This window comes from Klebsiella sp. LY (assembly GCF_004010915.1).
Classification (GTDB): Bacteria; Pseudomonadota; Gammaproteobacteria; order Enterobacterales; family Enterobacteriaceae; genus Klebsiella; species Klebsiella quasipneumoniae.
In genome coordinates this window covers 1754120-1809494 of sequence record NZ_CP022444.1, presented here as the reverse complement: position 1 = coordinate 1809494, position 55375 = coordinate 1754120, and the positions used below count along the sequence as shown (strand labels likewise).

The window sequence follows — 55375 nt, the reverse complement described above, 5'->3', positions numbered from 1 at the left end:
GGCGCCAGAAAGCATCCCCTGGCCGATATAGCCGCAGTGCATTGGCTCATGGCCGCTGCCGCCGCCGGAGAGGAGGGCGACCTTGCCGGCCACCGGCGCATCGGCGCGGGTGACGTACAGCGGGTCCTGATGCAGGGTAAGCTGCGGGTGGGCTTTAGCCAGCCCCTGTAATTGTTCATTCAGTACATCTTCAACACGGTTAATCAGCTTTTTCATTATTCAGTGCTCCGTTGGAGAAGGTTCGATGCGGCCTCTCTGCTGGCGGAGGCGGTCATCGCGTAGGGGTATCGTCTGACGGTGCAGCGTGCCTGGCGATATGATGATTCTGGCTGAGCGGACGAAAAAAAGAATGCCCCGGCGATCGGGTTTCATTACGAAACATCGCCTGCTTATTTTGTTTCTTTATGGAACGTTTTTGCTGAGAAAACGGTGAAAATGCGAGCTGGCGCGCTTTTTTTCACCTGCTTTAAGCCCCGGTCATCGCAGCCGGCACAGTAGGCGGAAAAAATTTTTCGCTGATTTTCACGCAGCTGCGCGGGAAAAGCCTGCCGCTAAAGGGGGATGGTAGGGGAATTATGCGGCAGAGGAGCGGATCGGGATCGCAATCCTGACGGAGAACAGGGCTTTTTGTTCCAATATGGAACGTAAAAATTTAACCTGTGTTTCATATCAGAACAAAAAGGCGAAAGATTTTTTTGTTCCCTGCCGGCCCTACAGTGATCGCACTGCTCCGGTACATTCCGTTGAGGCCGCGCTTTACCGGCCGGCGCGGATAACGCCAGGGCTCATCATGTCTACATGCGCACTTATTTGAGGGTGAAAGGAATGCTAAAAGTTATTCAATCTCCAGCCAAATATCTTCAGGGTCCTGATGCTGCTGTTCTGTTCGGTCAATATGCTAAAAACCTGGCGGAGAGCTTCTTCGTCATCGCTGACGACTTCGTGATGAAGCTGGCGGGGGAGAAAGTGGTGAATGGCCTGCAGAGTCACGATATTCGCTGCCATGCGGAACGGTTTAACGGCGAATGCAGCCATGCGGAAATTAACCGCCTGATGGCGATTTTGCAAAAACAGGGCTGCCGCGGCGTGGTCGGCATCGGCGGCGGTAAGACCCTCGATACCGCGAAGGCGATCGGGTACTACCAGAAGCTGCCGGTGGTGGTGATCCCGACCATCGCTTCGACCGATGCGCCGACCAGCGCGCTGTCGGTGATCTACACCGAAGCGGGCGAGTTTGAAGAGTATCTGATCTATCCGAAAAACCCGGATATGGTGGTGATGGACACGGCGATTATCGCCAAAGCGCCGGTACGCCTGCTGGTCTCCGGCATGGGCGATGCGCTCTCCACCTGGTTCGAGGCTAAAGCCTGCTACGATGCGCGCGCCACCAGCATGGCCGGGGGGCAGTCCACCGAGGCGGCGCTGAGCCTGGCCCGCCTGTGCTATGATACGCTGCTGGCGGAGGGCGAAAAGGCCCGTCTGGCGGCGCAGGCCGGGGTGGTGACCGAAGCGCTGGAGCGCATCATCGAGGCAAACACCTACCTCAGCGGCATTGGCTTTGAAAGTAGCGGCCTGGCTGCCGCCCACGCGATCCACAACGGTTTCACCATTCTGGAAGAGTGTCACCACCTGTATCACGGCGAGAAAGTGGCCTTCGGCACCCTGGCGCAGCTGGTGCTGCAGAACAGCCCGATGGACGAGATTGAAACCGTGCTGGGCTTCTGCCAGCGCGTCGGCCTGCCGGTGACCCTCGCGCAGATGGGCGTCAAAGAGGGGATCGACGCGAAAATCACCGCGGTGGCAAAAGCCACCTGCGCGGAAGGGGAGACCATCCACAATATGCCGTTCGCGGTGACCCCGGAAAGCGTGCACGCCGCTATCCTCACCGCCGATCTGTTAGGCCAGCAGTGGCTGGCGCGTTAATTCGCGGTGGCTAAACCGCTGGCGCCGGTCGGCGGTTTCTCTTTCTCCCCTCTGGCAGTGGCTGCCGGAGGGGTTCTCTATGGTAAAACGCGGAAAACAGTATGACTGTTCAGACTCAGGATACCGGGAAGGCGGTCTCTGCCGTCATCGCCCAGTCATGGCATCGCTGCAGCAAGTTTATGCAGCGCGAAACCTGGCAAACGCCGCACCAGGCTCAGGGCCTGACTTTTGACTCTATCTGTCGGCGTAAAACCGCGCTGCTGACCATCGGTCAGGCGGCGCTGGAGGACGCCTGGGAGTTTATGGACGGTCGCCCCTGCGCGCTGTTTATTCTTGATGAGACCGCCTGCATCCTGAGCCGCTGCGGCGAACCGCAAACGCTGGCGCAGCTGGCTGACCTGGGATTTCGCGACGGCAGCTACTGCGCGGAGAGCATTATCGGCACCTGCGCGCTGTCGCTGGCCGCGATGCAGGGGCAGCCGATCAACACCGCCGGCGATCGGCATTTTAAGCAGGCCCTGCAGCCATGGAGCTTTTGTTCGACGCCGGTGTTCGATAACCACGGGCGCCTGTTCGGCTCTATCTCGCTTTGCTGTCTGGTGGAGCACCAGTCCAGCGCCGACCTTTCCCTGACGCTGGCCATCGCCCGCGAGGTGGGCAATTCCCTGCTCACCGACAGCCTGCTGGCGGAATCCAACCGCCACCTTAATCAGATGTACGGCCTGCTGGAGAGTATGGACGACGGGGTGATGGCGTGGAACGAACAGGGGGTGCTGCAATTTCTCAATGTTCAGGCGGCGAGTCTGCTGCATCTTGATGCCCAGGCCAGCCAGGGGAAAAATATCGCCGATCTGGTGACCCTTCCGGCGCTGCTGCGCCGGGCCATCAAACACGCCCGCGGCCTGAATCACGTTGAAGTTACCTTTGAAAGCCAGCACCAGTTTATCGACGCGGTGATCACCTTAAAACCGATCGTCGAGGCGCAAGGCAACAGCTTTATTCTGCTGCTGCACCCGGTGGAGCAGATGCGGCAGCTGATGACCAGCCAGCTGGGCAAAGTCAGCCACACCTTTGAGCAGATGTCAGCCGACGATCCGGAAACCCGGCGGCTGATCCACTTTGGCCGCCAGGCGGCGCGCGGCGGCTTCCCGGTGCTGCTGTGCGGTGAAGAAGGGGTGGGGAAAGAGCTGCTGAGCCAGGCCATCCACAATGAAAGCGAGCGGGCGGGCGGCCCCTATATCGCCGTCAACTGCCAGCTGTATGCCGACAGCGTGCTGGGCCAGGACTTTATGGGCAGCGCCCCCACTGACGATGAAAATGGCCGCCTGAGCCGCCTTGAGCTGGCCAATGGCGGCACCCTGTTTCTGGAAAAAATTGAGTATCTGGCGCCGGAGCTGCAGTCGGCCCTGCTGCAGGTGATTAAGCAGGGAGTGCTTACCCGCCTCGACGCCCGCCGCCTGATCCCGGTGGATGTGAAGGTGATCGCCACCACCACCGTCGATCTGGCCAACCTGGTGGAACAGAACCGCTTTAGCCGCCAGCTGTACTATGCGCTGCACTCCTTCGAGATTGTCATCCCCCCGCTGCGCGCCCGGCGCAACAGCATCCCGTCGCTGGTGCATAATCGGCTGAAGAGCCTGGAGAAGCGTTTCTCTTCGCGGCTGAAAGTGGACGATGACGCGCTGGCCCAACTGGTGGCCTACTCGTGGCCGGGAAATGATTTTGAGCTTAACAGCGTGATAGAGAACATTGCCATCAGCAGCGACAACGGCCACATTCGGCTAAGCAACCTGCCGGAATATCTCTTTTCCGATCGGCCGGGGGTCGATAGCGGCTCATCGCTGCTGCCGGCCAGCCTGACCTTTAGCGCCATCGAAAAAGAGGCCATCATTCACGCTGCCCGGGTGACCAGCGGGCGGGTGCAGGAGATGTCGCAACTGCTGAATATTGGCCGCACCACCCTGTGGCGCAAAATGAAGCAGTACGATATCGACGCCAGCCAGTTCAAGCGCAAGCATCAGGCCTAGCCTCCTCGATACGCGCCATGGAGAACAGGGCGTCCGACAGACGATTGCTGTAGCGTTTGAGCGCGTCGCGCAGTGGGCCAAATTGGCCATCCTCTGCCGTGCGAATGCGCTAGCGATGAGTGTGACGGGGCCCGCCGCATAACGGCGGGTAACGAGGTTAACTTTCCCCGGCGAGCGCCGGGGGAAGGCTTATTTTTTAATAACCGAGTTGAGGTCGCCGAGTTTAGCGGCGGGGTTCTTGTGGCACTGCTGCAGCATTTTCGGCACCGAGACGGTCTCGACTTCATGCCAGTCGACATAGTCCCCGCCGCTGAAGTCGGTGTTGCGATTCACTACCCAGAAGGCCACCGGGGTCATGCTTTTCGGGTTCATATCCATAAATTCCTGACAGGTCATATTCTGCGGTGTGGTTTCCTGTACCGCGAATGCCGGGCTGGTCATCAGACAGAATGTGGTCGCCGCCACGGTCAATACGAGTGCTTTAGGTAAATTCATTTTCTTCTCCAGTCATAAAATACGGCTTAAGCCCGAGCATGCTTCATCTTATTTCTCAGGACCAGAAAGCCGATGGCGCTAAATATCATTTCAACGCCGATAAATGCGGTAATAAATAACCAGCTTTGCTGCGGGTTCATTGCCAGCCACAGGCAGGCGATAATTAAATCCAGCAGACCGATAAAAATATTCCAGCCAGCGCCGCTTTGTTTTCGGGTTTTACATCCGCTGACGATGCGGGAAATACCGCCGAGAACAAATAAAAGGCCGAATAAAAAGGCCAGACTGCTCATGCCGTTGAGGGGATTGACGACAAAACTCAGGCCGAGCACGATCCAGGCGATGGCGAAGATCAGCGCCACCAGGCGTGATTTCCAGTGCTGCTGACGGAAAACAATCAGGCTGTATAGCGAATAGAAGCCGCAGATCATGAACAACATGCCGGTCACCGTGGCGAGATACCAGCCGGCGACCAATGGCCAGGCCAGACAACAGGCTCCGCAGATAAACAGCAGGGCGGCCATCATGCCGGCATGCCGTTTATATCGAATGAAGACGCGTGGGCTAAACGCATTTAAGGTGTAATGGCTAAACATAAACATAATTGCTCCGCAGATCCGGTTGGCGGCCTGACGCTGAATAAAATACGTTATGATTTATTCAGCGGGCCAAAAGAAATGTCTGAGGAAAATAGTAGGCCGTGCCATCGCCAGGCGTAAATAAGAGTGCTGAGGTCACTTTATACGCCTTGTCTGACAGCTGTCAGACAAGGCCCGCAATATCGATTCCGGGCTCTGATTCTCAATAACCACGATATTTTTTAAGCTGGCTGCGTTTGGTGATGCTTACCGATTTTAATCAGGAGTTAACGATGAAAAAAGTCATTCTGGCGAGCCTGCTGGCAACCATGATGGGGACCTCTCCGGTGTGGGCAGCAGATAACGCGACGGCAGCGCCTGCCGCGGCAGCCACAGCGCAGGTGCAGAAAGAAGCCGCCGATGTGTTACAGGTGGCGGTTCAGGGCGCGAACGCGATGCGCGACGTCCAGTTCGCCCGTCTGGCGCTGTTTCACGGCCAGCCGGAGAGCGCCAAAAAACTGACAGACGACGCCGCCGCGCTGCTGGCCGCCGATGACGCCAGCTGGGCGAAGTTCGTGAAAACCGACGCGACAGCCAAAATGATCGCCGATCGCTATGTGGTGATCAATGCGACCATCGCCTTGTCTGAAGACTATGTGGCCACCCCGGAAAAAGAGAGTGCCATTAAATCTGCCAACGAAAAACTGGCGAAAGGCGATCAGAAAGGGGCTATCGATACCCTGCGTCTGGCCGGTATTGGCGTGATTGAGAACCAGTATCTGATGCCGCTTAACCAGACCCGTAAGGCGGTGGCGCAGGCGCAAAAACTGCTGAAAGCCGGGAAGTATTACGAAGCGAATCTGGTGCTGAAAGGCGCTGAAGAGGGCATCGTGGTGGACAGCGAGATGCTGGTGGCGGGTAACTGATCCTCGTTCCACCCTGAGAGAGCGCAGAGGAAGAGACTGACAAGGATGTCCCCTTAGCGGTCGGGCAGCGGACTGCCCGACCGGAACGGCTAGCGGCCGATGAGGGCGTCGATTTCGCCATCGATCTCGCACAGGATGCCGGTGATGTGCTGTACCACCTCCAGACAGCTTGCCGGCGTCAGCGAATCAGGTCGCTTAGCCTCAAAAGGGGCGCACAGTTGTTGTAGCGCAGTAATCCCCAGGATTTGTGCTGAACCGTGCAGACGGTGCAGCGCCCGCAGAAAGGTCTGCGGTTCATGCCGGGCGATAGCCTGTCCGGCGGCCTGTAAATCTGTGGCCGACGCATCGCGGAACGTCTCCAGCATCTCAGCCATCAGCGCCTGGTCTCCCCCCGTATTTTCGGTCAGTACGCTGAGCTTCAGATGCCGGGCGGCGTTAGGTGATGCGTGGCCCACCGCTAAGCGGCTGAGCTCATGGCTCAGCGTCTGAACCGACACTGGCTTAAACAGACACATATTCATGCCGCTGGCCAGACATGCCTCCCGCGACTGCGGCAGCGCGCTGGCGGTCACTCCCCAAATCACCAGGCTCGGGTAGCGTCGGCGTAACGACGCCGCCAGCGCCAGGCCATCTTTCTTCGGCATATTGAGGTCCGTGATCAGCAGATCGTAATGTTTGCCGGCGAGCTTATTCTCCGCTTCTTCACCGTCGCAGGCTTCATCGACACTGTAGCCGATAGTGTTGAGCTGGCGTTTGAGCAACAGCCGGTTGGTGGGGTGGTCGTCCGCTATCAATATCGACAGCCCGGGCAGGGCCTGCGGCCTGGCGGGCAACGCCTGTGGCGCGTGAATCGCGCAGCGACTCACCCTGACCGGCAGCGTGATGGTGAAAGTGGTCCCCACGCCCGGACGGCTGACCATCTCCAGCCGGCCTTGCATCAGCGTAACCAGCTCCTGGCAAATGACCAGCCCCAGCCCGGAGCCGGTCTGCTGGCGTCCCTGGCGCGCCTGGGCATAGCGATGAAAGAGGGTGGCCTGCTCAGCTTCACTGATCCCGCAGCCGCTGTCGCTAACGATGAGGGTCAGCTCTCCCTGTGTCTCATCCGCCTGCGCCAGCCGGCAGGAGATCTGAATCGCGCCCTCGGCGGTAAACTTCAGCGCATTGCCGATGAGATTATTGAGAATTTGCCGCAGCGCCTGAGGGTCGACCCACAGCGCGATCCCCTCCTGCAGAGGGAGATGGCTATGCAGCGCGATCCCCTTCTGCTGCGCCAGCGCGCCGAAGGTGTGGCACTGCTGCGACACCACCTGCGCCACATCGCTCCACTGTGGGGTGATCTGGTATTTTCCCGACTCAATCTTGTCGATATCGAGAATATTGCCGATAAGTCCCAGCAGGGTTTGCGCCGTCGACCCCGCCAGCTCGATCGCCTCTTTACGCTGACCGACGTTCAGCTCTGGTTTCGCCAGCAGTTCCAGAAAGCCGACGATGGCGCTCACCGGCGTGCGCAGCTCGTGGCTCATGCTGGCCAGAAAGCGACTCTTGGCTTTTGTCGCTTGAATCGCTTTGTCTTTTTCCCGCTCCAGCGCGCAGGAGAGGGCTTCCTTCTGCGCCAGCTCCTCTTCCAGCCGCTGCTGAGAGTCTTTGCGTTTGCGTACTTCCCGGCACAGGGAGAGTCCCCAGCCGAGGCTGATGGCGATCAGCACCAGCGCGAAGGCGATCAACTGGTAAAACTGGCGGCTGTACTGGCTCCAGTTCTCTATTTGCTGGCTGGAGATTTTCGACCACTTCTCGGTCATCTGCAGAATATCCCGCGGCGGAATGGCCTGCAGCGCTTTGTTGAGCACGGCGGCCAGCACCGGTTCATCGCGTGGGATCGCCAGCCGAATGGCGGCGACCGGGAGTCCATCGATGCGGGTGTAGTGAAGATCTTGCGGATAGTAGTGATCGATCATATAGCGGGCGGAAAGCTCCGAGGCCACGGCGGCATCCGCCTCGCCTTCCTCCACCATCTTCATGGCGACACCAACGTTATCCGTCTCCACCCAGTTAACCTGCGGAAAGCGCGCTTTCAGGTCGTGGGCGGCGATCGGCCCCACCGGCAGGGCGATCCGTGCCGGGCGCGTCAGCAGATGCGGGTCGGGCGCGCTGCCGCGGGCGACCAGCACAAAGGCCACGTTAATGAGCGGCTCGCTGAGGGTGACGTAAGCCTGCGGCTGCGGGGTCAGGGTCGCGGCGGGCATGATCGCCCAATCCTCTTTTTCCATGCGCTTTGCCAGATCCTGACGATTGCGCACCAGAATAGGGTCAAACTGCAGCCCGGTCTGTAGTGAGAAAATATTCAGCATATCGGCCATGATGCCGCGCAGCTCATCTTCGTCATCCACCAGGGTAAAAGGTGGAAAGTAGGGGTTAACCAGCAGGCGGATGTGACGATGCTTCCGCAGCCAGCGCTGCTCCTCAGCGGTAAAAGGCAACGGGGTATTAAGAAACGACAGATCGCCGCGGTTGAGCCAGTTTTGCATGATCCGCATCGCGGTATCGCTGTCGATAGCGTGGATAAAACGGTCAAGGAGCTGGTGCAGCGCCGGTCGATCCTCGCGGGTGACAAAGCGGTTGTGCTGCTCCTGCTGACGAAAATAGTGCGCGATGACCAGCGATTGCGAGAAATATTTCGAGATGCAGTGGCCGGTGGTGATGTTATTGCCGATGAAATACTGATTCTCGCCGCTGACCACCGAGGCGAGAGCCTGATAGTCGCTATCGTAAAGGGTGATTTTGGCGTTGGGAAACGCCTGCTGAATGATATCGAAAAAGGCGCAATCGCGGGTGCAGGCCAGCGTGACGCGGCGGTCGGTGGTCAGCGGCGGCAGGGGGGATTTTAGCGAGGTGACCAGCGTCGGCCAGGTTTTGATCAGCGGTGCGGTGTGCGTCAGTCCCGGGGCGAGCGCATCCCGGTGCGCCACCTGAGTGAGCAGGGTATCCACCTGGCGGTCGGCCAGGGCGGCCAGCGCCTGCTGCTCGGTGTCATATTGGCGGATAACCACCTTTAGCCCGAGGCTGTGCGCCATCAGCGCCAGATAGTCGGCGTTAATCCCCTGATAGCTTTCTTCGTCGCTGTCGTAGACGACGGGCGTCATCTCAGGGAGCCAGGTGCCGACGATCAGCGTTGGCTGGGCGGCCAGCCAGGCCTTTGCCTTATCGTTGAGCGGAATGTCGATCGCCGCAATGTGGGCATGGCTTTTCAGCTCCAGTTGCTTCATGGCAAACGCGGAGGGAGAGAGACTCAGCGCTAGCCCGACAATCAGGGATAAAATAAGACGAATGACCATGCCATCACCCTATTTTATTGCGTTGCGCAAAGTCATAAAGCTCAAGCAGGGAGCTGCAGCCTAATTTATCCATCAGACGGACCTTATAGGTGCTTACCGTCTTATTGCTGATATTCATTTTGCTGCCGATGGTGGTGTAGTCGATGCCGCTGAGAATATAGCGGAAGACCTTCATCTCCTGCGTTGACAGCGTATCCAGTCGGTCCTGATCGGTGATGCCGTGGGTGCAGAAGCGCTCCAGTGAAAAAGGGAAATAGCTGTAGCCATTATTGGCCGCGTCGATCGCGGCGAGGATATTATTCATTCCCTCTTTTTTACTCACAAAACCATTGGCCCCGCAGTCGGCGCTACGTTTGCCGTAAAACAGTTCATTCTTGGCGGAAATGACGATGATTTTTCCCCGGTAGCGGCGTTTTCGCAGCTGCTCCAGAACGTCTATGCCGCTGAGTTCCGGAATATCAACGTCGACGATCAGCAGGTCAGGCTGCATGGTTTCGGCGGTCTGTACCGCATGGGCGCCGCTGTCGAGTTCCGCTGCGACGGTAATGCCGTTGCTGTCGAGAAGGTTGCGAATGGCGATACGTGCCAATGGATGATCGTCAATGATTATCGCATTCATGGGGGCGTAAATCCTGATATGAAAAAAGAGGGCGATGCCTGATGCAGGTGCGGCGGGGGTTATTTTTATCGGTGCCGTAATAAGGCGCAATTGTAACACAAATCGTTTTCGGCCGGGAAAATATTGTGGATGTGTGCCTGCCGAATATATTTGCATATCGGGATGACAGCTGTAGGAAAAGGCGTTCGCTTGCTTCAGCGCTGTCTGCTGTTAAAAAAAATGCAAACGATTAATCTGCGCTTTTTAAGGTGAGGTGCCGGGAATATCGTCCGGTGACAGCTGGCAGGTAAAATAATAACAATGGTAAAAGCAAAGCGCCGCCTCTGGCGAAAATGGGCTTGGAAACGTCTGATGGCAGGAATAATCGTCCTGGCAATAAGTAACGCCGCGGTGGGAAAGGACGTGACGACCACTGAGGCGCGGACGCGCGATATGATGCGCTGTCAGGATTATCTGCAGCTGGATCCGCGCACCTGGACGCCGATGGTGATCTGGCTGATGAACGATCCTTTTTCCCTGCAGCCGCCGGAGTGGACCGACTTCCATGAAGCCGAGCTGGTGCTGACGCCGATCCTCACCGAAATCTGCCGTCAGGAGCCAGATGCCTGGCTGACTTCGCTGCGGGAACGGCTCAATTCTTATCAGCAGGTGCGGTCGCTGAACTAAGCGACCGCGGTAAAACGGCAGAAAAAGTGACTAAACGTGCAGTTTGCGGCCAATTTCTGCGCCGAAGATCAGCAGCGGCCCGCTTTTTTCGACAGGGCGTCGCAGGTTTTGCTCGCTGGCGTCGGGTTGGCGCCGGCACAGATGGCATCCGAGACGGTGCTACTGCCGCCCAGCGGGATCAGTCCATACAGTTTCGGCTCGGCGGCTTTAGTCACATAGCAGCGATGGCGGGTGTTGCCGATGGTCGCCACAAAGTTGGTTTTCACATCCTGCTGCTTCGCATCGGAAATGGTCACCTGCGAAACATCGACATTAAAGGCAAAAGCGGCGGCTTCTTTCATTTCGCTTTCCGTCGCCATCGGTGGTTTAGCTACGCAACCCGTTAATAACAGTGCCAGACAGGTACTGACTGATATATCCCGTATTTTCATATTTTCATCCTTTTGTGTGAGTAAGCGGGTTGTATATATGAGCGACGGGAGGGGGGCGTTGATTTTGATCAGCTGGTACAGGGAAGGGGTATTTTTCGGAAATTGGCCTGAATTGTTAAAGTTATCGTGAGCAGTATGAATTCCAGCGTTGCGGGAATGAAAGGTGTTTTATGCCGACCTTGCGTAGTAAGACAGAGTAAACAGGAACGCGGCAATGATGGACTGGCTTCGGGAGGTGGACAACGCAGATGGCCTGCGCAAACTTTTGCCAGGATAGAGCACTGTCTATTTTAGCGTAAGCGTAAATTTTCCTTTTCGCGATAACGGATTTTTTTATCCTCTTAGCGGAATGGCAAGAAAATGCTGACCACGCGCATTGCTCAACGGCTTATGTTGCCATTTTATCGCTATTCTAAAATTTAGAAACAAAAAAGCCACTCTTTCGAGTGGCCTAACTATATGTATTTACTGCTAAAATTTGGTGGCCCCTGTTGGGTTTGAACCAACGACCAAGCGATTATGAGTCGCCTGCTCTAACCACTGAGCTAAGGGGCCGTGGCGAGGGATTATAAAGTAACTGACGGTTGCAATCCAGCGTAAAGCGCGCAGCTGCTGTTTTTATAAACAATGCATTTTCAATCCTTTATAATCATGTTTTAGCCATACAGCCGGAGAAAACATGATTAGCGATATCCTTGCGCCGGGCCTGCGCGTCGTCTTTTGCGGTATCAACCCGGGGAAGTCTTCCGCCCATACCGGCTTTCATTTTGCCCATCCTGGCAACCGCTTCTGGAAGGTCATCCATCAGGCCGGCTTTACCGATCGGCAGCTCAGGCCGGAAGAGGAGCTGCAGCTGCTGGATACGCGCTGCGGCATCACCATGCTGGTTGAGCGTCCGACGGTGCAGGCCAGCGAGGTCGCCCTGCAGGAGCTGCGCAGCGGCGGCCGTGAGCTGGTGAAGAAGATTGAGGAGTATCAGCCGCAGGCGCTGGCGGTGCTCGGCAAGCAGGCCTTCGAGCTGGCCTTTAACCAGCGCGGGGCGAAGTGGGGGAAACAGGCGATGACCATTGGCACGACCCAGGTGTGGGTGCTGCCCAATCCCAGCGGTTTAAACCGGGCGACGCTCGATAAGCTGGTGGCGGCCTATCGTGAACTGGATGATGCCCTGGCGACCCGCGGTCAGTAGCGGAGAGCGGCGGCTTTCCCCGAGCGGCCAGCGAAACGCCATAAAAAAGCTCCCCGCAGGGAGCTTTTTAACCGGCTGTGGACGCTGTCCCGCGACGATTAATCGTCGAGGAAGCTACGTAGCACTTCAGAACGGCTCGGGTGGCGCAGTTTACGCAGCGCCTTCGCTTCGATCTGACGGATACGTTCGCGAGTAACGTCGAACTGTTTACCCACTTCTTCCAGCGTGTGGTCGGTGTTCATGTCGATACCGAAACGCATACGCAGGACTTTCGCTTCACGAGCGGTAAGGCCGGCCAGCACGTCGTGCGTTGCCGCACGCAGGCTCTCGGTGGTCGCGGAATCCAGCGGCAGCTCGAGGGTGGTATCCTCGATGAAATCCCCCAGATGCGAATCTTCATCGTCGCCGATCGGCGTTTCCATGGAGATAGGCTCTTTGGCGATCTTCAGCACTTTACGGATTTTGTCTTCCGGCATCAGCATGCGCTCAGCCAGCTCTTCCGGGGTCGGTTCACGGCCCATCTCCTGCAGCATCTGACGGGAGATACGGTTGAGCTTGTTAATGGTCTCAATCATATGCACCGGAATACGGATGGTGCGCGCCTGATCCGCGATGGAGCGGGTGATCGCCTGACGGATCCACCAGGTAGCGTAGGTCGAGAACTTGTAGCCGCGACGGTATTCGAACTTATCCACCGCTTTCATCAGACCGATGTTGCCTTCCTGAATCAGGTCGAGGAACTGCAGACCGCGGTTGGTGTATTTCTTGGCGATAGAGATAACCAGACGCAGGTTCGCTTCCACCATCTCTTTCTTCGCACGGCGGGCTTTCGCTTCACCGATGGACATGCGACGGTTGATATCCTTCACCTGCTCGATGGTCAGGCCGGTCTCTTCTTCGATCTGCTGCAGCTTCTGCAGGCCGCGCTGCACGTCTTCTTTCACTTCCAGCAGCTTCTCGGACCACGGCTTGTTCATCGCCACCGCGGCGTTGAACCAGGTTTCGCTGGTTTCGTTGCCGGTGAACAGGGTGATGAAGTTTTTCTTCGGCATTTTGCACTGCTCAACGCACAGCTTCATGATGATACGTTCCTGAGTACGAACGCGATCCATCATGCTACGCATGCTGTTGACCAGGTAATCGAACTGCTTCGGCACCAGGCGGAACTGCTTGAAGACTTCAGACAGCTTCAGGATCTCTTCCTGGGCGGCGGCATGGCTACGACCTTTGGCTTTGATAGTGTCGCGCGTCAGCTCGTACTGGGTACGCAGCTCGGCGAACTTCTCACGGGCCAGCTCAGGGTCGATGCTGTTGTCGTCATCGCTGTTGTCGTCGGCGTCTTCATCTTCGTCTTCGTCTTCGTCGTCATCCATCTCTTCCTGAGACAGCTCGGAGCCAACGTGGGTGGCGGTCGGCGCCATATCTTCTTCGGCGTTCGGATCGACGAAACCGGTGATCAGATCGGACAGACGGGCTTCTTCCGCTTCCACGCGGTCGTACTGCTCAAGCAGGTAGGTGATCGCTTCCGGGTATTCGGCAACGGAGCACTGCACCTGGTTGATGCCGTCTTCAATGCGTTTGGCGATGTCGATTTCGCCTTCACGGGTCAGCAGCTCTACGGTACCCATTTCACGCATGTACATGCGCACCGGGTCGGTCGTACGCCCGATTTCGGATTCCACGCTGGAGAGCACCTGCGCGGCGGCTTCGGCAGCATCTTCATCCGCGGTGTTTTCGGCAAGCATCAGATCATCGGCATCCGGTGCTTCTTCCATCACCTGAATGCCCATGTCGTTGATCATTTGGATGATGTCTTCGATCTGATCGGAATCGACGATATCTTCCGGCAGATGGTCATTGACCTCGGCATAGGTCAGATAGCCTTGCTCCTTACCACGTTGGACAAGAAGCTTCAGCTGTGACTGCGGGTTTTGCTCCATAAGACGGTATCCACACTTAATTCGTTTGATTGGTGTCGGCAGGCGGGCTGTCGACATTTAAAGCGAGGGCGTACTTATATTATTGCCGCTGCGCCTCTGCGCGGCTGTCGGGGGCTTCCCGATCGATACTCGGCACTTAAGCCGTTAAATACGGTGTCCTTCACGTCGCTCTGCGTTCTGCTGCTGCATCAATGCAACGTGAATGACTGAGTCTGTCATTTATTTCTTCGCCAGCTCCTGGCTGATGGTCCAGAGCTCCCGGCGTTCCTCACTGCTTAAACCGTGTGTGCGATCGCGAGCAATCAACTCTTCCTGTCGCAGTTCCAGCAGTGAATCAAACATATGGTTGAGCGAGTCGGTGAAGGTTTGTTCAGCGATATCTTTATCTGCTATATCGTCCCACATCGACAGTTTTTCAAGGGTTGCGGCCTCTTTTGTGCCGCGATATTGCTCTAAAAGTTGCCCGGTAGTCAGACCAGGCTGCGCCAGACAGCTCTTCACCAGCTCGCCGAACAGGCTCAGCCCCGGCATTTTGCGCGAGTCCAGCCCCTCCAGCGGTGGGACTAACGGCGCCAGATCCGGGTTTTGCACCAGCAGTCCTATCAGTATACGCATGGTCGTGCGTTTTAGCTGTGGTGCGGGGCGCGGGGCGCCATTTTCCGCCTGTTTTGGCATTAAACGTTCAAGCTGGGCGTCATCTAAAATGCCCAGCTTGTTGCCCAGCTCCTGACGCAAATAGATGCGCAGGGTTTCGCCCGGCACCTGGGTTATCAGCGGCAGCGCCAGCGTGCTCAGCTGCGCGCGCCCGTCCGGTGTGCTGAGGTCGACCTGCGGCAGCAGGCTGTTAAACAAGAACGTGGAGAGCGGCTGAGCCTGCTCCATCCGCGCCTCGAACGCCGCTTTGCCCTCTTTACGCACCAGCGTATCCGGGTCTTCGCCGTCAGGCAGAAACATAAAGCGCAGCTGGCGACCATCGGTCATGTACGGCAGCGCCGTCTCCAGCGCGCGCCAGGCAGCATCGCGGCCGGCCCGGTCGCCGTCGTAGCAGCAGATGACGTTATTGGTCACCCGGAACAGCAGCTGGATATGATCGGCCGTGGTCGAGGTACCCAGCGAGGCGACAGCATAATTGATGTCGTACTGCGCCAGCGCCACGACGTCCATATAGCCTTCGACAACCAGCAAACGCGGTGGTTCGGGGTTGTCCTGCTGCGCTTCATACAGGCCATATAGCTGACGGCCTTTATGGAATATGTCGGTTTCCGGGGAGTTGAGATACTTCGGCAGGGCATCGCCCAGCACCCGTCCGCCAAACCCAATCACCCGGCCTCGCTTATCGCGGATGGGGAACATCACCCGTTCGCGGAAGCGGTCGTAACTGCGTCCCTGATCGTTGGTGACCAGCATGCCGGCATCAATAAGCGACTGGCGGTTTTCCTGATTGCCGCCAAAACGTTTTAAAACGTTATCCCAACCTGGGGGAGCATAGCCGATGGCAAAGCGCGTAATCACCTCGCTGCTTAACCCCCGTTTTGCCAGGTACTGGCGCGCAGGGTCGGCGGCGGGCTGCATCAGAGACTGTTGATAAAACGTATTCAGACCATCCAGTAACTGGTAGAGGTTCTGCCGTTGATGGCGCTCTATCTGGCTGGGTCCGTTGCCTGCTTCATAAGGCACTTCGAGGTTGTGCATGGCGGCCAGCTCTTCGACCGTTTCCACGAACTCGAGCTTGTCGTAGTTCATCAGGAAATCGATAGCATTGCCGTGCGCCCCGCAGCCGAAGCAGTGGTAAAACTGTTTTTCACCGTTGACGGTGAAAGAGGGGGTTTTTTCGTTATGGAACGGACAGCACGCGTGAAAATTTTTGCCCTGCTTTTTCAGCTTTACCCGCGCATCGATCAGATCGACGATGTCGGTTCTGGCAAGCAGATCGCTAATAAATACACGTGGAATTCGTCCAGCCATAAGCCCCGTTATTTCTGATGACTATAAACGAAAATAAGCCGCGCATTCCTTTCGGAAGCACGGCCTTACAACTACAACTCGGTCTGAATTGAGAGCGTCGCTCTCAACAGATTAGTACAGACGAGTACGGCGTGCGTTTTCGCGGGCCAGTTTCTTCGCGTGACGTTTCACTGCAGAAGCTTTAGCGCGCTTACGTTCGGTAGTCGGTTTTTCATAGAACTCACGACGACGAACTTCCGCCAGAACACCTGCTTTTTCGCAGGAACGCTTGAAGCGACGCAGAGCTACGTCGAACGGCTCGTTTTCACGTACTTTAATTACCGGCATGTGCCTCTCACCTTTGATTAATTCGGTTTGCCGCTGGCCGCAATGCCAGCTTATTTCAAAATGGTGCGGAATTTTACTGCAACTACTGCTGCTTTGTAAAGCACCTGCGCCTTTTTTGAAAGGGACTTTTATAAGGGTGAGGAGTATACACGAAGAGAGCACCAGGGGTGAGCAAAGTTTTACATCGCCGGTCATTGGACCTACACTGCGCGGTATTGAAGCGAGGTAAAACAACTCATGCGTGTACTGGGCATTGAAACATCCTGCGATGAAACCGGCATCGCGATTTATGACGACCAGCAAGGTCTGTTAGCCAACCAATTGTATAGTCAGGTGAAACTGCATGCGGACTACGGCGGCGTGGTGCCGGAGCTGGCATCGCGCGACCACGTGCGCAAAACGGTGCCGCTGATCCAGGCGGCGCTGAAAGAGGCCGGCCTGACGGCGAAAGATATCGACGCCGTCGCCTATACGGCGGGTCCTGGCCTGGTCGGCGCGCTGCTGGTCGGGGCGACCGTTGGCCGGTCGCTGGCCTTCGCCTGGAACGTGCCGGCGATCCCGGTACACCATATGGAAGGGCACCTGCTGGCGCCGATGCTGGAAGATAACCCGCCGGCGTTCCCGTTCGTCGCGCTGCTGGTTTCCGGCGGCCATACGCAGCTGATCAGCGTCACCGGTATCGGCCAGTACGAACTGCTGGGCGAGTCGATTGACGATGCGGCGGGCGAAGCCTTTGATAAAACCGCGAAACTGCTGGGGCTGGATTATCCCGGCGGGCCGATGCTGTCGAAAATGGCGTCCCAGGGTACTGAAGGCCGCTTCGTCTTCCCGCGTCCGATGACCGACCGTCCGGGGCTGGACTTCAGCTTCTCCGGACTGAAGACCTTCGCCGCCAACACCATTCGCAGCAACGGCGACGATGAACAAACCCGCGCCGACATCGCCCGCGCGTTTGAGGATGCGGTTGTCGATACGCTGATGATTAAATGTCGCCGCGCGCTGGAGCAAACCGGCTTTAAGCGTCTGGTGATGGCGGGAGGCGTGAGCGCCAACCGCACCCTGCGGGCGAAGCTGGCGGAGATGATGCAAAAACGCGGCGGTGAGGTATTCTACGCCCGCCCTGAGTTCTGTACCGATAACGGCGCGATGATCGCCTACGCCGGCATGGTGCGTCTGCAAACCGGTGCCAAAGCTGAGCTCGGCGTGACGGTCCGCCCGCGCTGGCCGCTGGCCGAACTACCTGCCGCCTAAAGCGTCCTGAAACAGGCCGACGTCACGTCGGCCTGCCTACCTGACTACTCCATACTTTTACACAGTGAGCAGATGGCACCCTGATGCTTATGTGAATGCATCACGTCCGGGCGCTCGTACTCTTCCTCACAGCTAACGCATTGATATACGGTGGTCGAGGCGTTCCCCGCCGCGTCATAGCGCGGTTCGGCGATCCCGTCATCCACCTGCTTAATATAGTAGCGCCCGCGGGTGAGGATCCCCATCAGCGGGGTCATGACAAAGGCGACGACCAACGCGATCAGCGGCGAGAACGGCGCCAGCGTCGTCCCCAGCAGGCCGAAGAAAGCGCAGATCGACAGCCCGGCGGCCAGGCCAAAGGAAACCACGCCCACCGGGTTAACGTTGTAGATCATGCCGCGACGATATTCCGGCTGCGCCGGGGCCAGCTTGAGCAAGCCTTTATTAAAGGTGATGTCGGTCGCCACCACCACGACCCAGGCGATAGCGAAGTTGGAGTAAAAGCCGAGGATCCACGACAGGGCGCTGAACATATCGCCTTCCATCAGCGCCAGGGCAATCGCCAGATTGACCACCACAAAAATAATCCGCCCCGGATAGTGTTTGGTGGTGCGGGTCCAGGCGCTGGTCCACGCCAACGAGCCGGAGTAGGCATTGGTGACGTTAATTTTGATCTGCGAGATCACCACCAGCACCACCGCCAGCGTCAGGGCCAGCCAGCCGGGCACCAGATTATCGAAGACGCTGACGAACTGCTGCACCGGTTCGGTATTGTGCACCGCCGGAAAACGGGTCAACAGATAGAAGCCGAGGAAGGCGCCGATGATCTGTTTGATCGCGCCTAGCACCACCCAGCCCGGGCCTGCGGAAAAGACCGCCAGCCACCAGCTTTTACGGTTCTCCGCGGTTTTAGGCGGCATAAAGCGCAGGTAATCAATTTGCTCGCCAATTTGCATGATCAGCGACAGGCATACCCCGGCGCCGAGCATGATGGCGGTGATGTCCACCGTCGACGCGCTGTTTTTACCAGCGAAATGCAGGAAGCCGTCCACCAGCTGCGGATCTTTGACAATCAGCCACACCACCGGCACCACCATCAGCACCAGCCACAGTGGAGTGGTCCATACCTGCAGGCGGGTCAGGGCTTTCATGCCATAGACCACCAGCGGGAGCACCATCAGGGTGGCGATCAGATACCCCATCCACAGCGGTATCCCGAGGCCCACCAGCAGCCCCTGGGCCATGATCGAGCCTTCGAGGGCGAAGAAGATAAAGGTGAAGCCGGCAAAAATAATGCTGGTGATCACTGAGCCGAAATAGCCGAAGCCGGCGCTGCGGGTGATCAGGTCAAGGTCAATGTTGTAGCGCGCGGCGGTGATCGCCAGCGGAATGCCGGTGAGGAAGATCACCAGCGCCGCCACCAGGATCGAATAGATGGCGTTGCTGGTGCCCCAGGCCATACCGATGCTGGCGCCGATGGAAAAGTCCGCCAGATAGGCGATGCCGCCCAGCGCCGTGACCGCGACGACGCCCGGTCCCCAGCGGCGGAAGCTCAGCGGGGCGTAACGTAAGGTGTAATCTTCTAAGGTTTCCCGGGAGCCGGAAGTCCGCGCTGTCGCGGGTAATTCAGGGTTGAGATCCAGTGATGACATAGTCATTCCTTAATGGTTAGGCATGACTTGAATTAGCAAACCTTATGCCATATTGCAGGGCAGGCGTGGCGGGGAGGGGAGCGCAGGGTGATAGAAGAGAGAGCAGGGGTTGCACCATCCGGACGCGTCTGCGCCCGGCTGGTGCAACAGGCCTATTTGCCGAGCATGCCTTTGTCTTCGAGGAAGGCGATAATGGTGCTCAGGCCGTCTCCCTGCTTCAGATTGGTGAAGGTCCACGGGCGATCGCCGCGCATACGCTGGGTATCGCTGGCCATCACCTCCAGCGAAGCGCCGACATAGGGGGCAAGGTCGGTTTTATTGATCACCAGAAAATCGGATTTGGTGATCCCCGGCCCGCCTTTGCGCGGGATCTTCTCCCCTTCGGCCACGTCAATGACGTAGATGGTCAGATCCGCCAGCTCCGGGCTGAAGGTGGCGCTCAGGTTATCGCCGCCGCTTTCCACGAAGATAAGGTCGAGGTTACCGAACTTTTCACTCAGCGCTTCCACGGCGGCGAGGTTCATCGAGGCATCTTCGCGGATCGCTGTGTGCGGGCAGCCGCCGGTTTCTACACCGACAATGCGTTCAGGGGCCAGCGCGCCCGCTTCGGTGAGGATGCGCTGATCTTCTTTGGTATAGATGTCGTTAGTGACCACCGCCAGCTGCCAGGTATCGCGCATCGCTTTGCACAGCGCTTCCAGCAGGGCGGTTTTACCAGAGCCGACCGGGCCGCCGACGCCGACGCGCAGCGGGTGTTTATAAGAATTCATGGCTTCTCCTAGGAACGGAATAATCGGGAGTATTGGGTTTCATGCCGGGCAGAGGCGATGGCGGCGAGCGGCGTGGCCGATCCGATATCGCCGTCCGGCGCGGCCAGTGCGCGGGGCATCGCCGCCGCGTAGTGGTCGCAAAGACGTAAAATGAGCTGCTGGGCGGCCTGCTGGCCGAAGGGCACCAGCTTGACGCCGGCCATTACGGCGCTCTCAATCCAGCTGTAGCCCAGGCTTAAGGCCATCTCGGGCAGCGCGATGCGCCAGCGCACGCCGAGCCAGGCCATCCCGGCGAGCTGGCTTTGCTGGCACAGCGTGCGCCACGGCGGCGGGCAGTCCGGCTGCCAGTCGCTCAGCAGGCGGGCAAACGCCGCGCCGCGGTTGCGCTCTTCCTCCCGCAGTTCACGGGTCTCCCGGCAGGCCAGCAGATAAGCCGTCCAGCGCCGGGCCGCGGCGATATCGCCTTGTTCGCAGGCGCGGTACAGGCGGGCGAACAGCGGCAGGTCAACGGTAAAAAAGCCTTCCGTCATCTGCCGTCGCTGCCAGCGCTCGAAGGCCGCGACGTCCGGCACCCAGCCGGCTTCCACAGCCCACTCCAGCCCCTGGGACCAGCTGTAACCTCCTACCGGCAGGTTGCTGCTGGCCAGCTGCATCAGCCGCAGGCGTTGTTCCGCTGTCGACATGCTAGTGGCTGTGAGCGTGGTGGTCATGATGAGCATGATGATGACCGTGGCTTTCGCTGGCGTAAGCGCCGGCTTCCGGCTCGAACGGCAGCTGGCCAAAGGTCACCGTCAGGCCGAACTGGCGCAGCATATCGTCCAGCACGTGATCGTGATGGTAGCGCAGCTCGCCCGGCATAATCTGCAGCGGTACGTGACGGTTGCCGAGGTGATAGCAGGCCTTCGCCAGCATAAACGGGTCGTCGCAGCGCACCACCGACACCCCTTCATCAGCGGCAATCACCTGCACAAATTCGGTGCCGTCTTCGTTACTCAGCACATCGCCGCCGCGCAGCAGCAGGCCGCGGGGCAGCAGCAGACCGGCTTCCCGGCCATCGTTGAGGGTAACTTTTACCCGGCTTTTGACGCGAACATCAATCGGCAGCGTAACGCTGGCGGTCGCGGCGGCGGGGGTCTCCAGACGTTGAGTTAAATAAAGCATCCGCACTCCTTAAAACAGAAAATAACGTTGCGCCATCGGCAGAACCTCTGCCGGCTCGCTGGTGATGAGTTCGCCATCCACTCGCACCTCATAGGTCTGCGCGTCGACGGTGATGTTAGGCTGCAGGCTGTTGTGCACCATGTCGGCTTTCTGCACCGTGCGGCAGCCTTTCACCACGGCAATCGCGCTGCGCAGGTTCAGCCGCTCGGCTACGCCATGGTCCGCCGCTGCCTGCGACAGGAAGGTGAGGCGGCAGTGATGGCGGGCGCTGCCCAGCGCGCCAAACATCGGACGGTAGTGTACCGGCTGCGGGGTCGGAATAGAGGCATTGATATCGCCCATCGGCGCGATGGCGATCATGCCGCCCTTGATCACGGTGGCCGGTTTCACGCCGAAGAAGGCAGGCGACCAGACCACCAGGTCCGCCAGCTTACCCACCTCAATGGAGCCGACTTCGTGCGCGATGCCGTGGGTCAGCGCCGGGTTGATGGTGTATTTGGCGATGTAGCGCTTCACGCGGAAGTTGTCGTTATCCCCGGTCTCCTCCGCCAGCGCGCCGCGCTGCACCTTCATGCGGTGCGCCACCTGCCAGGTGCGGAGAACCACTTCTCCGACGCGGCCCATGGCCTGCGAATCGGAGGAGGTGAGCGAGAAGGCGCCAAGGTCGTGCAGCACGTCTTCTGCGGCGATGGTTTCCCGGCGAATGCGCGACTCGGCAAAGGCCACGTCCTCGGCGATGTCCGGGTCCAGATGGTGGCAGACCATCAGCATATCGAGATGTTCGTCGATGGTGTTGAGGGTGTAGGGCAGCGTTGGGTTGGTGGAGGACGGCAAAATGTTCGGGTGGGCGCAGGCGGTGATGATGTCCGGCGCATGGCCGCCGCCGGCCCCTTCGGTATGAAAGGTGTGAATGGTGCGCCCGCCGATGGCGGCAAGGGTATCTTCCACAAAACCGGACTCATTGAGGGTGTCGCTGTGCAGGGCGACCTGAATATCCATCTCATCGGCGACGGTTAATGCGCAGTCGATCGCCGCCGGGGTGGCGCCCCAGTCCTCATGGATCTTCAGGCCAATAACGCCCGCCGCCACCTGCTCGCGTAGAGCGTCCGGCTGAGAAACGTTGCCCTTGCCCAACAGGCCGATATTAACCGGCAGGCTGTCGGCCGCCTGCAGCATGCGTGAGATATACCATGGCCCCGGGGTGCAGGTGGTGGCATGGGTACCCGCCGCCGGGCCGGTGCCGCCGCCGACCATGGTGGTCACGCCGGAGACCAGCGCCTCTTCCGCCTGCTGCGGACAGATCCAGTGAATATGGGTATCGATCCCGCCGGCGGTGACGATTTTTCCTTCGGCGGCAATCACTTCCGTCGCGGCGCCGATGGGGATGGTGACGTTGGGCTGGATGTCGGGGTTGCCGGCTTTGCCGATGGCGAAGATCCGGCCGTCCTTCACGCCGATATCGGCCTTAACGATGCCCCAGTGATCGACGATCAGCGCGTTGGTGAGCACCAGGTCAACACAGTCGGCGGCCAGCATCTGTCCCTGGCCCATCCCGTCGCGGATCACTTTGCCGCCGCCGAATTTGACCTCTTCCCCGTAGGTGGTCAAATCGTCCTCCACCTCGATCCACAGCTCGGTATCGGCCAGGCGCACCTTATCGCCGACGGTGGGGCCGAACATGTCGGCATAGGCCTGGCGTGAAATATTACTCATCGTTTGCCTCCAGTGGGCCCATGACTTCGCCGCGGAAGCCGAAGACGGCGCGGTGACCGGCGAAGGCCACCAGCTCAATCTCGCGTTTCTGGCCAGGTTCAAAGCGTACCGCCGTGCCGGCCGGGATATTCAGGCGATAGCCGGTGGCCTGCTGACGGTCGAACTTCAGCGCCGGGTTGACCTCGGCGAAATGGTAGTGCGAACCGACCTGAATCGGACGATCGCCGTGGTTTTCAACGACCACGCGACAGGTCGCCCGGCCGGTGTTGAGGGCTATCTGGCCGGGCTTAACGTGATATTCACCAGGGATCATGGCGCTGCCTCAGATAATCGGGTTGTGAACGGTGACCAGCTTCGAGCCGTCCGGGAAGGTGGCTTCGACCTGGATATCCGGGATCATTTCCGGGACGCCTTCCATCACCTGCTCGCGGGTCAGGACGTGACGACCTTCCTCCATCAGCGAGGCCACGCTTTTGCCGTCGCGGGCGCCTTCCATAATAAAGGCGCTGATCAGGGCCACGGATTCCGGATAGTTGAGCTTCAGGCCGCGGGCCAGGCGGCGTTCCGCCACCAGCGCGGCGGTAAACAGTAACAGCTTGTCTTTTTCTCGGGGGGTCAGTTCCATAACGTTCTCTTAAGTCAGCCAGATTCGGGGGAGTACGGGGGACTTGCCGGTGAGATGAGGACGCAGAAACTGCCAGACGTCGCGCATCACCTGCTGGCAAATCAGATTATCGTCACTGAGGAAGCGCACCGTCAGCAGGCGGTCGGTCAGGCTGGCGCCGGCGTAGAGGTCGAGCGGCGCCAGCGCGTCGCGCACCCCGTCGAGCAGGGCATCGGTTGCCGGATAGCACAGCAGCGTGCCGACCCAGGGACGTCCAGCGATGCTGGAGAGCTCTCCCTCCTGCAGGTGCAGGCGCTCGACCAGCAGCGGCTCATCGTCCACCCATACCTCCAGCCGGTTGCTGAGGGTGCCGTGGCTGAAGGTTTCGCCGATCACCGGGCGGCCAAGGCAGAGCAGATCCCAGGCCAGCAGGGTGCTGGAGGCACACAGGTGAAAGGTGGTGGACAGTCGGGCGTTCGCCCCGGGAAAGAAGATGGCATCCTGCGGGAGCCACTCCAGGGTCGCCTGCGGGGCGAGGGTCAACTGCTGGCGCAAAAGCGCTTGCGCGCCGCTGCTGCGGTAAAACTTGCTGGCTCCAGGCATGGTTATCAGGGTATGGCAGCCGGGATCAAGGTGGGCGCTAATCGTCAGTTCATCACCGCCGACGATGCCGCCGGGGGGGTGAAGCAGATAGAGGTGACAGGTCTCTTCTTCCGGGTAAAACGGGCGCTGGACGGTCAGCGGGCCGACGTGTTGGGCGCTGGCGAGAACGGTCTTGCCGCCGGCCTGCTGAAAGCGCAGATCCAGCGTGGCCTGCCAGCCTTTTTTGAGTGGTGGTAACACGGTGCCGTGCAATGTTGCGCCCCTGCAAAATCAAGATAAAACAGCAGCAATGAGTATTGATCGGCGGGAGATTATCCCGGTCATACGAAACGCTTATGTCATCTGTTACCCGCAGCGTCGCATTGGGCGCAAGGGGAAAGCGGCATAACCGCTCCGGATTATTCACCCGGATAATCATTGCCGTCAATATCCTGATCCGCTGCCTGGCCGCGGCGGAAAAGGTGCCAGCGGGGGGAACGCCGCGCCGCTGGTCGCTGGCGTGATTTTTGCTGTGGGTCACCGCTAACGCATTGTTACAAAAGAGGGATGTGGTGAAGATCGCCAATCATGACGACGTAAGGCGAAAAGGCGGGTGAGACAGGTAAATAGAAGCGGGGATCCCTCCGGCTGGCGGGGCCGGGAGGGGAGATTACTTCTCTTCTGGCGTTTTTTTCTTCTTCACACGCGTCCAGATTTTGCTCTCCTGGCGGCGCCACAGACGCTGAATGTTGTCGTGATGGCGCAGGAGGATCAGGCAGGAGAGCATCGACACCGGGAAGGTGTACTGCGGTTTAAACCACCAGACGTAGAACGGAGCGATCAGCGCGCTGACGATAGCGCCAAGGGAAGAGTAACCGCTGAGCAGGATGGTCAGCAGCCAGGTCCCGGCCATCACGCCGGTCAGGTCGAGGCCGATGGGGGCGATAGCGCCGAAGGCCGTGGCGACGCCTTTACCGCCGCGGAAATGAAAGAAAACTGGCCAGATATGGCCCACGCAGGCGGCAATCGCCACTAAACCCAGCCAGAACGGCGTCAGGCCCAGCGCCCAGGCGCCCCATACCGGCAGCATGCCCTTCAGCACATCAAAAATAAGTACCGCTACGGCCGCCCCTTTTCCGCCAATTCGTAGTACGTTAGTGGCCCCGGGGTTGCCTGAGCCGCTGTCGCGTGGGTCGGGCAGGCCAGCAAGGCGACATACCAGAATGGCGCTGGAAATGGAGCCGCAGAGGTAGGCGAGGAGTACCAGTCCAGGCGCGATTGCACTCATAACGCTGTTCCGTTTTGAAAATGTCGTTGTATTCTCTGCATCTGTGGATAATACGCATAATTCGCCGGAAGTGGTATCCGGTTTAGCTAAAAAGCAGGCAGGGCGTGATGGATATTGTATTTATAGAGCAACTTTCGGTAATCACCACCATTGGTGTTTATGACTGGGAACAAACCATTGAGCAGAAGCTGGTGTTCGATATCGAAATTGCATGGGATAACCGCAAGGCGGCCGCCAGCGATGATGTCAGCGATTGCCTCAGCTATGCTGATATCAGCGAGCGCGTCATCGCGCATGTTGAGGGGGGAAAATTCGCGTTAGTGGAGCGGGTGGCGGAAGAGGTGGCCGACCTGCTGCTGGAGACATTCCAGTCGCCATGGGTGCGCATTAAAGTCAGCAAACCTGGCGCCGTGGCTCGCGCGGCAAACGTCGGGGTGATTATTGAACGTGGCCTTAATCTGAAACAAAACTTTTCAGGTCATACTTGTTAAACAAATTGCGTTTATACCGGTCATAGCATCCGGTCATCAGGCAATTTTACTGGCGATCTTCTACCAGAACGGCAGGCGAATCCTTGTGTACGCCGTGTATGCTGCGGATTGCGCGCCCTCTGGCAGTCGGGTTGTGCCTGTTGAACGATACCGTGTTCCTGGTTTTTTTCATTTTACTTTTTTAAAGGGTTTAATTGGATGAGCGATATACACTCGCTGCTGGTGGCGGCAATATTGGGTGTGGTTGAGGGGTTGACAGAGTTTTTACCTGTTTCCAGTACCGGTCATATGATTATTGTTGGTCACCTGCTGGGGTTTGAAGGTGATACGGCAAATACCTTTGAAGTGGTTATTCAGCTAGGCTCGATACTCGCCGTGGTGGTCATGTTCTGGCGTCGCCTGTTCGGCCTGATCGGCATCCATTTCGGCAGGCCGCCGGAGCACGAAGGTAAAGGCAGCGGTCGCTTGTCGCTTATCCATATCCTTCTCGGCATGATCCCCGCGGTGGTGATGGGGCTTATTTTCCACGACACCATTAAATCTTTGTTTAACCCGGTAAACGTGATGTACGCCCTGATTGTCGGCGGTGTGCTGTTAATTGCGGCGGAAGTGCTGAAGCCGAAACAGCCGCGCGCGGTCGGGATTGACGATATGACCTATCGTCAGGCGTTCGTTATCGGCTGCTTCCAGTGCCTGGCGCTGTGGCCGGGCTTCTCCCGCTCAGGGGCGACCATCTCCGGCGGCATGCTGATGGGCGTCAGCCGCTACGCGGCGTCGGAATTCTCATTCCTGCTGGCGGTACCGATGATGATGGGCGCCACGGTGCTGGACGTCTACAAGAGCATCGGCTTCCTCAACATGGGCGATGTCCCGATGTTTGCCGTCGGCTTCGTGATGGCGTTTATCGTGGCGCTGATTGCGATTAAAACCTTCCTGCAGCTGATCAAACGGATCTCGTTCATTCCGTTCGCTATCTACCGCTTTATCGTCGCGGCAGCGGTTTACGTGGTCTTCTTCTAAGGCCTGCGCCCTCAGCCTTGCGGCTGGGGGCAACGCTGTTCCTTCCACTGCGCCACCGCCGCAATTCTCCGCCGCGTCAGCTCCTCGCGAATTTCCGCCCCTTTAAACCCCGCCGCCACCACCTCTTTGGTGGAGACCGACCTCGCCACTTCCCAGGCCTCTAATAGCAGGCGCCCCTGCGGATAATCGCTAGCCTCGAAACCGGTGCGCCCGCGAACGTCGGCTTCGCTGGTGAGGGCGATCTGCTGCACGCGCTGCGGTTTACGCCAGGCGTCAATGCTGTCGAAGAGTTTGACGAGGGTTTTCGGCTGCAGGATCGGCAGGGTGTGGATCAGATCATGATACTCCGCCACCAGTTTCGCGAGATCGCGGATATCGTTCGGCACCCGCAGACGCGCGCAGAGCTGTTCCACCAGCTTGACTCCCGCCGGGCCATGGCCGTGGTGACGCGGCCAGAGCGCTTTCGGCGTCAGCCCTTTGCCGAGGTCATGGCATAGGGTGGCGAAGCGCACATCGACGTCCGGCGACAGCATCGCGGCCATCGTGACGGTCATCAGGGTGTGCAGGCCGGTGTCGATTTCCGGGTGCCATTTGGCTGGGGCCGGCACACCGTACAGGGCGTCAATCTCCGGGAACAGCACCTTGAGGGCCTGGCAATCGCGCAGCGTCTGAAAAAAGACCTGCGGGTTGCGGGTGGTCAACGCGCTTTCCGTCTCTTTCCACACCCGCTCCGGCGTTAAATGGGCCAGTTCGCCGGCCTCAACCATGGCGGCCATCAGGGTCTGGGTCTCTTCGGCAATGCGAAAACCGAGATGGGCATAGCGGGCGGCAAAGCGCGCCACGCGCAGCACGCGCAGCGGATCTTCGCTAAAGGCGGGGGAGACATGGCGCAGCAGACGCTGGCGGAGATCGTTTTGTCCGCCGTAGGGGTCGATAATTGCGCCGTCGGCGTCCTGGGCGAGGGCGTTGACCGTCAGGTCACGGCGCAGCAGATCCGCTTCGAGGGTGACGTCCGGGGCGGCATAGCAGGTAAAACCGGTATAGCCTGCGCCGGATTTGCGCTCGGTGCGGGCCAGGGCATACTCTTCCCGGCTTTGCGGATGAAGGAACACGGGAAAGTCGCGGCCTACCTGCTGATAGCCCGCGTCAAGCATCTGTTGCGGGGTGGCGCCCACCACCACCCAGTCTCGGTCTTTGACCGGCAGTCCTAACAGCGCGTCGCGCACCGCACCGCCGACCAGATAACTCTTCACGCCTGATTCTCCCGTATCTGTTTTTTGCAAGATGATACGTAAGTCTGGCAGAGAAGACGAATTAGTTCATCCACCGGTCTTTACGTTTGCGGCTTGGCACCAGATGCGGCAGCACCAGACCCAGCAGCAGACCGACGCCCAACACGCCGCCGCCGTACATAAACCACTGCATGATAATGGTGCGCTGTTTGTCATCAAGCTGCAGATTCGCCGCATTCACCTTCTTCTGCGCGACAACCAGCTCATTTTTCAACTTTTGGTTCTCGTCTTTCAGCGCGTTGATCACGCTGTCGCTGCCGGCGACTTTCTTCTGCATATCCGCCGTGCGCTGGTTCCAGGTGGCGTCGATATTATTCAGCTTATCGGTCAGCGTTTTGACCTGGTTTTCCAGATCCGGGACGCGGGTGCGCAGGCTGGGCTCGTTGCTCAGCTCTTTCAGCGGGATCCAGGCGGTACGCCCATTGGCGTCGCGGATCTGAGCGTAACTGGTGCTGTCGTTGGTTTGCAGCACCGCCACTTCTTCCCCGGCGTTGATGGTGCCGACCAGACGATAATTATCGCCCGGGCCGCTGCGAACCCAGGTGTTAAGCTCATCGGAAACGTAGCGCTTTTCTTCTGCGTGAACCGCCGTGGCGGCGCTAAGCGCGAGCAAAGTAAAAGTAATCAGGCGTAATTTTGGCATCAGGTCATCGTTTGGTCATAAAAAGTGGAACGATAGTAGAGGCATCGCCAGAGCGACGCAAAGTTTTCCGCCACAATCGGAATCATCCAGGAGGTGGCCCGGCAAAAAGCGCGTTGCATGGCGATTCGCCGCAAAATACTATCTACTGACAAAAAATATCGTCGTAAGTTCGCCGCAATTTGTCGGCGCAGCACAGAAGCGGAAGAATTCAGTCATGGCTCAAGAAATCGAACTTAAGTTTATCGTCGCTCAGGATGGGGTAGAGACGCTGCGCGAGCAGCTCAATGCGCTCGAGGCGAAACATACGCCCGCGGGCCAGTTGCTGAACATTTATTACGAAACCGCCGATAACTGGCTGCGTCGTCACGACATGGGGCTGCGCATCCGCGGCGATCAGGGCCGTTATGAAATGACGCTGAAAATCGCCGGTCGGGTGGTGGGCGGCCTGCACCAGCGCCCGGAATACAATATTCCACTGGATAAACCGGAGCTGGCGCTTGAGCGCCTGCCGGCGGAGGTCTGGCCGCAAGGAGAACTTCCGGCCGCGCTGGCGGAGCATGTCCAGCCGCTGTTCAGCACCGACTTTGCCCGTGAACGCTGGGTGATCCAGGAAGGAAAGAGTGAGATTGAGATTGCCCTCGATCGCGGCGAAGTGAAGGCGGGCGAGCATCAGGAGCCGATCTGCGAGCTGGAGCTGGAGTTGCTCGCCGGGGAGACCGCCGATCTGCTGCGCTTCGCGCATCGTTTGCTGGAGAGCGGCGTCCTGCGTCAGGGGAGCCTGAGCAAAGCCGCGCGCGGGTATCATCTGGCGCAAGGCAACAATGAGCGCCCGGTGGCCCGGCTGGCGGTGCTGCCGGTGGCGGCGAAGGCCAGCGTGGAGCAGGGGGTGGAGGCGGCGCTGGAGAGCGCCCTGGCGCACTGGCTGTATCACGATGAGGTCTGGCTGCGCGGCAACGCGAAAGCTAAAGCGGAAATCCTGCTGGCGTTGGCCCGCGTGCGCCATGCCCTCGTGCTGTTCGGCGGCATCGTGCCGCGGAAGGCGACCACCCACCTCCGCGCCTTGCTGAACGACGCCGAAGCCGCGCTGCTGGCCGCGGACACCGCCGAGGAGGCGTTATTCCGCACCGAGGTCGTCGCCGCCAAACTGGCGCTGACCGAATGGCTGGTCCAGCGCGGCTGGCGTCCGTTCCTCAACGAGGCGGGAGAGAAAAAAATAGCCGGATCGTTCAAACGGTTTGCCGATATTAACCTCTCGCGGGTGGCGGCCGAGCTGCGCAGCGCCGTGCAGCATCTGGCGGTTGAAGATGCCGCCGACCAGTTGCCGAAGCTGTCCCGCGATATCGACAGCGTCCAGCTGCTGGCGGGCGCCTATGGCGACGCCGTCGCGCCGTGGCTGGAGAACTGGCAGGAGCTTCAGCGTGCGATAGAGCATGACGACCGCAGCGTCTTTGAATATTTCCGTCGCCAGGCGCTGGCTGCCGAGCCGTTCTGGCTGCATAGTGGAAAACGATAATTACAGGCCAGGGAGCCCCTATGATGCCGCTTTCTTCGCAGTTACAGCAGCACTGGCAGACGGTCGCTGACCGCCTGCCAGCGGATTTTCCCGTCGCCGAACTGAGCCCGCAGGCCCGGTCGGTGATGGCGTTCAGTGATTTTGTCGAACAGAGTGTGATCGCCCAGCCAGGCTGGCTGAACGAGCTTGCGGACTCCTCGCCGGAGGCGGAAGAGTGGCGGCATTACGAGACCTGGCTGCAGGATCGCCTGCAAGCGGTGGCTGACGAAGCGGGGTTGATGCGAGAGCTGCGTCTTTTCCGCCGCCAGATGATGGTCCGCATTGCCTGGGCGCAGGCGCTGTCGCTGGTAAGCGAAGAAGAGACGCTGCAGCAGCTGAGCGTCCTGGCAGAGACCCTGATTGTCGCCGCTCGCGACTGGCTGTATGCCGCCTGCTGTAAGGAGTGGGGAACGCCCTGCAACGCTGAGGGTCAGCCGCAGCCGCTGCTGATCCTCGGGATGGGAAAGCTGGGCGGCGGCGAGCTGAACTTCTCTTCCGATATCGATCTGATTTTTGCCTGGCCTGAGCATGGCGCCACCCGCGGCGGCCGCCGCGAGCTGGATAACGCCCAGTTCTTTACCCGCCTGGGGCAGCGGCTGATCAAGGCGCTCGACCAGCCGACGCAGGACGGCTTTGTCTATCGGGTGGACATGCGCCTGCGACCGTTTGGCGACAGCGGGCCGCTGGTGCTCAGCTTTGCGGCACTGGAGGATTATTACCAGGAGCAGGGCCGGGACTGGGAACGCTACGCGATGGTGAAAGCGCGGATCATGGGCGATAACGACGACGCCTACGCCAGCGAGCTGCGCGCGATGCTTCGCCCCTTCGTCTTCCGCCGCTATATCGACTTCAGCGTGATCCAGTCGCTGCGTAACATGAAAGGGATGATCGCTCGCGAAGTGCGGCGTCGCGGGCTGAAAGACAACATCAAGCTCGGCGCCGGCGGGATCCGTGAAATTGAGTTTATCGTGCAGGTCTTTCAGCTGATCCGCGGCGGTCGCGAACCTGCGCTGCAGCAGCGGGCGCTGCTGCCGACGCTGGCGGCGATTGATGAGCTGCATCTGCTGCCGGAAGGCGACGCGGCGCTGCTGCGCGCGGCCTATCTGTTCCTGCGCCGGCTGGAAAATCTGCTGCAGAGCATCAACGATGAGCAGACCCAGACTCTGCCGCAGGATGAACTGAACCGCGCCAGGCTGGCGTGGGGGATGCATACTGACGACTGGGAGACGCTGAGCGCGCAGCTGGCGAGCCATATGGCCAGCGTGCGGCGGGTGTTTAATGAGCTGATCGGCGATGATGAGGCTCAGTCGCCGGATGAGCAGCTCGCCGAGTACTGGCGCGAGCTGTGGCAGGATGCGCTGGAAGAAGATGACGCCAGCCCGGCGCTGGCGCATTTAAACGACGCCGACCGCCGCAGCGTGCTGGCGCTGATTGCCGATTTCCGTAAAGAGCTGGATCGGCGCACCATCGGCCCGCGCGGCCGCCAGGTGCTGGATCAACTGATGCCGCATCTGCTGAGCGAAATCTGCTCGCGCGCCGATGCGCCGCTGCCTCTGGCGCGGATCACGCCGCTGTTGACCGGGATCGTCACTCGCACCACCTATCTTGAACTGCTGAGCGAATTCCCCGGCGCGCTGAAGCACCTGATTACGCTCTGCGCCGCGTCGCCGATGGTCGCCAGCCAGCTGGCGCGCCACCCGCTGCTGCTTGATGAGCTACTGGATCCCAACACCCTCTATCAGCCGACGGCGACCGATGCCTATCGCGATGAGCTGCGTCAGTATCTGCTGCGGGTGCCGGAAGAGGATGAAGAGCAGCAGCTGGAAGCATTGCGCCAGTTCAAGCAGGCGCAGCAGCTGCATATCGCCGCGGCGGATATCGCTGGCACGCTACCGGTGATGAAGGTTAGCGATCACTTAACCTGGCTTGCCGAAGCCATCCTCGACGCGGTGGTGCAGCAGGCATGGGGACAGATGGTGGCCCGCTACGGCCAGCCGACCCATCTGCACGATCGCCAGGGGCGCGGCTTCGCCGTCGTCGGCTACGGCAAGCTCGGCGGCTGGGAGCTGGGCTACAGTTCCGATCTCGACCTGGTGTTCCTCCATGACTGCCCGCCGGAGGTGATGACCGACGGCGAGCGGGAGATCGACGGCCGTCAGTTCTACCTGCGGCTGGCTCAGCGGATCATGCATCTGTTCAGCACCCGCACTTCGTCCGGTATTCTCTACGAAGTTGACGCCCGGCTGCGCCCTTCCGGCGCGGCGGGGATGCTGGTCACCACCGCCGACGCGTTTGCCGACTATCAGCAGAACGAAGCCTGGACATGGGAGCATCAGGCGCTGGTGCGCGCTCGCGTGGTCTATGGCGACCCGGCGCTGCAGGCGCGATTTGACGCCATTCGGCGCGATATTCTGACCACCGTGCGGGATGGCGCGACCCTGCAGACCGAGGTTCGCGAGATGCGCGAGAAGATGCGCGCCCACCTTGGCAACAAACATGCCGATCGTTTTGATATCAAAGCCGATGCCGGTGGGATCACGGATGTTGAATTTATTACCCAGTATCTGGTCCTACGCTATGCCAGCGACAAGCCAAAGCTGACCCGCTGGTCTGATAACGTGCGTATTCTCGAGCTGCTGGCGCAGAACGACATCATGGACGAGGAGGAAGCGCGAGCTTTAACGCACGCGTACACCACCTTGCGTGATGCGCTCCATCACCTGGCCCTGCAGGAGCTGCCGGGACACGTGGCGCCGGAGGCATTCAGCCGGGAGCGTGAGCAGGTCAGCGCCAGCTGGCAGAAGTGGCTGATGGCTTAACTATAAAATCGGGTGTGCTATTATCGCGCGCAAAGTTTGCGTCTCGCAGGAGAGAGTCATGAAAGTAACGCTGCCGGAGTTTGAACGTGCAGGAGTGTTGGTGGTGGGTGATGTGATGCTGGACCGCTACTGGTACGGCCCCACCAGTCGTATTTCCCCGGAAGCCCCGGTGCCGGTGGTGAAGGTGGAAAATATCGAAGAACGTCCTGGCGGCGCGGCAAACGTAGCGATGAACATCGCCTCCCTGGGGGCGACGTCGCGCCTGGTGGGATTGACCGGGATTGATGACGCCGCTCGCGCGCTGAGCCAGGCGCTGGCCAACGTCAATGTGAAGTGCGACTTCGTCTCCGTCCCGACTCACCCGACCATCACCAAGCTGCGGGTGCTGTCGCGCAACCAGCAGCTGATCCGCCTCGACTTTGAAGAGGGCTTCTCCGGCGTTGATCCGCAGCCGATGCACGAGCGCATTCAGCAGGCGCTGGGCGCCATTGGCGCGCTGGTTCTCTCGGATTACGCCAAAGGGGCGCTGACCAGCGTCCAGACGATGATCAAGCTCGCCCGTGAAGCAGGCGTGCCGGTGCTGATCGATCCGAAAGGTACCGATTTCGAACGCTATCGCGGCGCAACGCTGCTCACCCCGAACCTCTCTGAGTTTGAAGCGGTGGTGGGCAAGTGCCAGGATGAAGCGGAGATCGTTGAGCGCGGCATGAAGCTTATCGCCGAATTCGAACTGTCAGCGCTGCTGGTGACGCGCTCAGAGCAGGGGATGACGCTGCTGCAGCCGGGGCGTCCGCCGCTGCATATGCCGACCCAGGCTCAGGAAGTGTACGATGTCACCGGCGCCGGCGACACGGTGATTGGCGTGCTGGCGGCGACCCTCGCCTCCGGCAACACCCTGGAAGAGGCCTGCTATTTCGCCAACGCCGCGGCGGGCGTGGTGGTCGGTAAGCTGGGAACCTCCACCGTTTCTCCTGTCGAACTGGAAAATGCGGTTCGCGGCCGGGCTGAGACCGGCTTCGGCGTGATGAGCGAAGCGGAACTCAAACAGGCGGTAGCGGCCGCGCGTAAGCGCGGCGAGAAAGTGGTGATGACCAACGGCGTCTTCGACATTCTGCATGCCGGTCATGTTTCCTATCTGGCGAATGCGCGCAAGCTGGGCGACCGTCTGATCGTGGCGGTCAACAGCGATGCCTCCACCAAACGTCTGAAAGGCGAAACCCGCCCGGTGAACCCGCTGGAACAGCGGATGATCGTGCTGGGGGCGCTGGAGGCGGTCGACTGGGTGGTCTCCTTCGAAGAAGATACACCGCAGCGCCTGATTGCCGGGATCCTGCCGGATCTGCTGGTGAAAGGCGGCGACTACAAACCGGAGCAGATCGCCGGCAGTGAAGAGGTCTGGGCGAACGGTGGCGAAGTGCTGGTGCTCAACTTTGAAGATGGTTGCTCAACCACCAACATTATTAAGAAAATACAAAAAGATAGCGAAAAATAACCGTTTCGCTATTCCCCCGCCATAACGGTGCGGCATCACGGCCTGCGATAGCGATATCGCGGGCCGTTTTTATTTAATGATGTGGAAAATGATTTGGCGCAATAAATAATCATATTAAGCGCATTTTTCGTACAAATGGCGTTAAGGTAAGCGTAAATACTGAAGTGAGTAAAAGGCATATGACTGATCAGAACATCCACCGCTGAAGGAGTATGCGCATGAACCATAACGACATGTATTCAATGAAGAATTTTGATTTTTTGGCACGGAGTTTCGCCAGAATGCACGCCCAGGGCCAGCCAGTTGATCTTCAGGCCATTGTCGGCAATATGGATGAAGAACATCGTGAATGGTTTTGCCAGCGCTATGAACTGTACTGTCGTCAGGTGAACAGCCCGGCGGAAACCGCACACTAAGCCAACGCAAACGGGCCCCTGAGGGCCCGTTTTTTTTACTGCTGCTCTTCGCTGCCAGGCGTCGTCGCCGGGCGGTTTTCGAGGTCATTCAGGCGCTGTTCCAGCAGCGCCAGTTTTTCGCGGGTCCGCAGCAGAACCTGAGTCTGCACGTCAAACTCTTCGCGGCTGACCAGGTCCAGACGGGTCAGCTGCGACTGCAGCGCCTGGCGGATTTTCTTTTCAACATCCTCACCCAGATCGCGAAGTCCTTTTGGCATCGACTCATGGACCTGGCGGGCGATTTGTTCAATTTTTTTCGGGTCAATCATGGTGGTTTCCTGCTCGGGTCGGATGATTGATCATTGTAGTGCGAACCAGGCCGCCTATAAACCAGAAATGTTTGAAGCTTATGCATTGCCGAGGATAGTCAATAGCGTTATAGTTATCTCGCTTATTCTCAGGGCGGGGCGAAATTCCCCACCGGCGGTAAATCAACCACGGCGTTGAAAGCCCGCGAGCGCTTCCCGTGACTACGGGAAGGTCAGCAGATCCGGTGTAATTCCGGGGCCGACGGTTAAAGTCCGGATGGGAGAGAGTAACGGCACAGTCGGGCCCAGGCCCGCTCGCGTTGACTTTTGCCGCTAAACCGGCGCTCCTAAGACTGCCCTGATTCTGGTAACCATAATTTTAATGAGGTTTTTTTACCATGAATCAGACGCTCCTTTCTTCTTTTGGTACCGCTTTTGAACGTGTGGAACACGCTTTGGACGCTCTGCGCGAAGGCCGCGGCGTGATGGTGCTTGACGATGAAGACCGTGAAAACGAAGGCGATATGATCTTCGCCGCCGAAACCATGACCGTAGAGCAGATGGCGCTGACCATTCGTCACGGCAGCGGCATTGTGTGCCTGTGCCTGACCGAAGATCGCCGCAAACAGCTGGATCTGCCGATGATGGTGGAGAACAACACCAGCGCCTACGGCACCGGCTTTACCGTCACCATCGAAGCGGCGGAAGGCGTGACCACCGGCGTTTCCGCTGCTGACCGCGTGACCACCGTCCGCGCGGCGATTGCCGACGGCGCGAAACCTTCCGATCTCAACCGTCCTGGCCACGTTTTCCCGCTGCGGGCGCAGCCGGGAGGCGTACTGACCCGCGGCGGCCACACCGAAGCCACTATTGACCTCGTGACCCTCGCTGGCTTCAAACCGGCAGGCGTGCTGTGCGAGCTGACCAATGACGATGGCACCATGGCGCGCGCGCCGGAGTGCATCGCGTTCGCTCAGCAGCACAATATGGCTGTGGTCACGATTGAAGATCTGGTGGCCTATCGTCGCGAACATGAGCGTAAAGCCAGCTAATCAGCGGCTGACAACGCCAGTGAAAACAGCCCGCTTATTAGTGGGCTGTTTTGTTTCTGTGCCTTAACCGATGCCCATCGTCTGGAGCACCACCAGACTCAGCCCCATCACCGACATCCCGCACAGGACGCCATAGCTCGGGTTGCTTTGCGGATCGATCTCTTTCGCCAGCGGCATCAGTTCATCGACCGACAGCGCCACCATAATCCCGGCGACGGCGGCCATGATCGCGCCCATGACCATCGGCGAGACCAGGCTACCCAGAATCAGCCACGCCAGCACGCCGCCTAAAATCTCCGCCATGCCGGAAAGACCGGCCCAGAGCACCGCCTTACTGCGCGATCCGGTGGCGGCATATACCGGCCCGGCAACGGCCAGTCCTTCAGGAATATTGTGCAGGGCGACGGCAAGCGCCACTCCCATGCCAAGCTCGAGGTTGTTGCTGGCCGTGACATAGGTGGCGATCCCTTCCGGAAAGTTATGCAGGCTGATACCCAACGTCAGCAGAATGGCGGTGCGGCGTAAATTGCGCGGGCGCGGCGCGGCGGGGGTCATCAAATCCTGCGGGTGGGCATGCGGCAGCAGGCGATCGAGACCAAAGTAGCCCAGCAGGCCGAAAACAAACATTCCGTAGCCGAGCAGCGGCGACATGTCCTCGGCGGCCAGCGCGGCAGGCAGCATTTCCATCAACGAAATCAACAGCATGATCCCGGCGGCAAAGCCGAGGGAGAAGCCCAGCAGGCGGTTAGAAGGTTTCTGGCCAATCACGCCGAAAATGGCGCCTATAAAGGTTGCGCTACCGGCTAACAGCGTCAATATTAAGGGTGATGACATCGCTTCTCTCCCTGCGAAAATAAGTGCATAGGAGTATATTGCCTGAGGATGCGCGTACGGGACAGCTCCCTTTACCGCGAATTACATTCAAATTTTCTGACGATCATCATCATGGTTATCTGAGTTTATCCTGGCGCAAAAGCGCGTAATGTGAGCACATCACATTGACACCCTAAGGATATCATCATGTCCCGTACCCGAATGCCCGCGTTGTTTCTCGGCCATGGCAGCCCAATGAACGTGCTGGAAGACAACCGCTATACCCGCGCCTGGGCTCACCTGGGCGAAACCCTGCCGCGTCCGAAAGCGATCGTGGTGGTCTCTGCGCACTGGTTCACGCGCGGTACGGGCGTGACGGCGATGGAGGCCCCGAAGACCATTCACGACTTTGGCGGTTTCCCGCAGGCGCTGTATGACACCCATTACCCGGCGCCGGGCTCCCCGGCGCTGGCGCAACGGCTGGTGGAGCTGCTCTCGCCGGTGCCGGTCACTCTCGATAAAGAAGCCTGGGGATTTGACCATGGCTCGTGGGGCGTGCTGATCAAGATGTATCCGCAGGCGGATATCCCGATGGTTCAGCTGAGCATCGACAGCACCAAACCGCCGGCCTGGCATCTCGAAATGGGGCGAAAGCTGGCCTCGCTGCGTGATGAAGGGATTATGCTGGTGGCCAGCGGCAACGTGGTGCACAACCTGCGTACCGCCCGCTGGCATGGCGAGAACACGCCGTATACGTGGGCGGAGTCCTTCAACAACTACGTGAAGGCGAATCTGCAGTGGCAGGGCCCGGACGATCAGCACCCGCTGGTTAACTACCTGGCACACGAAGGGGGCTCGCTCTCCAACCCCACGGCGGAGCATTTCCTGCCGCTGTTATACGTGCTGGGGGCATGGGATGGCGTTGAGGCGATTTCGACCCCGGTCGATGGCATCGAGATGGGTTCGCTGAGTATGCTGTCGGTGGTGGTTGGCGCCTGATAAAAATTGAGCTCCGGCGGCGGTATCGTCGCCGGAGCGCGACATTATTCGACGAAAATGTGCGGATAGAAACGCGACAGATCCTGGGTAATCAGCGCCCGGTCTTCACGAATGCCGATCCCGGCGGGCTGATCGTTGATGAGCCAGCTGCCAATCAGCGTGTAGCTGTCACCAAACTTCGGCAGCGGGTAAAATTCCTGCACGATAGTGCCTTCTTCCCCATACGGACCTTCCACCGACTCCACCACCTTGCCCTGTTCAACGATCGACACGTTGGCGCCTTCGCGGGAGAAGATCGGCTTAATGACGTACTTCTCCATCTCCGGATGGGCATCTTCGCTGAAGTAAGCCGCCAGCAGATTCGGGTGATTGGGGAACATTTCCCACAGCATCGGCAGCAGCGCTTTGTTGGAGATGATGCTCTTCCACGCCGGCTCCAGCCAGCGAACGCCGGCGTCTTCCAGCTTGGTGGAGAACATCTCCCGCAGCATAAACTCCCACGGATAGAGCTTGAACAGGTTGCCAATCACCTGATCCTGGAGATCGGTAAACTGGCCTTTTTCACCCAGCCCAATATCTTCGATGTAGAGGAATTCCGTCGCCAGCCCCGCCTCGGCGGCGCAATCCTGCAGATATTGCACGGTGCCGCGATCTTCAACGGTATCGCGGCAGCAGGCCATATGCAGCAGCTGGAAGCCAAACTGCTCGCGCAGCTCACCGAAGCGATCGATCAGCTTCTCCTGCAGGCTATTGAACTGGTCGCTGCCCGCCGGCAGCTTGCCGGCGTTGAGCTGGTCTTCCAGCCAGATCCACTGGAAGAAGGCCGCTTCATACAGCGAGGTTGGCGTGTCGGCATTGTTCTCCAGCAGCTTCGGCTCGCCGACGCCATCCCAGGCCAGGTCGAGACGTGAGTAAAGTGACGGCTGGTTGGTTTTCCACGACTGGCGCACAAAGCCCCAGGTGTGTTTAGGGATGCGGAATTTGGCCATCAGCTCATCGCTGGCGATCACTTTTTCCACCACCTGAAGACACATCTGATGCAGCTCGGCGGTGACCTCCTCCAGCTTTTCCACCTGGGCGAGGCTCAGCTTGTAATAAGCCTCTTCGCTCCAGTAGGGCTCGCCGTACATGGTGTGGAAGTTGAAGCCGTATTCGGTCGCTTTCTCGCGCCAGTCCGGGCGCTCGGTAATGCTGACTCTTTCCATGTTGCTTAGCCGCCCATTGAGCGAGAAGAAGAGGTTGAGCCTGCGGCGCTACGCTGCATAGTCGACTGCTTCGCCACCGACTCGCCGAAGCCCCCGCGGGTGACGGTGGTGGTGGTCGCTGGCTTCGGCGCCATCGCGGTTTTCGGCACGTTCATGGTGCGGCCCGGCTGGGCGGCGCCATAGCTCTTACCGCTGGCGTCAGTGTACTGACCGTAGGCCGGGCTGGCAGGGTTTTTGGAGCTGAACAGCGGCTGCTGTTGCGCCATGCCGCCGCCCATCAGGCGGCCCATCATGTAGCCGGCCATCAGCGGCATCCAGAAGCTGCCGCTGCTTTGCGCCTGGGCCTGGTTTTCCGGGGCGACGCCCGCCTGGGCAGGCGTTTGCTGGCACTGACCTTCGCCAAACTCGGCGACGCAGTCTTCGCGGGTGGCATATTTCGGCGCGGTGCGCTCTGCCTCTTTCACCGCGTTGGTGTAGGCCGTGGTGCATTCGGCTGCTTTGCCCGGGTTGGCGGCGGAGCAGTCATCGGCGTTCTGGTACAGCGAGACCGTTTCGTCGCTTTTTTCACAACCGGCAAGCATAAAGACCGCGGTGACGGCCAGGGCGACCGGCGTCAGGTGACGTGCGCTCCAGCTTTTGCGGAACGACGAATGATTAATATTTTTTGTCCGTTTCATATTTGTCTTCCAGGACCCAGTGGTATGGCGTGTGTTAACGCTCAGGATAGAGGATGAGTGGTGGAAAATGAAGCGAAGAGGGGCGCTAAGCGGGGGATCTTTACGTTGCCTTACGTTTAACGCATCGCCTGTCCGACGGACAGGCGATGCGCGTCACAGTATGAAAATTACTGACGGAACGGATTGCTGCCGCTGCTATGGGTCGTCGTCCGTGCGGACGCCGGCTTCATAGCCGCAGTCGTGTTGCCGTAACCATCGGCAGTGGCATCCTGCTGCGGATTCTCCGGCGCGACGCTGTCGGCAGAGGTCGAGATCGGTTTGCCCAAGGTGTTGTTCAGGGCGATCAGATCCTGCTCGTTCAGCGTACCTAACGCCGACTTGATGTTCAGCTCGTTGATCAGGTAGTTGTAGCGCGCATTAGAGAGCTGCTGTTTGGCGTTGTACAGCGTGGTGGTGGCGTCGAGGACGTCAACGATAGTACGGGTACCCACCGAGTAGCCAGCTTCCATCGCATCCAGGGAGCTTTGCGCAGAGACCACCGCCTGTTTGTAGGCGTTGATGCTGCTGATAGAGGCATTCACGTTGTTAAACGAAGAACGCACGGTCTGGACCACGCTGCGGTGAGCGCTTTCCAGCTGCTCGCTGGCGCCGACGAAATTGTACTGCGCCTGTTTGACCTGCGAGTTAACCATCCCGCCTTGGTACAGCGGCAGGGAGAAGCTCAGGCCGATTTTGTTCTGACCGATATCAGCATCTTGCGAGGTGCTTTTTGAGCCGCTGTAGCGGTTGTTGGAAACGCCAGACGAGGCGTTTAAATCCAGGGTCGGCAAATGGCCGTCCTGCGCCTGGCGAATCTGCTCGCGGGCCAGGTCCTGATTCAGACGCGCCTGCAGCAGCGACAGGTTGCGGTTCTCCGCTTCCTTCAGCAGGGCGTTCACCGCCTGCGGTTTGCTGGTTTTGAAGCCGTCTACGTTCAGGGAGGCCAGCTCCGGGTAGTAGTTGCCGGTAACCTGGCGCAGTTCTTCCACGGCGTTGTCGAGATCGTTACGCGCGGTCACTTCGTTCGCCAGCACGGCGTCGTATTGTGAGCGGGCGTTCTGCACGTCGGTGATCGCCACCAGACCGACGTTAAAGCGCTGGGTGGTTTGATCCAACTGACGGTAAATAGCCTGTTTCTGCGCTTCGGTATAAGAGAGCGTATCGATGGCGGCCAGCACTTTGAAATAGGCCGTCGCGGTATTCAGAATCAGCGTTTGCTGATCGGTCTGATACGTGACATCCTGAATGCCTGCCGCTTTTTCCTGCAGCGTCAGGGCGCGCCATTTCGACATATCAAACAGAACCTGCGTTAACTGCAGCGAGCCGCTGGTGACGTTAGAATTCTGGTCTTTATAATCACGGAAGCCGCTGGTATAGGTATAATCCGCTCCCAGCCCGAGCTGAGGCAGTAATGGACTGCGCGCTTCGTTGATCTTTTCGAATGCGGCGTCACGATCGGCTGCCGATTTACGCAGATCGGGGTTGCTGATGCGCGCCTGCTGGTAAACCTGAAGCAGGTTTTCCGCCTGGCTCATGGCGCTGAACCCGGTCAGGCTCAGGCCGATAAGAATGGGGAGCAATTTCTTCATTTGCATTCCTTGTTGTGAAGCATTTAGCGCTGGTCTAATTCTAAGAAAAATTCCGCTGATTGTATCGATTCTGCCGCCGTAAAAAGTTGGCGTTACGTGCCATCCGGCGGTAATTTGCACCAATCTAACATACGGACCGTAAAACGGTAGCCAAACGGTCTGGAAATCCCTCATTTCGGATTAGCAGGACATAACAATGAGCAAACCCATCCACCAGGGAATTACCTTCTCCAAAAATGATGTAGAAATTATTGCACGCGAAACGCTGTATCGTGGTTTTTTTTCACTCGATTTATACCGTTTTCGCCACCGCCTGTTTAACGGCGGCATGAGCGGCGAAGTCACCCGTGAAATTTTTGAGCGCGGGCATGCCGCCGTCTTGCTACCCTTTGACCCGGTGCGGGACGAAGTGGTGCTGGTCGAACAAATCCGTATCGCCGCCTATGATACCAGCGAGAGCCCGTGGCTGCTGGAAATGGTCGCCGGCATGATCGAGGCGGGTGAGACGGTGGAAGATGTCGCCCGTCGGGAAGCGCTGGAAGAGGCCGGGCTTGAAGTTGGGCGGACGAAACCAATATTAAGCTATCTGGCCAGTCCTGGCGGCACCAGTGAACGGTTATCGATCCTGGTGGGCGAAGTTGATGCATCGACGGCAAAAGGCATTCACGGCCTGGCCGAGGAAAATGAGGATATTCGGGTGCATGTGGTAAGCCGGGAGCAGGCTTACCAGTGGGTAGAAGAGGGGAAAATCGACAACGCAGCCTCTGTCATCGCCTTGCAATGGCTGCAATTGCATTATCACAATTTACGAAACGAGTGGACAAAATGAAGCGTTATACACCTGACTTCCCTGAGATGATGCGCCTGTGCGAGACCAATTTCGCCCAGTTGCGCCGCCTGTTGCCGCGAACGGATGCAGCGGGTGAGAAGGTGAGCTATCAGGTGGGAAGCGCGCAATATCGGTTAACGATAACGGAATCAACCCGCTACACTACTCTGGTGGCGATAGAGCAGACTCTGCCAGCGGTGAGCTACTGGAGTCTGCCATCCATGACCGTTCGCCTCTACCATGACGCCATGGTGGCCGAAGTGTGTTCGAGTCAGCAGATCTTTCGCTTCAAAGCGCGATATGATTATCCTAATAAAAAGTTGCATCAACGCGACGAAAAGCATCAAATTAACCAGTTTCTGGCCGACTGGCTGCGTTACTGTTTAGCACATGGAGCGATGGCGATTCCGGTTTGTTAGCGTCGTTAAACCTAAGGACACCATTTGGAAAGCCTGTTAAACCTACCTCTGGCTGGTGAGGCCAGAGTCAGGATCTTACAAATTACTGATACTCACCTGTTTGCTGAAAAACATGAAACGTTGTTAGGCATCAATACCTGGGAAAGCTATCAGGCCGTACTGTCGGCCATTCATGCCTCACAGCGTCCATGCGATTTGATTGTCGCAACAGGCGATCTGGCGCAGGATCACTCCTCCGCGGCCTACCAGCATTTTGCTGAGGGCATCGCGAGTTTTGCTGCACCCTGCGTCTGGCTACCGGGCAACCATGATTTCCAGCCGGCGATGTACAGCACCCTGCAGGAGTCGGGCATTTCCCCCGCCAAGCGCGTGTTTCTCGGCGACCACTGGCAGATCCTGCTGCTGGACAGCCAGGTGTTCGGCGTTCCCCATGGCGAGCTGAGCGACTTCCAGCTGGAATGGCTCGAACATAAGCTGGCGGAGGCGCCGGAGCGTTATACCTTACTTCTGCTGCATCATCATCCGCTGCCGGCCGGCTGCAGCTGGCTGGATCAACACAGTCTGCGCAACGCCGGCGCGCTGGACAGCGCGCTGAGCGCCTGGCCGCGGGTGAAGCATCTGCTGTGCGGCCATATTCATCAGGAACTGGATCTCGACTGGAATGGCCGACGTATGATGGCGACGCCGTCGACCTGCGTTCAGTTCAAGCCGCACTGCGCCAATTTCACCCTCGATACGGTGTCGCCGGGCTGGCGCTGGCTGGAGCTTCACCCTGACGGAACGCTGACCACCGAAGTGTGCCGCCTGGAAGGCGCGGCGTTTCATCCGGATATTGCTTCAGAAGGCTACTGATGGCGACGCTTCTTTATCTGCACGGCTTTAACAGTTCCCCGCGCTCGGCGAAGGCGACGGCGTTAAAGACCTGGCTGGCGCAGCACTATCCTGAGATCGCCATGGTGGTGCCTGAGCTGCCGCCTTACCCGGCGGAAACGGCGGAGCTGCTGGAGTCCATCGTGCTGGAGCACGGCGGCGAGCCGCTGGGGGTCGTAGGGTCGTCGCTGGGCGGCTACTACGCCACCTGGCTGTCGCAATGCTTTATGCTGCCAGCGGTCGTGGTTAACCCGGCGGTGCGGCCGTTTGAGCTGCTGAACAATTTTCTCGGCCACAATGAGAATCCGTACACCGGGCAGCAATATGTGCTAGAGTCTCGCCATATTTACGATCTCAAAGTCATGCAAATCGACCCGCTCGAAGCGCCGGATTTACTCTGGCTGCTGCAGCAGACCGGGGATGAAGTGCTTGATTACCGCCAGGCCGTTCATTACTACGCCTCCTGCCGGCAGACGGTGGAGGAGGGCGGTAATCACGCATTTGTCGGCTTTGACGATCATTTCACTCAGATTATCGAATTTCTCGGCCTGCGCTAAACGGCCCTGAACGACCTACGAATACACACCATGACGCAATCTTCATATAACGCTGATGCCATTGAGGTACTCACCGGGCTAGAGCCGGTGCGCCGCCGTCCGGGCATGTATACCGACACCACCCGTCCTAACCATCTTGGTCAGGAAGTGATTGATAACAGTGTGGACGAAGCGCTGGCAGGCCACGCCAAACGCGTGGAAGTGATCCTTCACGCCGACCAGTCCCTCGAGGTGATTGACGACGGGCGCGGGATGCCGGTCGACATTCACCCGGAAGAGGGGGTGCCGGCGGTTGAGCTGATCCTCTGCCGACTGCACGCGGGCGGTAAGTTTTCCAACAAAAACTACCAGTTTTCCGGCGGCCTGCACGGGGTGGGGATTTCGGTGGTCAACGCCCTGTCTAAACGCGTGGAGGTCAACGTGCGTCGCGACGGTCAGGTCTACAGCATCGCCTTTGAGAATGGTGAGAAAGTAGAAGACCTGCACGTCACCGGCACCTGCGGTAAACGCAACACCGGGACCAGCGTCCATTTCTGGCCTGACGAAAGCTTCTTCGATAGCCCGCGCTTCTCCGTTTCGCGTTTGACCCACTTGTTAAAAGCGAAAGCGGTGCTGTGCCCGGGCGTGGAAATTGTTTTCCGCGATCAGGTCAACAACAGCGAGCAGAGCTGGTGCTATGCCGATGGCCTTAACGACTACCTTAGCGAAGCGGTGAACGGCCTGCCGCTGCTGCCGGAAAAACCCTTCGTCGGCACCTTCTCCGGTGAGACGGAGGCGGTGGACTGGGCGCTGCTGTGGCTGCCGGAAGGCGGCGAGCTGCTGACCGAGAGTTATGTCAACCTGATCCCGACCATGCAGGGCGGGACGCACGTCAACGGCCTGCGCCAGGGGCTGCTGGACGCGATGCGTGAGTTCTGCGAGTACCGTAATATTCTGCCGCGCGGGGTGAAACTGTCGGCGGAAGATATCTGGGATCGCTGCGCCTACGTGCTGTCGGTGAAGATGCAGGATCCGCAGTTCGCCGGGCAAACCAAAGAGCGCCTGTCGTCGCGCCAGTGCGCGGCGTTCGTCTCTGGCGTGGTGAAAGACGCCTTCAGCCTGTGGCTGAACCAGAACGTGCAGGCTGCGGAGCTGCTGGCGGAGATGGCCATCTCCAGCGCCCAGCGTCGTCTGCGCGCCGCCAAGAAAGTGGTGCGCAAAAAGCTGACCAGCGGTCCGGCGCTGCCGGGTAAGCTGGCCGACTGCACCGCCCAGGATCTGAACCGTACCGAACTGTTCCTCGTCGAAGGGGACTCGGCGGGCGGGTCAGCCAAGCAGGCGCGCGATCGTGAATATCAGGCGATCATGCCGCTGAAAGGCAAGATCCTTAATACCTGGGAAGTCTCTTCCGATGAAGTGTTAGCTTCGCAAGAAGTGCACGACATTTCGGTGGCGATTGGTATTGACCCGGATAGCGATGATTTAAGCCAGCTGCGCTACGGCAAAATTTGTATTCTGGCGGATGCGGACTCCGATGGCCTGCACATTGCCACGCTGCTGTGCGCGCTGTTCGTGAGACACTTCCGTACTCTGGTGAAAGAGGGGCACGTCTACGTGGCGCTGCCGCCGCTGTACCGTATCGACCTCGGCAAAGAGGTTTACTACGCGCTAACGGAAGAAGAAAAGACCGGCGTGCTGGAGCAGCTGAAGCGCAAGAAAGGCAAGCCAAACGTCCAGCGCTTTAAAGGTCTCGGCGAGATGAACCCGATGCAGCTGCGGGAAACTACCCTCGACCCAAATACCCGCCGCCTGGTGCAGCTGGTGATCAGCGATGAGGATGAGCAGCAGACCACGGCGATGATGGATATGCTGTTGGCCAAGAAGCGTTCTGAAGACCGTCGCAACTGGCTGCAGGAGAAGGGCGATATGGCGGACCTGGAAGTGTAAGACCGCACGCTGCGCCAGACGTAAAAGGGAGCCTCAGGCTCCCTTTTCTTATTCCGTTTCAGCGTCGGCGGGCTTAGACGCCGGCCTGCAGGATACGGATGGTGGTCTCCAGCACATCGCCTTTGACCGCTTCCGACCAGGCTTTCATGTGCGGGGTCTGCAGGTGCGCTTCAAGATGCGCGACGCTTTCCCACTGCTCCACCATGACGATAGAGTCAGGAGCGGTGGTCTGGAAGCTGACGCCAGCGGCATGATCCACCATAGGCGCATAGCCGTGGCAGCCGGCTTCCTGCAAAACGGTCGGAATAATTTTCGCGAACTGATCGAGAACCGCCTGGCGGTGGTGCTGGCCCGGTCGGGTACGGATTTCTGCAATCACTGTTAACATGGTTAACTCAACTCCTTCTGTGTGGATCTTGTCATACTCCAGGTTCCAATAACTCGAAATATGTAGAGCATAGACCCCTAGTTAACCAAAAATTTCCGCCAGATGCTTGCGATATTCTGCGATATACCGCGGGACATCAGGCATTTTTATCACGTCGTTGGCGATAAAGGTTGGCAGCGCCTCCATACCCAAAAACTGGTTGGCTTTATGGAACGGCAGGTAAACGCCGTCAACGCCAACGCCGTGGAAGAACTGCTCTTCGTCGGTGAAGGCCTCCATTGGCGCGTTCCAGGTCAGGGAGAGCATATATTTTTTCCCCTGCACCAGGCCGCCGGAGCCATATTTTTTGCTGGCGTCGGAGCGGGTACGGCCGTCGCTGGCGTACAGCGAACCGTGGCCTTCGGTAAAGACGTCATCCATATATTTTTTCACCGTCCACGGGGCGCCCATCCACCAGCCCGGCATCTGCCAGATCACCACATCGGCCCAGAGGAAATTCTGCACTTCGGCTTTTACGTCGTACTCGCTTTCGGCGCGAACGCTTTTAACATCGTGCCCGGCGTCGCGCAGATAACTCTCCGCGACCTCGGTCAGGGTGTCGTTCAGTTGGCCATTCGAGTGGGCGAATTTTTTTGCGCCATTGATAATCAGGATGTTGCTCATTAGTTGTCCTCAATCTTGAAAATTTGCCGACGATCTTACCCCGCGAAGCGGGGCAGTAAAATGAGCAAAATGTGCAAAGTCTTTTGCTAAATGAGCAATAATCCCGCTACCAGCCAACGCGGGCTTCGAAGCCCCCGTCGCGGGCGTTGGCAAACTCGACGCGCATGCCATGCAGCGAGGCGATGCGCCGGACGATAGACAAGCCCAGGCCGCTGCCCGGAGCATCCTGACCAGGCGGGCGGTAAAAACGTTCGCCGACGCGCGCCAGCGCCTGCGGGCTGATGCCGGGGCCGTTATCGCGGACCCGAAACTCGCGGGCGTTGAGGGTGATATCGACCTGGCTGCCGCGCGGGCTGTAGCGCACCGCGTTATCCAGCAGATTGCGCACCAGCAGGCTGAGGAGCAGCGGCTGGCCGGTGCGGGAGATGCCAGAGGCATTAAGATGCAGGCGCAGCTCAATCCCGGACTGCTGCGCCGGGTGGTACATCTCCATTACCGCCGACTGCAGCAGGTCGTCGAGGGCGACCGGCTGCAGGTCGTCCAGCTGGGCGAGCGAGTCCAGCCGCGACAGCGTCAGCAGCTGATCCACCAGACGGGTGGCGCGATCGATCCCCTGATGGAGCTGAGCCAGGGCTTTCTCCCGCCCTTGTGGATCGTCCAGAGAGAGCTGGGCGACTTCAGTCTGCACCTTCAGCGCCGCCAACGGGCTGCGCAGCTCGTGGGCGGCATCAGAGGTAAACCGACGCTCGCGCAGCATGACGTCGTGGGTGCGCTGGAACAGCTGATTCAGCGCTTCGACCAGTGGGCGGACTTCAGGGGGGATCTTCTCCACGCTGAGCGATTCCGCCGAGTCCGGCGCGCGCAGACGCAGCGTGCGCGCCAGATGTTTCAACGGCGCCAGTTCGCGGCTTAACAGCACGATGAGTAGCACGAACATCAGCGGCAGGGCGACCATCCACGGAGTGAGCTGCGAGGTGACAATGTCCATCGCCATTTCGCGGCGATAATCCCACTCCTGGCCGACGGCGATGCGGTGGCGGCCATCGGCGGTGGTTAACCACAGGAAGCGCCACTCGTCATCATCGCCGCGCAGGTAGCCATCGCTAAAGCCCTCACGCTGCGAGTGCCACTGTATATCCTCTCCGTTCTCGCCGTCGTTAAGCACCATTTTGCCGTCGCGGGTGAAGATGGCGAACGCCAGCGCATCGTCGTCGATATGCCCGTGGCGCACCTTTTTCTTTTCCCCGAGCGATACCGGCGGGGCGCGCAGTTCATCGAAAGGCATGGCGCTCAGGCGGCGGGCGAACAGCAGCTGCTGGGTATCAAACAGCTTATCCAACTTTTTACTGGTCTGCTGCCAGGCGATCACGCTGGCCACGCCCCAGGCGGCGGCGGTCAGCACGGCAAACAGCAGCGTCAGGCGCAGGCGCAGGCTCAGGCGGGCAAGTCGTTTCATGCGTCACCCAGGGTATAGCCGATGCCGTGGACGGTGCGGATAAATTCACTGCCGAGTTTGCGCCGCAGATGGTGGACGTGAACTTCCACGGCGTTGCTGGAGACCTCGTCGTCCCAGTTGTAGAGCTTTTCTTCAATAAGCTTACGCGGCAGCACGCGCCCGGCGTTACGCAGCAGCAGTTCCAGCAGGGCGAACTCCTTCGGCTTCAGCGTCAGGCTTTCGCCGTCGAGGCTGGCGGTTAAGCGGTTCGGGTCAAGGCGTACCTTGCCGTGGCGCAACTCGCTGCTGCTCTGGCCGTGGGCACGGCGGATCAATGCTTCGAGGCGGGCCGCTACCTCAATCAGGGCGAAAGGTTTGCACAGATAATCATCGGCGCCCAGGCGCAGCCCCTCCACCCGCTGGCTGAGCGCATCGCGGGCGGTGAGGATCAGCACCGGTTCATGGCGGCCTTTGTCGCGCCACTCGCGCAGAATCTCGAGGCCATCAACGCCAGGAAGAGTGAGATCAAGAATTGCCGCGTCGTAGGGGGCGCTGTATAGGGCGTTTTTGCCCTCCAGCCCGGCGGTAAACCAGTCGATGCTGAAGCCCATTTTGCTTAGCCCGGCCTTAATGCCATCGCCGATTAACTTGTCATCTTCCACCAATAATATGCGCATTTTCCCTCCTGCCAACCCGGCTGCTCTGCGCAGTAAACCGCGTTGCGACCGGGGTTGTACAGCATTAAAATTTCTTTTTTCCCCTTAAGAAGTCGTTAAGTTTTGTCGGGCGTAATAGGAGCCATATCAACACGAAGGGAGAACACATCATGAAGAAAATTGCTGCGATGACCGCGATCGTTGCCCTGGTTTCCATGCCGGCGCTGGCTGCTGGACAGGGCGGGTATACCGGTCCTTCTGCGACCACGCCGGCAAGTTCAACCACCCAGGGCGGCGGCTTCACCGGCCCGAGCGGCGCGGTCACCACCGTCACCAATGTCAAATCGCTGCGGGACGATACCTGGGTGACCCTGCGCGGCAAAATCACCGAGCGCGTTTCCGACGATCTGTATAAGTTCCAGGATGCTACCGGAGTGATCAATGTCGATATCGACCACAAACGCTGGAACGGCGTCACCGTCGGCCCACAGGACACGGTAGAAATTCAGGGGGAAGTCGATAAGGACTGGAACTCGGTGGAAATCGACGTTAAACAGATCCGTAAAATCGCGCCATAAGTCTCCGTTGGATAAGCGCAAGATCGGTCAGGCATCGCTATCCTCGCTCTGTCAGAGTATGTCGCGAGGAGGAGACGATGAACGATATTAAGGCCAGCCCGGGGTATGTCGGGCGCTTCCAGCGCGTCTGTAGGTACATTGCGCACCATCTTGATGAGCCGCTGTCGCTGGAGATGCTGAGCGCGATAGCGCACAGTTCGCCTTACCATTTTCACCGGCAATTTAGCGCTTATACCGGCATTCCCTTGTACCGGTATATTCAGTGGTTGCGTCTGCGTCGCGCCTGTTGGCGCCTGGCGTTCAACCCCCGCGATAAAGTCATCGATATTGCCCTTGATGCCGGATTTCAGAATGCGGAGTCGTTCAGTCGTGCCTTCCGTACCGCGTTTGACCAAAGCCCGACCCAGTTCCGTCAGCAACCGGACTGGGCCGAGTGGCATCGACGCGTACCGAAACATACGCTACAGGAGCAAACGTCGATGGACGTCAACATTATTTCGTTCCCCACCACCCGGATAGCCGTACTGCAACATCGCGGCAGCCCGGACCTTGTCAACGCCACCGCCGCGCGTTTTATCGCCTGGCGTAAAACGAGCGGATTATCGCCCATCGCCACCTGCGATACCTGGGGGATCGCCTGGGACGATCCGCAGACCACCCCGCAGGGGGAATTTCGTTTTGACATCTGCGGTACGGTCGCACGGCCGGCCGGTGAAAACGCCTTTGGCGTGATTAACGGCGAAATCCCCAGCGGACGCTGCGCCGTCGTGCGCCATCACGGCTCGCTGGACACGCTGGCGAACAGCGTTTGGTTTCTCTATCGCGACTGGTTACCCGCTTCAGGCGAGACGTTACGGGATTTTCCGGTGTACTTCCGTTACCTCAATTTTGTCCATGAGGTGGCTGAGCATGAGCTGCAAACCGATATTTATCTGCCGCTGGCCTGATTAAGGTGACGGAATCCTCAACCGATCTCACGGCCTGTGACTCAGGGCGTGAGATCGGGTATTATCGCGGGTAGTTTTGCCGTCCGAACGGTCGGTACCCAGATTGAGGATCCACGATTAATGAGCGATATGGCAGAGCGCCTTGCGCTGCATGAATTTACGGAAAATGCTTACCTGAACTACTCCATGTACGTGATCATGGACAGGGCATTACCGTTTATTGGCGATGGCTTAAAACCGGTCCAGCGTCGCATCGTCTATGCGATGTCCGAACTGGGGCTGAACGCCAGCGCCAAATTCAAAAAGTCCGCCCGCACCGTCGGCGACGTGCTGGGTAAATATCACCCGCACGGCGACAGCGCCTGCTATGAAGCGATGGTGCTGATGGCGCAACCCTTCTCCTATCGCTATCCGCTGGTGGATGGCCAGGGGAACTGGGGGGCGCCGGACGATCCGAAATCCTTCGCCGCCATGCGTTACACCGAATCCCGCCTGTCGAAGTATGCCGAGCTGCTGCTCAGCGAGCTGGGGCAGGGGACGGTCGACTGGGTGCCAAACTTTGACGGCACGCTGCAGGAGCCGAAAATGCTGCCGGCGCGCCTGCCAAACATCCTGCTCAACGGCACCACCGGCATCGCGGTGGGCATGGCGACCGATATTCCGCCGCACAACCTGCGTGAAGTAGCGAAAGCGGCGATTACGCTGATTGAGCAGCCGAAAACGACCCTCGACGAACTGCTGGATATCGTCCAGGGGCCGGATTTCCCGACCGAGGCGGAGATCATCACTTCGCGGGCGGAAATTCGCAAAATCTACCAGAACGGACGCGGCTCTGTGCGCATGCGCGCGGTGTGGAGCAAAGAGGACGGCGCGGTAGTGATCAGCGCGCTGCCGCACCAGGTCTCCGGCGCCAAAGTTCTGGAGCAAATTGCGGCGCAGATGCGCAATAAAAAGCTGCCGATGGTGGATGACCTGCGCGACGAATCGGACCACGAAAATCCGACCCGTCTGGTGATCGTCCCGCGCTCCAACCGGGTGGATATGGAGCAGGTGATGAACCATCTGTTCGCCACCACCGATCTGGAGAAGAGCTACCGCATCAACCTCAATATGATCGGTCTCGACGGCCGCCCGGCGGTAAAAAACCTGCTGGAGATCCTCAGCGAATGGCTGGTGTTCCGTCGTGATACCGTACGTCGCCGTCTGAACCACCGGTTAGAGAAGGTCCTTAAGCGCCTGCATATCCTCGAAGGTTTGCTGGTGGCGTTCCTTAATATCGATGAAGTCATTGAGATCATCCGCACGGAAGATGAGCCGAAGCCAGCTCTGATGTCGCGCTTTGCCATCAGCGAAACCCAGGCGGAAGCGATTCTGGAACTGAAGCTGCGCCATCTCGCCAAACTGGAAGAGATGAAGATCCGCGGCGAGCAGAACGAGCTGGAAAAAGAGCGCGATCAGCTGCAGGCGATTCTGGCCTCTGAACGTAAGATGAACAATCTGCTGAAGAAAGAGCTGCAGGCCGATGCCGATGCTTTCGGCGACGATCGCCGCTCGCCGCTTCACGAGCGTGAAGAAGCGAAAGCGATGAGCGAGCATGACATGCTGCCGTCTGAGCCGGTGACTATCGTTCTGTCGCAGATGGGCTGGGTGCGCAGCGCCAAAGGGCACGACATTGACGCCCAGGGCTTAAGCTATAAGGCGGGCGACAGCTGGAAAGCCTCGGCGAAGGGCAAGAGCAACCAGCCGGTGGTGTTTATCGATACCACCGGGCGCAGCTATGCCATTGATCCGATTACTCTGCCCTCGGCGCGTGGCCAGGGTGAGCCGCTGACCGGTAAGCTCACGCTGCCGCCGGGCGCGACCGTGGAACATATGCTGATGGAAGGCGACGATCAGAAACTGCTGATGGCCTCCGACGCCGGCTACGGTTTTGTCTGCACCTTTAACGATCTGGTGGCGCGCAACCGCGCCGGTAAAGCGTTGATCACCCTGCCTGACAACGCGCATGTGATGCCGCCGCTGGTCATTGAGGACGAGTCCGATATGCTGCTGGCCATCACCGCCGCCGGGCGGATGCTGATGTTCCCGGTCAGCGATCTGCCGCAGCTGTCGAAAGGCAAGGGCAACAAAATCATCAACATTCCCGCGGCGGAAGCCGCCGCCGGACAGGACGGTCTCGCACATCTGTTTGTCCTGCCGCCGCAGAGTACGCTGACCATTCACGTCGGCAAACGGAAGATCAAACTGCGTCCGGAAGAGCTGCAAAAAGTCACCGGCGAGCGCGGCCGCCGCGGTTCGCTGATGCGCGGGCTGCAGAAAATAGACCGTGTTGAAATTGACTCGCCGCGCCGCGCCGCGGCAGGCGATAGCGAAGAGTAAGCGCTTCTCCTCCCGTCTTTGACGGGAGGAGGCGAAAAAATGCCGCAAAATCGTTGTTTATTCAGGCGTTGCGATTAACAATGTCCATCATCAGGGACCCAGGAAGAACGGTCCCGGCCTGCGCAGAACTCGTGAGCCTGCCTTCTGCCAGCAGCGAATAATTCTAAGCGGTTTGGGTTTTAGAGGTAGCTATGCTATTCATTTTTCGAGTAATTTTCGTGGTCATTTATTGCATCGTGGTGTGCATACTTGGCTGTCTGTACTGCTTGTTCAGCCCGCGTAATCCAAAACACGTTGCCACTTTCGGCCATCTGTTTGGCCGCTTATCCCCGGTGTTTGGCCTCAAGGTGGAGCTGCGCAAACCTGCCGACGCGGAAAGCTATGGCAACGCGATCTACATCGCTAACCACCAGAACAACTATGATATGGTGACGGCGTCTAACATCGTGCAGGCCCCGACGGTTACCGTGGGGAAAAAGAGCCTGCTGTGGATCCCGTTCTTTGGCCAGCTGTACTGGCTGACCGGTAATCTGCTGATTGACCGTAATAATCGAACCAAAGCGCACGGCACCATTGCCGAGGTCGTTAACGCCTTTAAAAAGCGTAAAATTTCGTTCTGGATGTTCCCGGAAGGGACCCGCAGCCGCGGCCGCGGTCTGCTGCCGTTTAAAACCGGCGCCTTCCACGCGGCTATTGCCGCCGGAGTGCCGATTATTCCGGTGTGTGTCTCGAATACATCGAATAAAATAAAGCTCAATCGCTGGAACAACGGTCTGGTGATTGTGGAAATGCTGCCGCCGGTGGATACCAGCCAGTTCGGTAAAGACAACGTGCGCGCGCTGGCGACGCATTGCCGCGAGCTGATGGCCGCCAAAATCGCTGAGCTGGACAACGAAGTGGCCGAGCGCGAAGCGGCCGGCAAGCAATAAGACAGGAAACGCCGCCACCGCGCGCGTATTGCTGGCGGGAAACGAATTCCCTTTTTCATTTGTCAGTATGTCATGGAGTTAATATGTCACTCAGTCGGCGTCAGTTTATTAAGGCTTCCGGCGTAGCGCTGTGCGCTGGCGCCGCGCCGCTGAAGGCCCATGCCGCCGGCCAGCAGCCTGCGCTGCCGGTTCCGCCGCTGCTGGAATCCCGTCGCGGTCAGCCGCTGTTTCTGACGCTGCAGCGTTCGCACTGGTCGTTTACGCCAGGCACCCGCGCCCCCGTCTGGGGGATCAATGGCCGCTATATGGGGCCGACGATCCGCGTCTGGAGCGGAGACGACGTCAAGCTTATCTACAGCAACCGTCTGACAGAGAACGTCGCGATGACCATCCGCGGCCTGCAGGTGCCGGGCCCGCTGATCGGCGGCGCGGCGCGCATGATGTCGCCGAACGCCGACTGGGCGCCGGTGCTGCCGATCCGCCAGAGTGCGGCGACGCTGTGGTACCAGGCCAATACGCCGAACCGGATGGCGAAGCAGGTCTATAACGGTCTGGCCGGCATGTGGCTGGTGGAGGATGAGGTGAGCAAGAACCTGCCGATCCCTAACCACTATGGCGTCGATGACTTCCCGGTGATAATTCAGGATAAACGGCTGGATAACTTCGGCACGCCGGAATATAGCGAACCGGGCAGCGGCGGCTTCGTCGGCGACACGCTGCTGGTCAATGGCGTGCAGAGCCCCTATGTCGAAGTGTCGCGCGGCTGGGTGCGACTGCGCCTGCTGAACGCCTCCAACTCCCGGCGCTATCAGCTACAGATGAGCGATGGCCGACTGCTGCATGTCATTTCCGGCGACCAGGGGTTCCTGCCGGCGCCGGTTTCGCTCAAGCAGCTGTCGCTGGCGCCGGGGGAACGGCGTGAAATCCTGGTCGATATGACCAACGGCGATGAAGTGTCCATTACCTGCGGCGAAGCG

54 protein-coding genes, 1 tRNA gene, 4 pseudogenes and 1 riboswitch (2 of these 60 cut by a window edge) are annotated in these 55375 nt (G+C 59.0%); of the genes and pseudogenes, 25 read left to right on the top strand and 34 right to left on the bottom strand.

Annotation, left to right across the window (positions count from 1 at the left end):
- Positions 1 to 216, bottom strand: the 5' portion of a protein-coding gene (gene dhaK / locus CE636_RS11680) for a dihydroxyacetone kinase subunit DhaK (RefSeq protein WP_004206091.1). The gene continues 855 nt to the left of window position 1, outside the view; 216 of the gene's 1071 nt are visible here — the first part of the coding sequence; the start codon lies at positions 214 to 216; its stop codon lies off the left edge, out of view.
- Positions 217 to 389: 173 nt separating this feature from the next.
- Positions 390 to 574 (bottom strand): annotated as a pseudogene (locus tag CE636_RS29575) (hypothetical protein).
- A 251-nt stretch (positions 575 to 825) separates the two neighbouring features.
- On the opposite strand from CE636_RS29575, the gene CE636_RS11665 reads away from it, so the two are divergent.
- A complete protein-coding gene (locus tag CE636_RS11665; protein WP_017899727.1) occupies positions 826 to 1923 on the top strand; it encodes a glycerol dehydrogenase in 1098 nt (365 codons plus the stop codon).
- Between the two features lie 101 nt (positions 1924 to 2024).
- Entirely contained in the window at positions 2025 to 3950 is a 1926-nt protein-coding gene (gene dhaR / locus CE636_RS11660) for a dihydroxyacetone kinase operon transcriptional regulator DhaR (protein WP_017899728.1), read from the top strand.
- On the opposite strand, the pseudogene CE636_RS11655 reads toward dhaR, so the two are convergent.
- The 3 genes and pseudogenes from CE636_RS11655 to CE636_RS11645 form a co-directional block, all read right to left on the bottom strand.
- Positions 3928 to 4059, bottom strand: a pseudogene (locus tag CE636_RS11655) (cobalamin adenosyltransferase); the annotation flags it as partial. The gene dhaR and the pseudogene CE636_RS11655 overlap by 23 nt on opposite strands.
- A gap of 80 nt (positions 4060 to 4139) precedes the next feature.
- Entirely contained in the window at positions 4140 to 4445 is a 306-nt protein-coding gene (hdeB, locus tag CE636_RS11650) for an acid-activated periplasmic chaperone HdeB (protein WP_004206087.1), read from the bottom strand.
- A 26-nt stretch (positions 4446 to 4471) separates the two neighbouring features.
- Positions 4472 to 5047 carry an HdeD family acid-resistance protein gene (locus CE636_RS11645; protein WP_017899729.1) on the bottom strand — a complete coding sequence of 192 codons (576 nt, stop codon included), beginning with the start codon at positions 5045 to 5047 and terminating at the stop codon, positions 4472 to 4474.
- Between the two features lie 239 nt (positions 5048 to 5286).
- Between CE636_RS11645 and CE636_RS11640 the strand changes: the two genes are divergently transcribed.
- Positions 5287 to 5949 carry a YfdX family protein gene (locus tag CE636_RS11640; protein WP_072140371.1) on the top strand — a complete coding sequence of 221 codons (663 nt, stop codon included), beginning with the start codon at positions 5287 to 5289 and terminating at the stop codon, positions 5947 to 5949.
- Positions 5950 to 6038: 89 nt separating this feature from the next.
- On the opposite strand, the gene CE636_RS11635 is transcribed toward CE636_RS11640, so the two are convergent.
- On the bottom strand, positions 6039 to 9281 hold the full coding sequence (locus CE636_RS11635; RefSeq protein ID WP_017899730.1) for an ATP-binding protein: 3243 nt from the start codon (positions 9279 to 9281) through the stop codon (positions 6039 to 6041).
- A gap of 4 nt (positions 9282 to 9285) precedes the next feature.
- Positions 9286 to 9900, bottom strand: coding sequence for an acid-sensing system DNA-binding response regulator EvgA (evgA, locus tag CE636_RS11630; RefSeq protein WP_004205283.1), 615 nt, complete (start codon positions 9898 to 9900; stop codon positions 9286 to 9288).
- 300 nt (positions 9901 to 10200) lie between these two features.
- Here evgA and CE636_RS11625 point away from each other — a divergent pair, with 300 nt between their 5' ends.
- Entirely contained in the window at positions 10201 to 10566 is a 366-nt protein-coding gene (locus tag CE636_RS11625) for an HdeA/HdeB family chaperone (RefSeq protein WP_017899731.1), read from the top strand.
- Positions 10567 to 10634: 68 nt separating this feature from the next.
- Here the strand turns inward: CE636_RS11625 and CE636_RS11620 are convergent, their stop codons facing one another.
- Both CE636_RS11620 and CE636_RS11615 read right to left on the bottom strand, forming a co-directional pair.
- Positions 10635 to 10907, bottom strand: a complete 273-nt coding sequence (locus CE636_RS11620) for a hypothetical protein (protein WP_004205279.1) — start codon at positions 10905 to 10907, stop codon at positions 10635 to 10637.
- Positions 10908 to 11476: 569 nt separating this feature from the next.
- Positions 11477 to 11552 (bottom strand) — tRNA-Ile (locus CE636_RS11615).
- A 124-nt stretch (positions 11553 to 11676) separates the two neighbouring features.
- On the opposite strand from CE636_RS11615, the gene mug reads away from it, so the two are divergent.
- Positions 11677 to 12183 carry a G/U mismatch-specific DNA glycosylase gene (gene mug, locus CE636_RS11610; RefSeq protein ID WP_004205266.1) on the top strand — a complete coding sequence of 169 codons (507 nt, stop codon included), beginning with the start codon at positions 11677 to 11679 and terminating at the stop codon, positions 12181 to 12183.
- Between the two features lie 98 nt (positions 12184 to 12281).
- Here mug and rpoD read toward each other — a convergent pair whose 3' ends face one another.
- The 3 genes from rpoD to rpsU all read right to left on the bottom strand — a co-directional run bounded on the left by rpoD (position 12282) and on the right by rpsU (position 16415).
- On the bottom strand, positions 12282 to 14123 hold the full coding sequence (gene rpoD / locus CE636_RS11605) for an RNA polymerase sigma factor RpoD (RefSeq protein ID WP_004174339.1): 1842 nt from the start codon (positions 14121 to 14123) through the stop codon (positions 12282 to 12284).
- Positions 14124 to 14342: 219 nt separating this feature from the next.
- Positions 14343 to 16088, bottom strand: coding sequence for a DNA primase (gene dnaG, locus CE636_RS11600; RefSeq protein WP_017899733.1), 1746 nt, complete (start codon positions 16086 to 16088; stop codon positions 14343 to 14345).
- 111 nt (positions 16089 to 16199) lie between these two features.
- Entirely contained in the window at positions 16200 to 16415 is a 216-nt protein-coding gene (rpsU, locus tag CE636_RS11595) for a 30S ribosomal protein S21 (RefSeq protein WP_001144069.1), read from the bottom strand.
- A 237-nt stretch (positions 16416 to 16652) separates the two neighbouring features.
- Here rpsU and tsaD point away from each other — a divergent pair, with 237 nt between their 5' ends.
- Complete coding sequence (tsaD, locus tag CE636_RS11590; RefSeq protein WP_002916879.1) at positions 16653 to 17666, top strand: tRNA (adenosine(37)-N6)-threonylcarbamoyltransferase complex transferase subunit TsaD; 1014 nt, start codon at positions 16653 to 16655, stop codon at positions 17664 to 17666.
- 44 nt (positions 17667 to 17710) lie between these two features.
- Here tsaD and CE636_RS11585 read toward each other — a convergent pair whose 3' ends face one another.
- The 8 genes from CE636_RS11585 to CE636_RS11550 all read right to left on the bottom strand — a co-directional run bounded on the left by CE636_RS11585 (position 17711) and on the right by CE636_RS11550 (position 24421).
- Complete coding sequence (locus CE636_RS11585) at positions 17711 to 19318, bottom strand: purine-cytosine permease family protein (protein WP_017899734.1); 1608 nt, start codon at positions 19316 to 19318, stop codon at positions 17711 to 17713.
- Positions 19319 to 19470: 152 nt separating this feature from the next.
- Positions 19471 to 20088, bottom strand: a complete 618-nt coding sequence (gene ureG, locus CE636_RS11580; RefSeq protein WP_002916877.1) for an urease accessory protein UreG — start codon at positions 20086 to 20088, stop codon at positions 19471 to 19473.
- Positions 20089 to 20096: 8 nt separating this feature from the next.
- Positions 20097 to 20771 (bottom strand): urease accessory protein UreF, encoded by a 675-nt coding sequence (locus CE636_RS11575; RefSeq protein ID WP_017899735.1) that lies wholly within the window; start codon positions 20769 to 20771, stop codon positions 20097 to 20099.
- 1 nt (position 20772) lies between these two features.
- The gene (gene ureE, locus CE636_RS11570; RefSeq protein ID WP_017899736.1) at positions 20773 to 21249 is read right to left on the bottom strand and encodes an urease accessory protein UreE; all 477 of its coding nucleotides are present in this window, start codon (positions 21247 to 21249) and stop codon (positions 20773 to 20775) included.
- A gap of 9 nt (positions 21250 to 21258) precedes the next feature.
- Positions 21259 to 22962: an urease subunit alpha gene (gene ureC, locus CE636_RS11565; RefSeq protein ID WP_017899737.1), complete on the bottom strand. Its 1704-nt coding sequence runs from the start codon at positions 22960 to 22962 to the stop codon at positions 21259 to 21261.
- Positions 22955 to 23275, bottom strand: coding sequence for an urease subunit beta (locus tag CE636_RS11560; RefSeq protein ID WP_017899738.1), 321 nt, complete (start codon positions 23273 to 23275; stop codon positions 22955 to 22957). Before CE636_RS11560 ends, ureC begins: the two co-directional genes overlap by 8 nt.
- Positions 23276 to 23284: 9 nt before the next feature.
- On the bottom strand, positions 23285 to 23587 hold the full coding sequence (locus CE636_RS11555; RefSeq protein WP_002916871.1) for an urease subunit gamma: 303 nt from the start codon (positions 23585 to 23587) through the stop codon (positions 23285 to 23287).
- Positions 23588 to 23596: 9 nt separating this feature from the next.
- On the bottom strand, positions 23597 to 24421 hold the full coding sequence (locus CE636_RS11550) for an urease accessory protein UreD (protein ID WP_017899739.1): 825 nt from the start codon (positions 24419 to 24421) through the stop codon (positions 23597 to 23599).
- On the opposite strand from CE636_RS11550, the gene CE636_RS11545 reads away from it, so the two are divergent.
- Positions 24411 to 24557, top strand: a complete 147-nt coding sequence (locus CE636_RS11545) for a hypothetical protein (RefSeq protein ID WP_032447021.1) — start codon at positions 24411 to 24413, stop codon at positions 24555 to 24557. The genes CE636_RS11550 and CE636_RS11545 overlap by 11 nt on opposite strands.
- 10 nt (positions 24558 to 24567) lie before the next feature.
- Here CE636_RS11545 and CE636_RS29570 read toward each other — a convergent pair.
- A pseudogene (locus tag CE636_RS29570) lies at positions 24568 to 24669 on the bottom strand (hypothetical protein); the annotation flags it as partial.
- Between the two features lie 149 nt (positions 24670 to 24818).
- On the bottom strand, positions 24819 to 25436 hold the full coding sequence (plsY, locus tag CE636_RS11540; RefSeq protein ID WP_004205257.1) for a glycerol-3-phosphate 1-O-acyltransferase PlsY: 618 nt from the start codon (positions 25434 to 25436) through the stop codon (positions 24819 to 24821).
- Positions 25437 to 25543: 107 nt separating this feature from the next.
- On the opposite strand from plsY, the gene folB reads away from it, so the two are divergent.
- Together folB and bacA are read left to right on the top strand one after the other, a co-directional pair.
- Positions 25544 to 25927: a bifunctional dihydroneopterin aldolase/7,8-dihydroneopterin epimerase gene (folB, locus tag CE636_RS11535; protein ID WP_004150923.1), complete on the top strand. Its 384-nt coding sequence runs from the start codon at positions 25544 to 25546 to the stop codon at positions 25925 to 25927.
- Positions 25928 to 26125: 198 nt separating this feature from the next.
- Positions 26126 to 26947: an undecaprenyl-diphosphate phosphatase gene (bacA, locus tag CE636_RS11530; protein WP_004205255.1), complete on the top strand. Its 822-nt coding sequence runs from the start codon at positions 26126 to 26128 to the stop codon at positions 26945 to 26947.
- A gap of 11 nt (positions 26948 to 26958) precedes the next feature.
- Here the strand turns inward: bacA and CE636_RS11525 are convergent, their stop codons facing one another.
- A complete protein-coding gene (locus CE636_RS11525) occupies positions 26959 to 28200 on the bottom strand; it encodes a multifunctional CCA addition/repair protein (protein ID WP_017899740.1) in 1242 nt (413 codons plus the stop codon).
- A 61-nt stretch (positions 28201 to 28261) separates the two neighbouring features.
- Positions 28262 to 28882 carry a TIGR04211 family SH3 domain-containing protein gene (locus CE636_RS11520; protein ID WP_004205252.1) on the bottom strand — a complete coding sequence of 207 codons (621 nt, stop codon included), beginning with the start codon at positions 28880 to 28882 and terminating at the stop codon, positions 28262 to 28264.
- Positions 28883 to 29096: 214 nt separating this feature from the next.
- Between CE636_RS11520 and CE636_RS11515 the strand changes: the two genes are divergently transcribed.
- Genes CE636_RS11515 through hldE form a run of 3 tightly spaced genes read left to right on the top strand, consistent with a single transcriptional unit; the run spans position 29097 to position 34745 of the window.
- Positions 29097 to 30395: an inorganic triphosphatase gene (locus tag CE636_RS11515; RefSeq protein ID WP_017899741.1), complete on the top strand. Its 1299-nt coding sequence runs from the start codon at positions 29097 to 29099 to the stop codon at positions 30393 to 30395.
- Positions 30396 to 30415: 20 nt separating this feature from the next.
- Positions 30416 to 33253: a bifunctional [glutamate--ammonia ligase]-adenylyl-L-tyrosine phosphorylase/[glutamate--ammonia-ligase] adenylyltransferase gene (gene glnE / locus CE636_RS11510; protein WP_017899742.1), complete on the top strand. Its 2838-nt coding sequence runs from the start codon at positions 30416 to 30418 to the stop codon at positions 33251 to 33253.
- A gap of 58 nt (positions 33254 to 33311) precedes the next feature.
- Positions 33312 to 34745, top strand: a complete 1434-nt coding sequence (hldE, locus tag CE636_RS11505; RefSeq protein ID WP_017899743.1) for a bifunctional D-glycero-beta-D-manno-heptose-7-phosphate kinase/D-glycero-beta-D-manno-heptose 1-phosphate adenylyltransferase HldE — start codon at positions 33312 to 33314, stop codon at positions 34743 to 34745.
- Positions 34746 to 34825: 80 nt separating this feature from the next.
- On the opposite strand, the pseudogene CE636_RS11500 reads toward hldE, so the two are convergent.
- A pseudogene (locus CE636_RS11500) lies at positions 34826 to 34972 on the bottom strand (hypothetical protein); the annotation flags it as partial.
- Here CE636_RS11500 and glgS point away from each other — a divergent pair.
- A complete protein-coding gene (gene glgS, locus CE636_RS11495) occupies positions 34964 to 35161 on the top strand; it encodes a cell surface composition regulator GlgS (protein WP_017899744.1) in 198 nt (65 codons plus the stop codon). The pseudogene CE636_RS11500 and the gene glgS sit on opposite strands and share 9 nt — an antisense overlap.
- A gap of 35 nt (positions 35162 to 35196) precedes the next feature.
- Here glgS and ubiK read toward each other — a convergent pair whose 3' ends face one another.
- Positions 35197 to 35469, bottom strand: a complete 273-nt coding sequence (gene ubiK, locus CE636_RS11490) for a ubiquinone biosynthesis accessory factor UbiK (protein WP_004174355.1) — start codon at positions 35467 to 35469, stop codon at positions 35197 to 35199.
- Positions 35470 to 35589: 120 nt separating this feature from the next.
- A riboswitch (FMN riboswitch) is annotated at positions 35590 to 35741 on the top strand.
- Positions 35742 to 35846: 105 nt separating this feature from the next.
- Between ubiK and ribB the strand changes: the two genes are divergently transcribed.
- Positions 35847 to 36500 (top strand): 3,4-dihydroxy-2-butanone-4-phosphate synthase, encoded by a 654-nt coding sequence (ribB, locus tag CE636_RS11485; protein ID WP_017899745.1) that lies wholly within the window; start codon positions 35847 to 35849, stop codon positions 36498 to 36500.
- Positions 36501 to 36563: 63 nt separating this feature from the next.
- Here ribB and zupT read toward each other — a convergent pair whose 3' ends face one another.
- Positions 36564 to 37334: a zinc transporter ZupT gene (gene zupT / locus CE636_RS11480; RefSeq protein ID WP_017899746.1), complete on the bottom strand. Its 771-nt coding sequence runs from the start codon at positions 37332 to 37334 to the stop codon at positions 36564 to 36566.
- Between the two features lie 186 nt (positions 37335 to 37520).
- Between zupT and ygiD the strand changes: the two genes are divergently transcribed.
- On the top strand, positions 37521 to 38312 hold the full coding sequence (ygiD, locus tag CE636_RS11475; RefSeq protein WP_017899747.1) for a 4,5-DOPA dioxygenase extradiol: 792 nt from the start codon (positions 37521 to 37523) through the stop codon (positions 38310 to 38312).
- A gap of 44 nt (positions 38313 to 38356) precedes the next feature.
- Here the strand turns inward: ygiD and CE636_RS11470 are convergent, their stop codons facing one another.
- From CE636_RS11470 to tolC, 3 genes are all read right to left on the bottom strand, one after another.
- Positions 38357 to 39517 (bottom strand): glutathionylspermidine synthase family protein, encoded by a 1161-nt coding sequence (locus CE636_RS11470; RefSeq protein ID WP_017899748.1) that lies wholly within the window; start codon positions 39515 to 39517, stop codon positions 38357 to 38359.
- A gap of 5 nt (positions 39518 to 39522) precedes the next feature.
- On the bottom strand, positions 39523 to 40194 hold the full coding sequence (locus CE636_RS11465) for a DUF1190 family protein (RefSeq protein WP_002916849.1): 672 nt from the start codon (positions 40192 to 40194) through the stop codon (positions 39523 to 39525).
- Positions 40195 to 40361: 167 nt separating this feature from the next.
- Complete coding sequence (gene tolC / locus CE636_RS11460; protein ID WP_017899749.1) at positions 40362 to 41822, bottom strand: outer membrane channel protein TolC; 1461 nt, start codon at positions 41820 to 41822, stop codon at positions 40362 to 40364.
- A gap of 196 nt (positions 41823 to 42018) precedes the next feature.
- Between tolC and nudF the strand changes: the two genes are divergently transcribed.
- Genes nudF through parE form a run of 5 tightly spaced genes read left to right on the top strand, consistent with a single transcriptional unit; the run spans position 42019 to position 46423 of the window.
- A complete protein-coding gene (nudF, locus tag CE636_RS11455; protein ID WP_004205241.1) occupies positions 42019 to 42651 on the top strand; it encodes an ADP-ribose diphosphatase in 633 nt (210 codons plus the stop codon).
- A complete protein-coding gene (locus CE636_RS11450; protein WP_004205239.1) occupies positions 42648 to 43070 on the top strand; it encodes a DUF1249 family protein in 423 nt (140 codons plus the stop codon). Before nudF ends, CE636_RS11450 begins: the two co-directional genes overlap by 4 nt.
- 24 nt (positions 43071 to 43094) lie before the next feature.
- Complete coding sequence (gene cpdA, locus CE636_RS11445; protein WP_004205237.1) at positions 43095 to 43922, top strand: 3',5'-cyclic-AMP phosphodiesterase; 828 nt, start codon at positions 43095 to 43097, stop codon at positions 43920 to 43922.
- On the top strand, positions 43922 to 44497 hold the full coding sequence (gene yqiA, locus CE636_RS11440) for an esterase YqiA (protein WP_004205236.1): 576 nt from the start codon (positions 43922 to 43924) through the stop codon (positions 44495 to 44497). The genes cpdA and yqiA overlap by 1 nt, the downstream gene beginning before the upstream one ends.
- A gap of 30 nt (positions 44498 to 44527) precedes the next feature.
- Entirely contained in the window at positions 44528 to 46423 is a 1896-nt protein-coding gene (gene parE, locus CE636_RS11435) for a DNA topoisomerase IV subunit B (RefSeq protein WP_004205235.1), read from the top strand.
- 73 nt (positions 46424 to 46496) lie between these two features.
- Here the strand turns inward: parE and CE636_RS11430 are convergent, their stop codons facing one another.
- The 4 genes from CE636_RS11430 to qseB all read right to left on the bottom strand — a co-directional run bounded on the left by CE636_RS11430 (position 46497) and on the right by qseB (position 49586).
- Positions 46497 to 46811 (bottom strand): putative quinol monooxygenase, encoded by a 315-nt coding sequence (locus CE636_RS11430; RefSeq protein WP_004205233.1) that lies wholly within the window; start codon positions 46809 to 46811, stop codon positions 46497 to 46499.
- A gap of 81 nt (positions 46812 to 46892) precedes the next feature.
- Positions 46893 to 47474: an NAD(P)H-dependent oxidoreductase gene (locus CE636_RS11425; RefSeq protein WP_017899750.1), complete on the bottom strand. Its 582-nt coding sequence runs from the start codon at positions 47472 to 47474 to the stop codon at positions 46893 to 46895.
- 106 nt (positions 47475 to 47580) lie between these two features.
- Positions 47581 to 48930 (bottom strand): quorum sensing histidine kinase QseC, encoded by a 1350-nt coding sequence (qseC, locus tag CE636_RS11420; protein ID WP_017899751.1) that lies wholly within the window; start codon positions 48928 to 48930, stop codon positions 47581 to 47583.
- Positions 48927 to 49586 carry a quorum sensing response regulator transcription factor QseB gene (qseB, locus tag CE636_RS11415; RefSeq protein ID WP_004205227.1) on the bottom strand — a complete coding sequence of 220 codons (660 nt, stop codon included), beginning with the start codon at positions 49584 to 49586 and terminating at the stop codon, positions 48927 to 48929. Before qseB ends, qseC begins: the two co-directional genes overlap by 4 nt.
- A 149-nt stretch (positions 49587 to 49735) precedes the next feature.
- Here qseB and CE636_RS11410 point away from each other — a divergent pair, with 149 nt between their 5' ends.
- The 5 genes from CE636_RS11410 to ftsP all read left to right on the top strand — a co-directional run.
- Positions 49736 to 50143: a YgiW/YdeI family stress tolerance OB fold protein gene (locus tag CE636_RS11410; protein ID WP_004205226.1), complete on the top strand. Its 408-nt coding sequence runs from the start codon at positions 49736 to 49738 to the stop codon at positions 50141 to 50143.
- Between the two features lie 77 nt (positions 50144 to 50220).
- On the top strand, positions 50221 to 51090 hold the full coding sequence (locus tag CE636_RS11405; protein WP_017899752.1) for an AraC family transcriptional regulator: 870 nt from the start codon (positions 50221 to 50223) through the stop codon (positions 51088 to 51090).
- Between the two features lie 120 nt (positions 51091 to 51210).
- Complete coding sequence (gene parC, locus CE636_RS11400) at positions 51211 to 53469, top strand: DNA topoisomerase IV subunit A (RefSeq protein ID WP_004205224.1); 2259 nt, start codon at positions 51211 to 51213, stop codon at positions 53467 to 53469.
- Positions 53470 to 53660: 191 nt separating this feature from the next.
- Positions 53661 to 54398, top strand: a complete 738-nt coding sequence (gene plsC / locus CE636_RS11395) for a 1-acylglycerol-3-phosphate O-acyltransferase (protein WP_004205223.1) — start codon at positions 53661 to 53663, stop codon at positions 54396 to 54398.
- Between the two features lie 83 nt (positions 54399 to 54481).
- Positions 54482 to 55375, top strand: partial view of a cell division protein FtsP gene (gene ftsP, locus CE636_RS11390; protein ID WP_004205222.1) — the 5' portion only. Its footprint extends 519 nt past the window's final position; the window shows 894 of its 1413 coding nt (coding positions 1–894); the start codon lies at positions 54482 to 54484; the stop codon falls past the right edge of the window.

What these genes read in the sequence shown, in the direction of transcription:
- CE636_RS11645 (WP_017899729.1), bottom strand. Translation starts at nt 5,047, where the DNA reads ATGTTTATGTTTAGCCATTACACCTTAAATGCGTTTAGCCCACGCGTC.
- tolC (WP_017899749.1), bottom strand. Translation starts at nt 41,822, where the DNA reads ATGAAGAAATTGCTCCCCATTCTTATCGGCCTGAGCCTGACCGGGTTC.
- hldE (WP_017899743.1), top strand. Translation starts at nt 33,312, where the DNA reads ATGAAAGTAACGCTGCCGGAGTTTGAACGTGCAGGAGTGTTGGTGGTG.
- yqiA (WP_004205236.1), top strand. Translation starts at nt 43,922, where the DNA reads ATGGCGACGCTTCTTTATCTGCACGGCTTTAACAGTTCCCCGCGCTCG.
- CE636_RS11515 (WP_017899741.1), top strand. Translation starts at nt 29,097, where the DNA reads ATGGCTCAAGAAATCGAACTTAAGTTTATCGTCGCTCAGGATGGGGTA.
- ureC (WP_017899737.1), bottom strand. Translation starts at nt 22,962, where the DNA reads ATGAGTAATATTTCACGCCAGGCCTATGCCGACATGTTCGGCCCCACC.
- CE636_RS11585 (WP_017899734.1), bottom strand. Translation starts at nt 19,318, where the DNA reads ATGTCATCACTGGATCTCAACCCTGAATTACCCGCGACAGCGCGGACT.
- rpoD (WP_004174339.1), bottom strand. Translation starts at nt 14,123, where the DNA reads ATGGAGCAAAACCCGCAGTCACAGCTGAAGCTTCTTGTCCAACGTGGT.
- CE636_RS11640 (WP_072140371.1), top strand. Translation starts at nt 5,287, where the DNA reads ATGCTTACCGATTTTAATCAGGAGTTAACGATGAAAAAAGTCATTCTG.
- hdeB (WP_004206087.1), bottom strand. Translation starts at nt 4,445, where the DNA reads ATGAATTTACCTAAAGCACTCGTATTGACCGTGGCGGCGACCACATTC.
- tsaD (WP_002916879.1), top strand. Translation starts at nt 16,653, where the DNA reads ATGCGTGTACTGGGCATTGAAACATCCTGCGATGAAACCGGCATCGCG.
- CE636_RS11520 (WP_004205252.1), bottom strand. Translation starts at nt 28,882, where the DNA reads ATGCCAAAATTACGCCTGATTACTTTTACTTTGCTCGCGCTTAGCGCC.
- CE636_RS11465 (WP_002916849.1), bottom strand. Translation starts at nt 40,194, where the DNA reads ATGAAACGGACAAAAAATATTAATCATTCGTCGTTCCGCAAAAGCTGG.
- zupT (WP_017899746.1), bottom strand. Translation starts at nt 37,334, where the DNA reads ATGTCATCACCCTTAATATTGACGCTGTTAGCCGGTAGCGCAACCTTT.
- parC (WP_004205224.1), top strand. Translation starts at nt 51,211, where the DNA reads ATGAGCGATATGGCAGAGCGCCTTGCGCTGCATGAATTTACGGAAAAT.
- CE636_RS11560 (WP_017899738.1), bottom strand. Translation starts at nt 23,275, where the DNA reads ATGATCCCTGGTGAATATCACGTTAAGCCCGGCCAGATAGCCCTCAAC.
- mug (WP_004205266.1), top strand. Translation starts at nt 11,677, where the DNA reads ATGATTAGCGATATCCTTGCGCCGGGCCTGCGCGTCGTCTTTTGCGGT.
- ubiK (WP_004174355.1), bottom strand. Translation starts at nt 35,469, where the DNA reads ATGATTGACCCGAAAAAAATTGAACAAATCGCCCGCCAGGTCCATGAG.
- glnE (WP_017899742.1), top strand. Translation starts at nt 30,416, where the DNA reads ATGATGCCGCTTTCTTCGCAGTTACAGCAGCACTGGCAGACGGTCGCT.
- dhaR (WP_017899728.1), top strand. Translation starts at nt 2,025, where the DNA reads ATGACTGTTCAGACTCAGGATACCGGGAAGGCGGTCTCTGCCGTCATC.
- plsY (WP_004205257.1), bottom strand. Translation starts at nt 25,436, where the DNA reads ATGAGTGCAATCGCGCCTGGACTGGTACTCCTCGCCTACCTCTGCGGC.
- CE636_RS11450 (WP_004205239.1), top strand. Translation starts at nt 42,648, where the DNA reads ATGAAGCGTTATACACCTGACTTCCCTGAGATGATGCGCCTGTGCGAG.
- CE636_RS11665 (WP_017899727.1), top strand. Translation starts at nt 826, where the DNA reads ATGCTAAAAGTTATTCAATCTCCAGCCAAATATCTTCAGGGTCCTGAT.
- glgS (WP_017899744.1), top strand. Translation starts at nt 34,964, where the DNA reads ATGAACCATAACGACATGTATTCAATGAAGAATTTTGATTTTTTGGCA.
- parE (WP_004205235.1), top strand. Translation starts at nt 44,528, where the DNA reads ATGACGCAATCTTCATATAACGCTGATGCCATTGAGGTACTCACCGGG.
- CE636_RS11405 (WP_017899752.1), top strand. Translation starts at nt 50,221, where the DNA reads ATGAACGATATTAAGGCCAGCCCGGGGTATGTCGGGCGCTTCCAGCGC.
- dnaG (WP_017899733.1), bottom strand. Translation starts at nt 16,088, where the DNA reads ATGGCTGGACGAATTCCACGTGTATTTATTAGCGATCTGCTTGCCAGA.
- rpsU (WP_001144069.1), bottom strand. Translation starts at nt 16,415, where the DNA reads ATGCCGGTAATTAAAGTACGTGAAAACGAGCCGTTCGACGTAGCTCTG.
- nudF (WP_004205241.1), top strand. Translation starts at nt 42,019, where the DNA reads ATGAGCAAACCCATCCACCAGGGAATTACCTTCTCCAAAAATGATGTA.
- CE636_RS11635 (WP_017899730.1), bottom strand. Translation starts at nt 9,281, where the DNA reads ATGGTCATTCGTCTTATTTTATCCCTGATTGTCGGGCTAGCGCTGAGT.
- ureG (WP_002916877.1), bottom strand. Translation starts at nt 20,088, where the DNA reads ATGAATTCTTATAAACACCCGCTGCGCGTCGGCGTCGGCGGCCCGGTC.
- plsC (WP_004205223.1), top strand. Translation starts at nt 53,661, where the DNA reads ATGCTATTCATTTTTCGAGTAATTTTCGTGGTCATTTATTGCATCGTG.
- evgA (WP_004205283.1), bottom strand. Translation starts at nt 9,900, where the DNA reads ATGAATGCGATAATCATTGACGATCATCCATTGGCACGTATCGCCATT.
- folB (WP_004150923.1), top strand. Translation starts at nt 25,544, where the DNA reads ATGGATATTGTATTTATAGAGCAACTTTCGGTAATCACCACCATTGGT.
- CE636_RS11470 (WP_017899748.1), bottom strand. Translation starts at nt 39,517, where the DNA reads ATGGAAAGAGTCAGCATTACCGAGCGCCCGGACTGGCGCGAGAAAGCG.
- qseB (WP_004205227.1), bottom strand. Translation starts at nt 49,586, where the DNA reads ATGCGCATATTATTGGTGGAAGATGACAAGTTAATCGGCGATGGCATT.
- qseC (WP_017899751.1), bottom strand. Translation starts at nt 48,930, where the DNA reads ATGAAACGACTTGCCCGCCTGAGCCTGCGCCTGCGCCTGACGCTGCTG.
- ribB (WP_017899745.1), top strand. Translation starts at nt 35,847, where the DNA reads ATGAATCAGACGCTCCTTTCTTCTTTTGGTACCGCTTTTGAACGTGTG.
- bacA (WP_004205255.1), top strand. Translation starts at nt 26,126, where the DNA reads ATGAGCGATATACACTCGCTGCTGGTGGCGGCAATATTGGGTGTGGTT.
- ureE (WP_017899736.1), bottom strand. Translation starts at nt 21,249, where the DNA reads ATGCTTTATTTAACTCAACGTCTGGAGACCCCCGCCGCCGCGACCGCC.
- CE636_RS11555 (WP_002916871.1), bottom strand. Translation starts at nt 23,587, where the DNA reads ATGGAACTGACCCCCCGAGAAAAAGACAAGCTGTTACTGTTTACCGCC.
- CE636_RS11620 (WP_004205279.1), bottom strand. Translation starts at nt 10,907, where the DNA reads ATGAAAGAAGCCGCCGCTTTTGCCTTTAATGTCGATGTTTCGCAGGTG.
- CE636_RS11625 (WP_017899731.1), top strand. Translation starts at nt 10,201, where the DNA reads ATGGTAAAAGCAAAGCGCCGCCTCTGGCGAAAATGGGCTTGGAAACGT.
- CE636_RS11430 (WP_004205233.1), bottom strand. Translation starts at nt 46,811, where the DNA reads ATGTTAACAGTGATTGCAGAAATCCGTACCCGACCGGGCCAGCACCAC.
- ygiD (WP_017899747.1), top strand. Translation starts at nt 37,521, where the DNA reads ATGTCCCGTACCCGAATGCCCGCGTTGTTTCTCGGCCATGGCAGCCCA.
- CE636_RS11425 (WP_017899750.1), bottom strand. Translation starts at nt 47,474, where the DNA reads ATGAGCAACATCCTGATTATCAATGGCGCAAAAAAATTCGCCCACTCG.
- CE636_RS11575 (WP_017899735.1), bottom strand. Translation starts at nt 20,771, where the DNA reads ATGTCGACAGCGGAACAACGCCTGCGGCTGATGCAGCTGGCCAGCAGC.
- CE636_RS11410 (WP_004205226.1), top strand. Translation starts at nt 49,736, where the DNA reads ATGAAGAAAATTGCTGCGATGACCGCGATCGTTGCCCTGGTTTCCATG.